The sequence below is a fragment of the Clostridium sp. BSD2780061688st1 H5 genome (assembly GCF_005845155.1).
GTDB lineage: Bacteria > Bacillota > Clostridia > Lachnospirales > Lachnospiraceae > Claveliimonas > Claveliimonas intestinigallinarum.
The window spans coordinates 1-57,671 of sequence record NZ_SPGT01000019.1 but is presented as its reverse complement, the minus strand read 5'-3'; the positions used below and the strand labels follow the sequence as shown (position 1 = coordinate 57,671).

General features: G+C 56.3%; 51 protein-coding genes and 2 riboswitches (1 of these 53 running past the window's edge). Of the genes, 43 read left to right on the top strand and 8 right to left on the bottom strand.

All coding sequences use genetic code 11. From position 1 onward, the window contains the following. Positions 1–340, top strand: the 3' portion of a protein-coding gene (locus FGQ86_RS12040; RefSeq protein WP_033127076.1) for a NifB/NifX family molybdenum-iron cluster-binding protein. Its footprint begins 461 nt before the window's first position; the window shows 340 of its 801 coding nt (coding positions 462–801); its start codon lies off the left edge, out of view; it ends in the stop codon at positions 338–340. Between the two features lie 61 nt (positions 341–401). Here FGQ86_RS12040 and pflA read toward each other — a convergent pair whose 3' ends face one another. The 3 genes from pflA to FGQ86_RS12025 form a co-directional block, all read right to left on the bottom strand. Next, positions 402–1,199 carry a pyruvate formate-lyase-activating protein gene (gene pflA, locus FGQ86_RS12035; protein WP_081958117.1) on the bottom strand — a complete coding sequence of 266 codons (798 nt, stop codon included), beginning with the start codon at positions 1,197–1,199 and terminating at the stop codon, positions 402–404. A 32-nt stretch (positions 1,200–1,231) separates the two neighbouring features. Continuing rightward, positions 1,232–3,484, bottom strand: a complete 2,253-nt coding sequence (gene pflB / locus FGQ86_RS12030) for a formate C-acetyltransferase (RefSeq protein ID WP_138304218.1) — start codon at positions 3,482–3,484, stop codon at positions 1,232–1,234. A 117-nt stretch (positions 3,485–3,601) separates the two neighbouring features. Beyond that, positions 3,602–3,683: riboswitch (ZMP/ZTP riboswitch) on the bottom strand. Between the two features lie 64 nt (positions 3,684–3,747). After that, positions 3,748–4,077 (bottom strand): hypothetical protein, encoded by a 330-nt coding sequence (locus FGQ86_RS12025; protein ID WP_033126708.1) that lies wholly within the window; start codon positions 4,075–4,077, stop codon positions 3,748–3,750. A gap of 201 nt (positions 4,078–4,278) precedes the next feature. Here FGQ86_RS12025 and moaC point away from each other — a divergent pair, with 201 nt between their 5' ends. Both moaC and FGQ86_RS12015 read left to right on the top strand, forming a co-directional pair. Then, a complete protein-coding gene (gene moaC / locus FGQ86_RS12020; RefSeq protein WP_081958094.1) occupies positions 4,279–4,827 on the top strand; it encodes a cyclic pyranopterin monophosphate synthase MoaC in 549 nt (182 codons plus the stop codon). An 8-nt stretch (positions 4,828–4,835) separates the two neighbouring features. Beyond that, a complete protein-coding gene (locus FGQ86_RS12015; protein WP_033126716.1) occupies positions 4,836–5,876 on the top strand; it encodes a molybdopterin-binding protein in 1,041 nt (346 codons plus the stop codon). Between the two features lie 686 nt (positions 5,877–6,562). On the opposite strand, the gene FGQ86_RS12010 is transcribed toward FGQ86_RS12015, so the two are convergent. Then, positions 6,563–7,861 (bottom strand): MATE family efflux transporter, encoded by a 1,299-nt coding sequence (locus FGQ86_RS12010; RefSeq protein WP_033126707.1) that lies wholly within the window; start codon positions 7,859–7,861, stop codon positions 6,563–6,565. Between the two features lie 78 nt (positions 7,862–7,939). Continuing rightward, positions 7,940–8,515 (bottom strand): TetR/AcrR family transcriptional regulator, encoded by a 576-nt coding sequence (locus FGQ86_RS12005; protein ID WP_033126715.1) that lies wholly within the window; start codon positions 8,513–8,515, stop codon positions 7,940–7,942. Between the two features lie 150 nt (positions 8,516–8,665). On the opposite strand from FGQ86_RS12005, the gene FGQ86_RS12000 reads away from it, so the two are divergent. The 7 genes from FGQ86_RS12000 to FGQ86_RS16495 all read left to right on the top strand — a co-directional run bounded on the left by FGQ86_RS12000 (position 8,666) and on the right by FGQ86_RS16495 (position 15,087). Then, positions 8,666–9,736, top strand: coding sequence for an XdhC/CoxI family protein (locus tag FGQ86_RS12000; protein ID WP_242842870.1), 1,071 nt, complete (start codon positions 8,666–8,668; stop codon positions 9,734–9,736). Then, entirely contained in the window at positions 9,733–10,485 is a 753-nt protein-coding gene (gene yqeC / locus FGQ86_RS11995; RefSeq protein ID WP_052084114.1) for a selenium cofactor biosynthesis protein YqeC, read from the top strand. The genes FGQ86_RS12000 and yqeC overlap by 4 nt, the downstream gene beginning before the upstream one ends. Next, positions 10,482–11,864 carry a selenium-dependent molybdenum cofactor biosynthesis protein YqeB gene (gene yqeB / locus FGQ86_RS11990; protein ID WP_033126706.1) on the top strand — a complete coding sequence of 461 codons (1,383 nt, stop codon included), beginning with the start codon at positions 10,482–10,484 and terminating at the stop codon, positions 11,862–11,864. The genes yqeC and yqeB overlap by 4 nt, the downstream gene beginning before the upstream one ends. Before the next feature lie 145 nt (positions 11,865–12,009). After that, positions 12,010–12,879 (top strand): molybdate ABC transporter substrate-binding protein, encoded by an 870-nt coding sequence (modA, locus tag FGQ86_RS11985; protein WP_347562513.1) that lies wholly within the window; start codon positions 12,010–12,012, stop codon positions 12,877–12,879. A gap of 21 nt (positions 12,880–12,900) precedes the next feature. Beyond that, positions 12,901–13,584: a molybdate ABC transporter permease subunit gene (gene modB / locus FGQ86_RS11980; RefSeq protein ID WP_138304213.1), complete on the top strand. Its 684-nt coding sequence runs from the start codon at positions 12,901–12,903 to the stop codon at positions 13,582–13,584. Positions 13,585–13,586: 2 nt separating this feature from the next. Then, positions 13,587–14,630, top strand: coding sequence for an ATP-binding cassette domain-containing protein (locus FGQ86_RS11975; protein ID WP_138304221.1), 1,044 nt, complete (start codon positions 13,587–13,589; stop codon positions 14,628–14,630). 46 nt (positions 14,631–14,676) lie between these two features. Beyond that, positions 14,677–15,087 carry a LysR family transcriptional regulator gene (locus tag FGQ86_RS16495; protein WP_242842869.1) on the top strand — a complete coding sequence of 137 codons (411 nt, stop codon included), beginning with the start codon at positions 14,677–14,679 and terminating at the stop codon, positions 15,085–15,087. Between the two features lie 89 nt (positions 15,088–15,176). Here FGQ86_RS16495 and FGQ86_RS11965 read toward each other — a convergent pair whose 3' ends face one another. After that, a complete protein-coding gene (locus tag FGQ86_RS11965; RefSeq protein ID WP_033126702.1) occupies positions 15,177–16,436 on the bottom strand; it encodes a putative ABC transporter permease in 1,260 nt (419 codons plus the stop codon). Between the two features lie 439 nt (positions 16,437–16,875). Here FGQ86_RS11965 and FGQ86_RS11960 point away from each other — a divergent pair, with 439 nt between their 5' ends. From FGQ86_RS11960 to FGQ86_RS11845, 25 genes are all read left to right on the top strand, one after another. Continuing rightward, a complete protein-coding gene (locus FGQ86_RS11960; protein ID WP_033126701.1) occupies positions 16,876–18,015 on the top strand; it encodes a PucR family transcriptional regulator ligand-binding domain-containing protein in 1,140 nt (379 codons plus the stop codon). A 40-nt stretch (positions 18,016–18,055) separates the two neighbouring features. Further along, positions 18,056–18,781: an L-2-amino-thiazoline-4-carboxylic acid hydrolase gene (locus tag FGQ86_RS11955; protein ID WP_033126711.1), complete on the top strand. Its 726-nt coding sequence runs from the start codon at positions 18,056–18,058 to the stop codon at positions 18,779–18,781. Further along, positions 18,778–20,046, top strand: coding sequence for an amidohydrolase (locus tag FGQ86_RS11950; RefSeq protein ID WP_138304210.1), 1,269 nt, complete (start codon positions 18,778–18,780; stop codon positions 20,044–20,046). Before FGQ86_RS11955 ends, FGQ86_RS11950 begins: the two co-directional genes overlap by 4 nt. 27 nt (positions 20,047–20,073) lie before the next feature. Continuing rightward, entirely contained in the window at positions 20,074–20,871 is a 798-nt protein-coding gene (gene proC, locus FGQ86_RS11945; RefSeq protein ID WP_033126700.1) for a pyrroline-5-carboxylate reductase, read from the top strand. A gap of 117 nt (positions 20,872–20,988) precedes the next feature. Beyond that, positions 20,989–21,660: a hypothetical protein gene (locus FGQ86_RS11940; RefSeq protein ID WP_347562512.1), complete on the top strand. Its 672-nt coding sequence runs from the start codon at positions 20,989–20,991 to the stop codon at positions 21,658–21,660. Further along, entirely contained in the window at positions 21,626–21,991 is a 366-nt protein-coding gene (locus FGQ86_RS16715) for a hypothetical protein (RefSeq protein ID WP_347562511.1), read from the top strand. The genes FGQ86_RS11940 and FGQ86_RS16715 overlap by 35 nt, the downstream gene beginning before the upstream one ends. After that, positions 21,978–23,168 (top strand): phosphopentomutase, encoded by a 1,191-nt coding sequence (locus FGQ86_RS11935; protein WP_138304208.1) that lies wholly within the window; start codon positions 21,978–21,980, stop codon positions 23,166–23,168. The genes FGQ86_RS16715 and FGQ86_RS11935 overlap by 14 nt, the downstream gene beginning before the upstream one ends. A gap of 58 nt (positions 23,169–23,226) precedes the next feature. Then, positions 23,227–24,042, top strand: coding sequence for a purine-nucleoside phosphorylase (locus FGQ86_RS11930; RefSeq protein ID WP_138304205.1), 816 nt, complete (start codon positions 23,227–23,229; stop codon positions 24,040–24,042). Between the two features lie 128 nt (positions 24,043–24,170). Next, entirely contained in the window at positions 24,171–24,596 is a 426-nt protein-coding gene (locus tag FGQ86_RS11925) for a MarR family transcriptional regulator (protein WP_033124392.1), read from the top strand. A 125-nt stretch (positions 24,597–24,721) separates the two neighbouring features. Continuing rightward, the gene (locus FGQ86_RS11920) at positions 24,722–26,185 is read left to right on the top strand and encodes a UDP-N-acetylmuramoyl-L-alanyl-D-glutamate--2,6-diaminopimelate ligase (RefSeq protein WP_138304202.1); all 1,464 of its coding nucleotides are present in this window, start codon (positions 24,722–24,724) and stop codon (positions 26,183–26,185) included. 2 nt (positions 26,186–26,187) lie between these two features. After that, on the top strand, positions 26,188–28,431 hold the full coding sequence (gene priA, locus FGQ86_RS11915) for a primosomal protein N' (RefSeq protein WP_207742300.1): 2,244 nt from the start codon (positions 26,188–26,190) through the stop codon (positions 28,429–28,431). Positions 28,432–28,521: 90 nt separating this feature from the next. Continuing rightward, positions 28,522–28,998 carry a peptide deformylase gene (def, locus tag FGQ86_RS11910; protein WP_138304199.1) on the top strand — a complete coding sequence of 159 codons (477 nt, stop codon included), beginning with the start codon at positions 28,522–28,524 and terminating at the stop codon, positions 28,996–28,998. Continuing rightward, positions 28,999–29,946: a methionyl-tRNA formyltransferase gene (gene fmt / locus FGQ86_RS11905; RefSeq protein ID WP_033124389.1), complete on the top strand. Its 948-nt coding sequence runs from the start codon at positions 28,999–29,001 to the stop codon at positions 29,944–29,946. 82 nt (positions 29,947–30,028) lie between these two features. Next, positions 30,029–30,736: a zinc metallopeptidase gene (locus FGQ86_RS11900; RefSeq protein WP_171031560.1), complete on the top strand. Its 708-nt coding sequence runs from the start codon at positions 30,029–30,031 to the stop codon at positions 30,734–30,736. 45 nt (positions 30,737–30,781) lie between these two features. Continuing rightward, complete coding sequence (gene rsmB / locus FGQ86_RS11895; protein WP_033124388.1) at positions 30,782–32,080, top strand: 16S rRNA (cytosine(967)-C(5))-methyltransferase RsmB; 1,299 nt, start codon at positions 30,782–30,784, stop codon at positions 32,078–32,080. A 6-nt stretch (positions 32,081–32,086) separates the two neighbouring features. Next, entirely contained in the window at positions 32,087–33,184 is a 1,098-nt protein-coding gene (rlmN, locus tag FGQ86_RS11890) for a 23S rRNA (adenine(2503)-C(2))-methyltransferase RlmN (RefSeq protein WP_052083749.1), read from the top strand. Then, complete coding sequence (locus FGQ86_RS11885; protein WP_033124387.1) at positions 33,162–33,905, top strand: Stp1/IreP family PP2C-type Ser/Thr phosphatase; 744 nt, start codon at positions 33,162–33,164, stop codon at positions 33,903–33,905. Before rlmN ends, FGQ86_RS11885 begins: the two co-directional genes overlap by 23 nt. Beyond that, positions 33,899–35,929 carry a Stk1 family PASTA domain-containing Ser/Thr kinase gene (pknB, locus tag FGQ86_RS11880; RefSeq protein WP_033124386.1) on the top strand — a complete coding sequence of 677 codons (2,031 nt, stop codon included), beginning with the start codon at positions 33,899–33,901 and terminating at the stop codon, positions 35,927–35,929. Before FGQ86_RS11885 ends, pknB begins: the two co-directional genes overlap by 7 nt. A gap of 3 nt (positions 35,930–35,932) precedes the next feature. Continuing rightward, complete coding sequence (gene rsgA, locus FGQ86_RS11875; protein WP_033124385.1) at positions 35,933–36,811, top strand: ribosome small subunit-dependent GTPase A; 879 nt, start codon at positions 35,933–35,935, stop codon at positions 36,809–36,811. Between the two features lie 4 nt (positions 36,812–36,815). Then, positions 36,816–37,478, top strand: coding sequence for a ribulose-phosphate 3-epimerase (rpe, locus tag FGQ86_RS11870; protein WP_033124384.1), 663 nt, complete (start codon positions 36,816–36,818; stop codon positions 37,476–37,478). Then, positions 37,471–38,142 (top strand): thiamine diphosphokinase, encoded by a 672-nt coding sequence (locus FGQ86_RS11865; protein WP_033124383.1) that lies wholly within the window; start codon positions 37,471–37,473, stop codon positions 38,140–38,142. Before rpe ends, FGQ86_RS11865 begins: the two co-directional genes overlap by 8 nt. A 75-nt stretch (positions 38,143–38,217) precedes the next feature. Further along, positions 38,218–39,318 carry a redox-regulated ATPase YchF gene (gene ychF / locus FGQ86_RS11860; protein WP_033124382.1) on the top strand — a complete coding sequence of 367 codons (1,101 nt, stop codon included), beginning with the start codon at positions 38,218–38,220 and terminating at the stop codon, positions 39,316–39,318. Positions 39,319–39,352: 34 nt separating this feature from the next. Next, positions 39,353–40,231: a prolipoprotein diacylglyceryl transferase gene (lgt, locus tag FGQ86_RS11855; RefSeq protein ID WP_033124381.1), complete on the top strand. Its 879-nt coding sequence runs from the start codon at positions 39,353–39,355 to the stop codon at positions 40,229–40,231. Positions 40,232–40,323: 92 nt separating this feature from the next. Further along, on the top strand, positions 40,324–43,863 hold the full coding sequence (nifJ, locus tag FGQ86_RS11850) for a pyruvate:ferredoxin (flavodoxin) oxidoreductase (protein ID WP_033124380.1): 3,540 nt from the start codon (positions 40,324–40,326) through the stop codon (positions 43,861–43,863). Positions 43,864–44,037: 174 nt separating this feature from the next. Then, a riboswitch (Lysine riboswitch) is annotated at positions 44,038–44,211 on the top strand. Positions 44,212–44,351: 140 nt separating this feature from the next. After that, positions 44,352–45,968 carry a Na+/H+ antiporter NhaC family protein gene (locus FGQ86_RS11845; protein WP_052083747.1) on the top strand — a complete coding sequence of 539 codons (1,617 nt, stop codon included), beginning with the start codon at positions 44,352–44,354 and terminating at the stop codon, positions 45,966–45,968. Positions 45,969–46,037: 69 nt separating this feature from the next. Here the strand turns inward: FGQ86_RS11845 and FGQ86_RS11840 are convergent, their stop codons facing one another. Further along, complete coding sequence (locus tag FGQ86_RS11840; RefSeq protein WP_138304197.1) at positions 46,038–46,925, bottom strand: LysR family transcriptional regulator; 888 nt, start codon at positions 46,923–46,925, stop codon at positions 46,038–46,040. A 157-nt stretch (positions 46,926–47,082) separates the two neighbouring features. Here FGQ86_RS11840 and FGQ86_RS11835 point away from each other — a divergent pair, with 157 nt between their 5' ends. Genes FGQ86_RS11835 through FGQ86_RS11825 form a run of 3 tightly spaced genes read left to right on the top strand, consistent with a single transcriptional unit; the run spans position 47,083 to position 50,473 of the window. Continuing rightward, positions 47,083–48,546, top strand: a complete 1,464-nt coding sequence (locus tag FGQ86_RS11835) for an SLC13 family permease (protein WP_033124378.1) — start codon at positions 47,083–47,085, stop codon at positions 48,544–48,546. Positions 48,547–48,594: 48 nt separating this feature from the next. Next, on the top strand, positions 48,595–49,857 hold the full coding sequence (locus FGQ86_RS11830) for an FAD-dependent oxidoreductase (RefSeq protein ID WP_033124377.1): 1,263 nt from the start codon (positions 48,595–48,597) through the stop codon (positions 49,855–49,857). Between the two features lie 55 nt (positions 49,858–49,912). Further along, entirely contained in the window at positions 49,913–50,473 is a 561-nt protein-coding gene (locus FGQ86_RS11825; protein ID WP_033124376.1) for a chorismate mutase, read from the top strand. Positions 50,474–50,581: 108 nt separating this feature from the next. On the opposite strand, the gene FGQ86_RS11820 is transcribed toward FGQ86_RS11825, so the two are convergent. Continuing rightward, on the bottom strand, positions 50,582–51,118 hold the full coding sequence (locus FGQ86_RS11820; RefSeq protein WP_033124375.1) for a GNAT family N-acetyltransferase: 537 nt from the start codon (positions 51,116–51,118) through the stop codon (positions 50,582–50,584). A 176-nt stretch (positions 51,119–51,294) separates the two neighbouring features. Here FGQ86_RS11820 and FGQ86_RS11815 point away from each other — a divergent pair, with 176 nt between their 5' ends. From FGQ86_RS11815 to FGQ86_RS11795, 5 genes are all read left to right on the top strand, one after another. Further along, entirely contained in the window at positions 51,295–54,216 is a 2,922-nt protein-coding gene (locus tag FGQ86_RS11815) for an insulinase family protein (protein WP_138304195.1), read from the top strand. Between the two features lie 13 nt (positions 54,217–54,229). Next, positions 54,230–55,126, top strand: a complete 897-nt coding sequence (gene era, locus FGQ86_RS11810; protein ID WP_138304193.1) for a GTPase Era — start codon at positions 54,230–54,232, stop codon at positions 55,124–55,126. Positions 55,127–55,181: 55 nt separating this feature from the next. Then, positions 55,182–55,367 (top strand): hypothetical protein, encoded by a 186-nt coding sequence (locus tag FGQ86_RS11805; protein WP_138304191.1) that lies wholly within the window; start codon positions 55,182–55,184, stop codon positions 55,365–55,367. Continuing rightward, complete coding sequence (gene recO, locus FGQ86_RS11800) at positions 55,315–56,061, top strand: DNA repair protein RecO (protein ID WP_138304189.1); 747 nt, start codon at positions 55,315–55,317, stop codon at positions 56,059–56,061. The genes FGQ86_RS11805 and recO overlap by 53 nt, the downstream gene beginning before the upstream one ends. Positions 56,062–56,126: 65 nt before the next feature. Next, a complete protein-coding gene (locus FGQ86_RS11795) occupies positions 56,127–57,518 on the top strand; it encodes a glycine--tRNA ligase (RefSeq protein WP_033124372.1) in 1,392 nt (463 codons plus the stop codon). Positions 57,519–57,671 lie beyond the last annotated feature (153 nt).

Here is a 57,671-nt window from a genome sequence, read left to right as displayed (position 1 = left end):
GAAAGTCATCGCCTCGGAGGTGGCGGACACGGATGGCCAGGGACACGGAGCCCTGGCGGGCGTGCTGTCTGCCCTGGGAGCGGAGGCGCTTATCTGCGGAGGCATCGGCGGAGGCGCCGTGCAGGCGCTGACCGCCGCAGGTATACAGCTTTACGCTGGAGTGTCAGGGGACGCGGACCAGGCGGTGGAGGAGCTGTTGGCAGGAAAGCTCTCGCCAAACGCAAAGGCCAACTGCGACCACCACGGCCACGGGGAAGGGCATCATGACTGCCAAGGACATGGCGAGGGACACCATGGGTGCGGAGGGCACGGAGAAGGTCATCACGGGTGCGGACATTAAGGAGTGTACGGGAAAAGTACGGACAAATGAAAAAGACATGAAATAGGCAGGGCGCCCTCTGCTAGCGGTCAGCATGCAGAAGGCGCCCTGCCTTTTCTATTTCCCCGGCGGAAGGGGGAAGGACATCCTCCAGAGAGTAGGGGATGCCCAGCTCCTTCCACTTGTAGACTCCCAGCGTGTGGTAGGGCAGCACCTCCACCCGCTCTACATTGGAGAGGGAGCGGATAAAGGCGTCCATCTCGCGCAGGTCCCTCTCCTCATCTGTGAGGCCGGGGACAAGGACGTGGCGGATCCAGACCGGCACGCTAAGCGTATCAAGGAGACCGGCCATGTCCAGGATGTTGTCATTTTCCCTGCCGGTCAGCTTCCGATGTCCTGCCGGGTCCATCAGTTTCAGGTCAAGGAGCACAAGGTCCACGTACTTCATCAGCTCCAGAAACCGGCTGTAAAATGGCTCTTCCCGGGCAAAGGGAGCGCCGGAGGTGTCCAGGGCAGTGTGGACTCCGGCCTCCTTTGCCCTCCTGAAAAACTCTATCAGGAAATCCAGCTGGAGCAGGGGCTCCCCGCCGCTGACTGTGATGCCGCCGCTTTTGCCCCAGTAGGGGCGGTAGCGGAGAGCCTGGGCGAGAAGCTCGTCAGCGCGTATCCTGAGTGCCTGGCCGGAGGTCAGCGCCCAGGTGTCCGGATTGTGACAGAAGCGGCACCGCAGGGGACAGCCCTGCAGAAAGACGAGGAACCGGATGCCCGGCCCGTCCACGGAGCCAAAGCTCTCTGTGGAGTGGACAAGGCCTGTGATATGGCCGCCGCTGATGTCCGGCTGTGAGTCTGGCTGTGAGGGGTATTCTGACAGGTGTTCCATCTTACAAGTTCCTCCTGTGTGCAATAGCTAGGTTACATGGTCTTGTGGCAGGTCCGGGCGATCACGTCCAGCTGCTGTTCTCTTGTCAGGCTGATGAATTTCACCGCGTAGCCGGATACCCGGATGGTGAAGTTGGCGTACTCCTCCTTCTCCGGATGCTCCATGGCGTCGATGAGCTTCTCCACGCCGAAGACGTTGACGTTGAGGTGATGGGCGCCCTGGTAGAAATAGCCGTCCAGGATGGAGGTGAGGTTGTCCACTCTCTCCTCTACGGAGTGGCCCAGCGCGTCCGGGTGGATGGTCTGGGTATTGGAGATGCCGTCCAGGGCCCACTCATAGGGCAGCTTAGCCAGGGAGTTGAGGGAGGCCAGTAGACCGCTCTTCTCCGCTCCATAGCTTGGGTTTGCGCCGGGGGAGAGGGGCTCTCCGGCCTTGCGCCCGTCAGGCAGGGAGCCGGTGGCTTTGCCGTACACCACGTTGGAGGTGATGGTGAGGATGGAGGTAGTGGGCTCGGAGTCCCGGTAGGTGTGGTGCTGGCGGATTTTCTGCATAAAGGTCTTTAAAAGCCAGACCGCGATGTCGTCCGCCCGGTCATCGTCATTTCCATACCTGGGGAAATCCCCAATGGTCTCGTAGTCCGTCACGATGCCGTCCTCGTCCCGGATAGTGCGTACTTTGGCGTACTTGATGGCGCTTAAGGAGTCCACCACGTGGGAGAAGCCGGCGATGCCTGTGGCAAAGGTGCGGCGCACATCTGTGTCGATGAGGGCCATGAGGGCGGACTCATAATAATATTTGTCGTGCATGTACTGGATCAGATTCAGGGCATTTACGTAGAGACCTGCCAGCCATCCCATCATGGAGTCAAAGCGGTGCATCACCTCGTCGTAGTCCAGATATTCGGATGTGATGGGCCTGCTTTCCGGCCCTACCTGCTCCTTGGTGCGCTCGTCCACACCGCCGTTGATGGCGTAGAGGAGACATTTTGCCAGGTTGGCCCTGGCGCCGAAGAACTGCATCTCCTTCCCGGTCTGGGTGGCGGACACGCAGCAGCAGATGGAGTAGTCGTCTCCCCAGATGGGCCGCATCACGTCGTCATTTTCATACTGGATGGAGCTGGTATCTATGGAAATGCGGGCAGCGTAGGCCTTAAAGGTCTCCGGCAGACGGGTGGAGTAGAGAACCGTCAGGTTGGGCTCCGGAGAGGGCCCCATATTTTCCAGGGTGTGGAGGAAGCGGTAGTCGGTCTTTGTCACCATGGAGCGCCCGTCCTGGCCCATGCCCGCTACTTCCAGGGTGGCCCACACCGGATCCCCGGAGAAGAGCTGGTTGTAGGAGGGAATGCGGGCGAATTTTACCATGCGCAGCTTCATGGCCAGGTGATCGATGAGCTCCTGGGCCTCCTTCTCTGTCAGTGTGCCGGCTGCCAGGTCCCTCTGGATGTAGATATCCAGGAAGGTGGAGATGCGCCCCACGCTCATGGCCGCCCCGTTTTGGGTCTTGATGGCTGCCAGATAACCGAAGTAGAGCCACTGCACTGCCTCACGGGCATTTGCGGCGGGCTGGGAAATGTCAAAGCCGTAGGAGGCTGCCAGCTCCTTCATCTGCCTCAGAGCCCGGATCTGCTTTGCCAGCTCCTCCCTCTGGCGGATGATGTCGTCCCGCATGGAGCCGTAGCCGCAGTGGTCGAAATCCTCTTTTTTGGACTGGATCAGAAGATCGATACCGTAGAGGGCCACCCGCCGGTAGTCTCCCACAATGCGGCCTCTGCCGTAGGTGTCCGGCAGGCCGGTGATGATCTTGCTGTGGCGGGCCTTCTTGATCTCCGGTGTGTAGGTGTCAAACACGCCTTGGTTGTGGGTGGTGTGGTACTCGCTGAAAAATTTGTGGAGCACAGGGTCCGGGGTATAGCCGTAGGTAGTACAGGCCTCCTCTGCCATGCGGATGCCGCCAAAGGGCATGAAAGCCCGCTTCAGGGGCTTGTCCGTCTGCAGACCCACTACCTTTTCCTGGTCCTTCAAGGTCTGGCTTATATAGCCCGGCCCGTGGGAGGTGATGGTGGAGACGATATCTGTGTCCATGTCCAGGACGCCACCCTTTGCCCGCTCCTCCTTCTGGAGCCTTTGCAGCTCATCCCAGAGAAGCCGGGTGGAGTCTGCCGGCCCCTCCAGGAAAGAGGCGTCCCCCTCGTAGGGCGTATAGTTGTGCTGGATGAAATCACGCACATTGATTTCTTCTCTCCAGAGCCTTCCCTCAAAGCCATTCCATTGTGTTTGCTGCATCATATGATTTTCCTCCTTCATACGCTGCCCGAAATCCGCTGCGTTGCCGGATGCCCGCTTGTGCAGGCACGGCGGGCCCCCTCCGGCGTATCGCACAAAAAAACGACCCTCCGGGCATATGTTTTATGCCCAGACGGTCGGCTCTTTTCATTCCCTATACTTCATGTGGTCCATTCCACTTCCGTCAGTCGTATAAGTACTTTCTAATATAGCATTTCCCAAAGAAATGTCAAGTAAAAAAAATCTGCCTGCTGTATACAGAACGTCTACTGCATGTCCTCCTGCACCTGGCAGATCTGCTTCTTAAGCCCCGCCGCGGCCTGGTCGGAGAGGCCGGCGAGAAGAGTCTGCATATTGGCGCGGATCTTCTCCGGGTCATAGGGGACCTCCAGGGCAAAATCACTGTAGGCGCGGATTTTCTGGAAGTAGAAGGATGTCTCCTTTTCCTCCTTTGCGTCCCGGGACATCTGGTACATGGTCACGCAGTCAGTGGCGTCCACATCGGTGCACTCGCTGCAGATCCATTTTCCAAGGAAATAGTATTTTCCGTCTGCCTGGTAGATAAATCCGGGCAGGGTAAGAAGTGTCTCAAGCATGGTTTTATTCCTCCTCTTTTTGAGAGTCCTGCGGCGCAGGACGGGCTGTATTTCTGTATTCAGTATAGCACAAAGAGGTAGGCACATACATGGAAACTTGTTATTTTTCTCCTCTGCCTATATAATGGGGATATCAAGGTTTCCAAAGCCTGCAGTATGCGGGCGGTTTGAGGGGCCTGTGACCAGGAAGGAGGACATGGGATGGAGCTAAGTCATTTCGAGGAGAGCGGACGGGCTGTCATGGTGGATGTGACAGAGAAGAAGGATACGGAAAGGGAGGCCGAGGCCACGGGGACGATCCTGGTGAACCGGCAGGTGTTTGACGCCATAAAGGCGGGCACGGTCGGCAAGGGGGACGTGCTGGCAGTGGCCCAGACAGCCGGGATCATGGGGGTCAAGCGGACCTTTGAGCTGATTCCCATGTGCCACATCCTTCCCATTACCGGGTGCCGCATTCGGTTTGACATGGACGAGGAGGCCTGTGCGGTCCACTGCACCTGCACGGTGAAGGTGACCGGGAAGACGGGGGTGGAGATGGAGGCCCTTACCGGCGTGACCACAGCCCTTCTCACCATCTATGACATGTGCAAGGCTCTGGATAAGAGTATGGAGATCACGGAGGTTTACCTGGTTCACAAGACAGGGGGCAAGAGCGGAGAGATACGCAACGAAAAGGCCAAAGCCCCGCAGCGTGCAGGGCAGACAGAATACAGAGAGCAGACAGGAAAGGGACTGAAGACATGGGATTAGAAAAGGGAATGAAGCTGATACGGACAGAGGACGCAGTGGGAACCGTGCTCTGCCACGATATCACACAGATCATACCGGGGCAGGTGAAAGGCCCGGTGTTCCGGAAAGGACATGTTGTCCGGGAGGAGGATATTCCGGTCCTTCTCTCTGTGGGCAAGGAGAACCTCTATGTGTGGGAGAAGCAGGAGGGGATGCTCCACGAAAATGAGGGGGCTGAAATCCTGCGCCAGGTCTGTCAGGGAGAGCATATGAGCCCCTCAGACGTGAAGGAGGGAAAGATTGAGCTGACAGCGGACACGGACGGGCTTTTGAAGGTAGACAGGGAAAAGCTTGACCAGGTCAACGGCCTGGGCCAGTTCGTCATCGCCTCCCGCCACGGAAATTTTCCGGTGAAAAAGGGGGACAAGATTGCCGGCATGCGGGTGGTGCCCCTTGTCATTGAGGAGGAGAAGATGGAGAGGGTAAAGGAAATCTGCGGCCAGGAGAGCATTTTTTCCCTCCTTCCCTTCCGAAAGATGAAGGCTGGCATTGTGACCACGGGAAGCGAGGTCTATCACGGCCGGATCAAGGACCAGTTCACTCCTGTGGTGAAGGAGAAGCTTCTGGAGTACGGCATGGAGGTGCCGGGAAATATCCTCTGCAGCGACGACGCCTCCATGGTGGAGGATGCCATCAGGGAGTGGATCGGAAAAGGCATGGACCTGGTGGTGTGCACAGGAGGCATGAGCGTGGACCCGGACGACAGGACACCCCTTGCCATACGAAATGCCTCAGATGAAGTCATCACCTACGGTGCGCCTGTCCTGCCCGGCGCCATGTTCATGCTTGGATATAAAAAGCGGGCGGAAGGCAAGGATATTCCGGACATTCCGGTGCTGGGACTGCCCGGCTGTGTCATGTACGCGAAGCGGACCATCTTTGACCTGGTGCTTCCAAGGATCGCGGCCGGAGAGCGGCTGAGCCTGGAGGATTTCACAGGGATGGGAGAGGGCGGACTGTGCCTGTCCTGCCCGGTGTGCACATTTCCGAACTGTGGGTTTGGGAAATAGAAATGGAAAAGAAACGGTTGCCTGGCTTACCCTCTGATCCAGTTGTTGATTTTCATTGTTGCTCTTGTTGGTCTCTGTTATGAGATTTTCAGGGGAAAGAAATAGCCGCCACTACTGCAATAGTGACGGCTTGCCGCTTTTAGCGGTATAGCTTCATTGTTGAGGGGAAGCCGCTTTCAATTTCTTTTTTATGTTTACAATATAGCATATCCGTACCGAATATTCAAGAAAAATAAGTAGTAGTTCCACAAACATAATTTTGGAAAGTATATTGATAAGAAGATAGAATTATGTTATCTTATAGAAGGAACAACTGTGTTACAGGGTGGCTGACCTCTATTCTACATAGAATGGGGGTGATGCTGATGGACAAAAAACCGTTTGACTTTAAAGATCTGATGGCTTTTGGAATGTTCATTCTGGCATTGCTGACATTCGTATTTATGTTTGTCAAGTAGTGTTTTAGCCAGTAGAAAACCACCCTTAAAACTTTGACCGGTTGCAGGGTGGTAATCTAAAGCTCTGTTATAAGGTCAACCACTTTGGCGGTTGTTCCTTTTTACATGTTTACTATAACATATCTGATAAAAATCTGCAATGACGCAAGAAGATTTCAACCGTTTTTAGCAGGGGGGCTACCAGTGCCTTTTCTCCACCTCCATGTGTACAGTTTTCTGGGCGTGAAGCTATCGCAGGGCTGCAAAGGCGGAGGCGGCTGCCGCAATCACGTGGCTCATAAGGACTGCGGTCCAGATGCCCTCAAGCCCAAAGCCCAGGTGTGAGAGGAGCCAGGCCAGCGGCATACGCACGACCAGATAGTAGAGGACCATACACAGCAGACTCTGGGAGGGCCTGCCCATGCCGTTCAGGCTTCCGAGGAAGCAGTTGGTGAGGGTGTTTAAGAGGTAGCCGGCCCCCACGATCCTGAAATACACGGCCACGATTTCTGCAGCCTGCAGGCTGTCCACAAAGAGCAGGGCAAGAGGCCTTGCAAATACAGTCACCAGGGCGGACAGCACCAGAAGGAGGGCTGTGCCGGAGAGAAGGGATGTCTTCATGTAGTCCCGTGCCCGGTCGTATCTTTTTGCCCCGGTGCATTGGCCGACGATGCTTGTGAGTGCCATGTTGAAGGCCATGGCCGGGTAGAACAGGATGGTCTCCAGCTTCCCTGTGATCCCGTAGGCGGCCAGGGCGGAAATGCCGTAGCCGGTGACAAGGGAAGTGAGAAAGCTGGTGCTGATGGCCGGAATGCTCTGCTGGAAGGCAGAGGGAACGCCCTTTGCGATAAAGGGCAAAAGCAGGCTTTTGTCAAACTGCCGCAGCCGGAGATGGAAGAATTTCTTCCTCGCAAGATAGGCAAGCATGAAGACAAGGCAGAGCGCCTGGGACAGGACCGTGGCCACGGCCGCTCCCCGGAAGCCCATCAGATGGATGAAGACAGGGTCCAGGACCGCGTTGAGGACTGTGCAGATCAGGATGGCAACGACCTGGAAGACACTGTTGCCAAAGCTGCGGAGCACGGCGGTGAAGTAGCAGTACAGGAAGACGGCCAGATAGCCGGACAGGTAGATGGCCAGATACTGCCAGGCCATGGGCATGAGCTCATCCGGTGTGCCAAGAAGGCCCAGGATGGGACGAAGGAGAAGCTCCAGCAGCAGGGTGAGGCCCAGGGAGAAGACGATGGCGGCGAGAAGAGAGGTGGTGATCATCTTTTCCGCCGTCTCTTTTTTTCCTGCCCCCACAGCCTGGGACAGAAGGATGGATACGCCGTTTGAGGCGCCCATGGCGATGGAGCTGAGGATCAGGATGACAGGGGTCGCGTTTGTCAGGGCGGCGTAGGCGCGTTCTCCCAGCAGGTTGCCGATCCAGAGGCTATCCACAAGGTTGTAGGCCATATTGAGAAACATGGCTGCCATGAGAGGCAGCGCCATGGCGGCCAGGCATTTTTTGGTGTCTCCGCTGATGAAGTCAAGTTTTAGGTTCATTGTTCATTCCTCCTTAATGAGTGAATATCATTCACTTGTGTTTTATAAAAAAACTGCCTGAGGCAGTTCTTTTTGTGTTTAAGCCTGAAAATGCCGGATCAGCTCCAAGAGGAAGCTGTGGATCCGCTCCGTCCGCTCACTGGCGGGGATGTTCTGGTCCAGCAGGATTCCCAGCTGACCGTACACGCAGAAGGAGGCGGCGGTGTCAGGATCTTTTATCTGGAGTTCTCCCCCCTCGCCGGCCCGGGCCAGGAGCCGGGCTACCACTGGCTGGAGCTTTGCGCAGATTTTCAGGGCGAGCTGGTTGTGAAATTTTGCATTGCCCTCCTGGTGGCAGAGCTTCTGGGCGTAGCTGTCGTCCAGCTCTACCTCCGGGAAGGAGGGCATGCTCTCGATGAGCTGCGCAAGGGGCAGGTTCAGGTTGGTGGCAGCCAGGAGCCGGTCCACCTGGCGCTGGGCGTACTGGTCAAGGGCCGTGTCGAAGAGCTCCTCCTTGGAGGAGAAATACCGGTAGCAGAGTCCCTGGGCCACGTGCATTTCCCGGGCGATGTCCGCGATGGTTGTCTTTTCGTACCCCTTCTCATAGAACACCTTCATGGAAGTGTCGATGATCTCCTGCCTGCGCTCCTTGGGGTCTTTCGTGATCCGCGTCATGGTCATCCCTTCTTTCCTTATCTGTGGATTACCATACCACAGGGAAACAGATTTGTCAATGAATATTGTTCATTCACAAAGAGAGAAGCATGAATGCAGGGAGGGCGCTTTGTGAGGTAAGCCTTGATTTTAGGCGGGAGACATACTAAGATGAAAAAGAATAAAAGGAAGGAGCGCAGGATGGGACAGGAAATGAAAGGAAGAGAGTTTTACCAGGCAATCAAAGAGAGGCGGGCAGCAGGGACGCCTGAGCTGACGGCAGCCACCATCCTGGACGGGCCCCGGGCCGGCGGAAAATTCCTCCTTAGGGGGGAAAAGGAAGCGTGGGCGTTCGGGGAGAGCTACGCAGGGACAGGCGTGTTCATGGAGCGGCTGGGGGGCAGCCCTGGGCTTTTCGTCTTCGGCGCGGGCCATGTATCCATGCCCATCATAAAAATCGGGAAAATGCTCCGTTTTTCTGTGACCGTGCTGGAGGATCGGCCCAAATTCGCGGACCAGGCCAGGCGGGCAGGGGCGGACCGGGTGATCTGCGAGCCCTTCTCCCAGGGACTTGCCCAGGCCGAGCTGGGGCCGGATACCTATGCAGTGATCGTGACGAGAGGACACCGGTACGATGAGGACTGCCTTTACGGCATCCTGTCCCGGGAGCGGGAGCTGGGGACGGCCTGCGCCTATGTGGGGATGATGGGCAGCAGGCGGAGGACCGCCATGGTACGGGAGCGGATGAGAGAGCTGGGGATTTCAGAGGAGGAGATCCGGCGCCTTCACGCCCCCATCGGGCTTGCCATAGGGGCGGAGACGCCGGAGGAGATTGCCGTCTCCATTTTTGCCCAGATCATCCAGATAAAAAATGAAAAAGAGCAAACAGAAGGGTATCCCGAAGAACTGCTGGAGGCTATCCAGGAGAGCTACGACAGCGGCCACGACAGGAACGGGAGCGGACGGAGGGCTGTCCTTGCCACCATCATATCCAGGCAGGGCTCTGCGCCCCGCGGCGTGGGAACCAAGATGCTCATACGGGAGGATGGGACTGCCCTTGGCACCATCGGCGGAGGCTGCGCGGAGAGCAGGGTCATGCAGAAGGCCCTCCAGATGCTGAGGCTCCCGGAAAGCCCCCGGTTCCTTGTCACCGGAGTGGACATGACGGCTCAGGAGGCGGAGGAAGAGGGGATGGTCTGCGGAGGCCGTATCCAGGTCATGCTGGAGGTGACAGGAGATTGATCTTAAAGAAAGAAGAGAGCTCTTACAGAGCATTTCCCTCTATTATAGAAGCACTGGGACTGGAGGATCGAAGGGATGTGCGGCTCTGCGCGGCGGGGGCCGGAGGGAAGACCACCCTGCTGAAGCGGCTTGCGGCGGAGTACAAAGAGCGGGGCATCCCGGTGGCGGTGACTACCACCACCCGCATGTACGCGGAGGAGGAGCCCCGGTTCCTGCTGGAGCCCTCCCCGGTGAAAATGGGGGAGATTCTGGAGCGGGAGGGTGTGGTCTTTCTGGGTAGAAAAGACAGGGACGGCAAGATGAAAGCCCCGGAGAAGGAGTGGATGAAGGACATCCTGGCTCTGCCCTTCCCGGTTCTTGTGGAGGCCGATGGCTCCCGGAGGCTGCCCTTGAAGGCGCCGGGGGAGAGGGAGCCTGTCTTCCCGGAGGAGACGACCCATGTGGTGTATGTATACGGCATGGGCGCCCTGGGGCGCAGCCTGGGGGAGGTCTGCTTCCGCCCTGAGAGGGCGGCGGCCATCCTGGGACGGTCTGTAGAGGGCTTGGTGAGAGAGGAGGACATCGCCCTCCTGGCCGGCCATCCCCTGGGGGGAAGAAAGGGCGTCCGGGAGGCATGGCATTTTACTGTGGCGCTTACCCAGGCGGACCTGCCGGGCGGGCTGGAGGCGGCCCGGCGGATCAGCCGGATGACAGAGACGGAAGTACTGATTTTAGGACAAATGAAGGAGAATGGAGACAGGAGAGCATGAAGATACTGATCAGGGGCGCGGGAGATCTGGCAACCGGCATTGCCGCCAGGCTGTACCGCTGCGGACATGAGATCCTTATGACAGAGACAGAAGAGCCGATGACCGTGAGGCGGACAGTGGCCTTTTCCAGAGCCGTCTATGAGGGGCGGGCACAGGTGGAGGACATAGAGGCGGTTCTTGCGGGCAATATGGCAGAGGCCAGGCAGATACTGAGCGAGGGAAATATCTCGGTGCTGGTGGATGCGAGGGCCGCCGTACGGGAGGCCTTCCGGCCGGATGTACTCATCGACGCTATCATCGCCAAGAAGAATCTGGGCACGGCAATCACCGACGCGCCTCTTGTCATCGGCACTGGCCCCGGATTTACAGCGGGAGTTGACTGCCACTGCGTCATCGAGACAAAGCGGGGCCACACTCTTGGCAGACTTATCTGGGAGGGGACAGCCATTCCCAACACAGGGGTGCCCGGCAACGTGGGAGGCTACACCATAGAGCGGCTTCTGCGGGCCGCCGGGGACGGGCGGATCCGGCCCACAGTGTCCATCGGCAGCAGGGTGGAGAAGGGGCAGATCACCGCCTACACAGGGGGCGTGCCGGTCTATGCGGCCATGTCCGGCATTGTGCGGGGCATGCTCCAGGAGGGGGCTATGGTGAAAAAGGGCATGAAGATCGGGGACATTGACGCCCGGTGTGAGCTCTCCCACTGCTACACCATCTCCGACAAGGCGCTGGCCGTGGGGGGAGCCGCCCTGGAGGCAGTGGAGCTGTACGGGAGGATGAAGGGAAAATACGGCCTTGTCATTCTGGCAGCAGGCCGGGGCCTTCGCTTTGGCGGGGACAAGCTGTCCTGCCTTGTCCATGACAAGCCGGTCTACCAGTACATGCTGGACAAGGCGGCTGCCTTTTCCGGGGTGGAGAAACTGATTGTCACCGGAAATGAGAGGATTATGGAGGCGGCCCGGCAGATGGGGGTGACGCCGGTGGAGAACCGGGAGCCGGAGCAGGGGATTTCCTGGTCCCTGAAGCTGGGGCTTCGGGCTATGCTGGAGAAAAGGCCAGGGGTGGAGGGCGTCCTGTTCTGCGTCTGCGACCAGCCCGGCCTCCAGGCGGCCACTATCCAGAAGATCTGGAACCGGGCGGCCGTCAGGAGAGGAAGGATCATCTGCGCCGGCCATGAGGGAAGGCCGGGCAATCCGGTGCTGTGGCCGAGAGCATTTTTCCCGGAGCTTATGGCCCTGGAGGGGGACGTGGGGGGCCGGGCCGTGATGGCCCGGCACCCGGACAGGATCGACATTGTGGAGTCCAGGGAGACAGAGCTGCGGGACATAGACCGGAAGGAAGACATGGAGGAAGTGTGGGAGAGAAGATGGGGGATCTGAGGAGATGCCAGGCGCTGCCCGGGGAAGTAGTTCTTTTTCCGGGCAGCTTTTTTGTCAAAGCGAGTTGTTTTTAAAAATAACTTGATGTATACTGGGAGTGCTTAAAATGAAAGTGACAGGATGAAACATAAAGACAGGAAGGAATATGAAAATGAAAAGAGACAAGATCAGCTGCCTGCTGGCAGTATCCATGAGCGTGTGCCTGCTGGCAGCGGGATTGGCAGGATGTTCTTCTTCCGGGGGAGACAGCGCAGACCGGACAGAGCAGGAGAACGCGGCAAAGGACGGCGCGTCACAGGAGAGCGGGGAAGAGACAGAAATCCTTGTGGCGGCGGCAGCCAGTCTGGAGTACGCCTGCGAGGAGGAGCTGATCCCCATGTTTGAGGAGCAAAATCCGGGTGTGACTGTGAAGGGAACCTATGACAGCTCAGGTAAGCTGCAGACGCAGATCGAGGAGGGGCTGGAGGCGGACGTGTTCATGTCAGCGGCCACCCAGCAGATGGACGCCCTCACAGAGGAAGGCTTCATTGACGGGGACAGCGTGAAGGATCTTCTGGAGAACCAGATTGTGCTCATCACATCTGCGGACAATGAGCTGGGCCTGGCGGAATTTACGGATATCACAAAGGCGGACACCATCGCCATCGGCGACCCGGCCAGCGTTCCCGCAGGACAGTATGCCCGGGAGGCCCTCACCAATCTGGGGATCTGGGACGAGGTGCTGGTAAAATCCAGCCTCGGGACAAATGTGACAGAGGTGCTGAACTGGGTGGCAGAGGGAAGCGCCCAGGCGGGCATCGTCTATGCCACGGACGCGGCCACCACAGACAAGGTAAGGGTGATCGCCCAGGCGCCTGCGGGAAGTCTGGCGGAGCCGGCTATCTATCCGGCGGGACTTGTGGCGTCATCCGCACATCAGGAGGAGGCCCGGGCATTTCTTGATTTCCTGCAGAGCGACGAGGCCATGGCTGTGTTTGCGGAGTATGGATTTACCAGCCATGAGGACGGCCAGTAGCAGTGAAAGGAGGAGGAGAAGGTGGATCTTTCGCCTATTCTGATATCGGCAAAGACAGCGGCAGTTTCTATTGTCTTTACATTTTTTCTTGGAACAGGGGCGGCATTTTTTGTCTATCGGATGCGCCATGAGCGATGGAAAATACTGTGGGACGGTCTTTTGACCCTCCCCCTGGTCCTGCCTCCCACGGTGGCGGGATTTTTCCTCCTCTACATCTTCGGAGTCAAGAGGCCGGTGGGCGCCTTTTTCCTGGAATATTTCGGGGTGAAGATCGCGTTTTCCTGGGGGGCTACGGTGCTGGCGGCAGTGGCCATTTCCTTCCCTCTCATGTACCGGTCGGCCAGAGGCGCGTTTGAGCAGGTGGACCGAAATCTCATGGACGCGGGGAGGACGCTTGGCATGTCGGAGTGGCAGATTTTCCACAGAGTCCTCATGCCAGGGGCTGTCCAGGGGCTTCTGTCCGGGGGGATTCTGGCGTTTGCCAGGGGATTGGGAGAGTTTGGCGCCACGGCCATGATCGCCGGGAATATTGAGGGGCGGACGAGAACTCTTCCCCTGGCCGTCTACTCCGATGTGGCGGCGGGAAACATGGAGTCAGCGGGCCGATATGTGCTGATTCTGGTGCTCATCTCCTTTATAGTGGTCACCGGCATGGGCTATGCGACGTATGTATTTCAGAGATTTACCCGGAGGGAGAGCCGTTGAAGATGCTGAGAACTGATATTTCAAAAAAGCTGAAAAATTTTGACCTGGATCTTCGCTTTGAGGCGGAGGGCGGATGCCTGGGCATACTGGGGCCCTCCGGCTGCGGGAAGAGCATGACCCTCAAGGCTGTGGCCGGGCTTGTGCGGCCGGACCGGGGGCAGATCCGAAGGGACGATAGAGTCCTCTTTGACAGCGGCAGAGGAATCGACCTGCCGCCACAGAAAAGAAAGGTCGGGTACCTGTTCCAACATTATGCCCTGTTTCCCAATATGACGGTGGCGCAGAATATTGAGGCCGGGCTGCTGAGGAGCCGGCAGGACAGAAGCGCCCGCAGGGAGCGGGTGGAGAAGCTGATCCGAAGGTTCCGCCTGGAGGGGCTGGAAAATCAGTATCCCGCGCACATCTCGGGCGGGCAGCAGCAGCGGACCGCCCTGGCCAGGATCTTCGCGTCGGACGCAAAATGCATTCTCCTGGATGAGCCGTTTTCCGCCATGGACAGCTACCTACGGGAGGAGATGCAGATGGAGCTTGCCCGGATGATTCGGGAGTTTGAAGGCTGCATGGTTCTTGTGAGCCACGACCGGGATGAGATTTACCGCCTGTGCGGCCGGACCATGATCATGGAAAAGGGGAGAGATGTGATCTGCGATCAGACGCAGGTGCTTTTTGACCAGCCTCGGAAGCTGGCCGCGGCCAGGCTGACCGGGTGCAAGAATATTTCCCGCGTACAGAAGGCTGGGGATTTTCAGGTCTACGCCGATGACTGGAATGTCATGCTGCGCACCGGGACAAAGGTGTCCGACACAGTTACCCATGTGGGGATCCGGGCCCACGACATCCTGCCTGCGGCTAGGGGAGAGGACGTCCCCAACCGAATCCGGGTGCTCTCGGCAGAGAAGGTGTCCTCGCCTTTTGAGTGGACGCTCATCTTTCAGAACCGGGATCACCCCGGGGCGGGCATCTGGATGAAGAGCGACCGGAGCCAGCATCAGATTCCCGATGAGGTGACCGTAGACCCATCGAAGATCCTGCTTCTGGAAGAATAGTGGAATGGTGAAAAAGTAGAAAATGTGCTGACAGGGGGGAATTCATTTGAACAGAAAAGAGGCAGAACAGACAGGATATACCCATTCCGATGGAGACAGAAAAGAACAGAAAGACTGGAAGGAATTCCGCCTGCGGGTAAAGCTCCAGATTGGCACAGACGAGCCGGTTCTTGGCCCCGGAGTGGCTGAGCTTTTGGAGCTTGTCGGGGAGACCGGATCCATGAAGGAGGCCTGCGGCCGGATGGGCATGTCCTACAGCAAGGGATGGAAGATCGTGAACCGGGCCGAGAACGAGCTGGGGTACGCCCTCATCCTCCGGCACCACGGCGGCAGGAGCGGCGGCAGCTGCTCCCTCACCCCGGAGAGCATTTCCCTGGTGAGGCGCTACCGGGCTCTGGAGGAGAGAGTGAAGAAATACGCGGATACAGCGTTCCAGGAAATGTTCACTGAGCTGTGAAAAAATTAACAGGAGACGTAACACTTTTAAAAAGTATTACGTCTGAACTTACACTAGCTGGTGCGCTATTGTGTATGCTGTGTGACACATTATCTCATCTCGGAGTTGGGATAGAGCTGTCTCATTGTTGCGTCGTCAAAGTGGGTGTCGATGATATGCTCCCAGCCGGAGGGGGCGGCAGGCCCGCCGTCCCGGGCGCTGTAGCGCATGAGCGCCGCGGCGGAGACCAGGATGTTGGCGGCCATAAAGACCACCAGGATCCAGGTGGCGATGTAGCCGGCTACCTTCGGGATTTTCTCGATCCACCCTGCAAAGTGGGGGTACAGCCCCTTGATCCATACAACAGCAGCAATGCCCCAGAAGAAGCAGTACAGAAGATTGATGCGGCCTCCCAGGTTGAAGGGGATATTGCTGTAGTCCCAGAAAACCTGGCCGAACACCAGCTCTGACAGGACGCTGCATATGTACTCGTAGGCTCCGCCCAGGAAGGTGCCGACGAGGAAAATATGGCGGTCCGGCTTGTCCCGGTCCTTGTACAGAAGGGCAGTGGCAAGCACGATGGCAAAGCCCCAGACCACGCTGAAGGGACCCCACACAAGGCTGCTGCGGTATATCCATGTTCCGCCTACCAGGCGGCAGTAGAGCGTCTCCGTGATGTCTCCAAGAAGAGAGCCGATGAGAAAGAGCCAGAACAGCTTGTAAAATCCGCAGCCCTCGGCAAATTTTCCCTCCCGAAGTATATCCTCCGTCTTCTCCTGGATGACCGGGTAGGCCCTGGACATCCGGCGCTCCACAAAGCGCATGAGGGGAATACGCGACTGGCTGGCCTCAAAGGTTCGCAGGCGCAGGGCCGCGGCCATGGACACCACTGTGTCCAGAAGTACATATCCCATCAGGACCCACACAATGATGGAGGTGATGGGCCCCGGTATCCGGCTGTACAGGGAGAAGAGGAGGGGATTGCCGTATTTCAGACAGATGACGCCCAGCACGCCCCACAGAACCGTGTACTGGAAACAGATATAGCCGTCAAAATTCCATTTTTTATCCGAGTAGTCCCACCATTTATGCCGGTTCAGCCGTTCCAGCGTCTTGCCTGTGATCCACTCAACAGCGGTGGCCTGTATGGCGCAGCCGACGAAGAGCAGAACAAGATTGTCTATCAGCTCCGGCAGGGTGACGGACATGAGGACGGCGCCGGCCCCGTATACGAGACAGAAGGGGCCTGTCGAAAATCCCCGGTTCATGAATTTCCTGTTTTTGATTGTTCCCACGACTGTCTCTATAATCCATCCGATAAAGGAATAGATGAGGAACAGCCAGAAGATTTCTGTAAATGTGTACTCCATAATGCTTATCCTTTGCTCTTTGCCCGGTAGAATAATCAGGGCATCTATAAAGGAGAAGATGTCCCGATACTTTCACCATCATAATATGGGGCGGAACACAGGTCAAGCGAAGTGCGAAAACTTAAGAATTTCTTTACACAAATCCCGATCCTGCCTGGTGATCCTTGTCATGACGGCAGCAGTCATAGCTGCCGGACTGCTGGTATAAAGTCTATATGGAACGAAAAAGCAGCGTGCGGTCAGCACGCTGCTTCTTTCTATAATCCAGAGATTGTGATGGAAATACAAATTCGGGGGTTTTAAATATGTTTTGTATTTCGAATACAATATATCACAGGGAAAACCCTTTGAAAATATTTTTTCAAACCATATATTCGGAAAATAATTGTGATCTGAGCACAAAAATGGTATTCTTTACTGTATAAAGGAGATTTTTTCTATGGCAGTTGAATTACAGTATTTGTACAGGGAGATCCGGCCGGAATATGAAGTGAAGCTCCACACAGACTCCTGCTATGACAGAAAGATCAGCTGGATCCACATGGTGGAGGGAAGCGAGTTTGCCCAGTTTCTTTACGGGGACGAGCTGGTCTTCAACTCCGGCCTGAATTACAGGTCAGAGGAATGGCTGAAGGAATTTCTGGCAGCCATGGACCGGGCCGGGGCCGGCGGGGTGATCATCGCGCTGGGGGAGGGAAAGCAGTTTTCCCGGGAGGCTGTCGACTGGTGCAATAAAAGAAGGCTTCCCCTCTTTTCCGCATCCTGGAAGACGCCCTACATTGACATTATGCGGAAGTTCTCGGAGATCCTGCTGAAGAATGAGCAGAGGGAGACCAACCTGGTCACGGCCATGAAAAATGCTATTTTCTATCCGGACAACGAGGAGCTCTACATGAACCATATGGAGAGAAACGGCTTTCCAAGAGACCTCTCCTACACGGTCATCATTATGAGCTGTCACGCCTACGACACAGAGAGGGGCAACCGGCTTCTGGAGGATATCCAGAGAAAGCTCCACTTTTCCATGGAGAAGACCATCTTTTACGAGGAGGAGGGGCGTCTGATCATACTGGCAGCAGGCTACCGGGGAGACTGGTTGCGGGATCAGTTCCGCAGGCTGTCCGGGGAGGATCCAAACCTCTATATCGGAGCGGGCACCACGGTAGAACGGATACAGGATATTCACCGGTCCTATGAAAATGCCTACACGGCCTACCAGCTGACGAAGACTACCATCCCGAAAAATTTTCTGGCCTACGACGAGCTGGGGATCTACAAGATCCTCACCGACGTGAAGGAGACGGCCATTTACCCGGACTTTGTCCGGGAGGTGCTGGGAAGGCTGATGGAGTATGACAGGGCGCACGGGACGGAGTATATGAGGATCCTGAAGGCCTATTTTGAAAATGACTGCAGCACAGTGCGCGCGGCAGAGGCACTGTACTGCCACAAAAATACGCTGACCTACAAGCTGAATAAGATCAAAGATGTGCTTGGATATGATATACTGAGTAATGAGAACCGGGTGAGGATCATGGTGTCTTTCTATATCCTTCAGCTGGGGACCGCAAATTTTTAGCAGATCGACTGACATGGATGAGCAGAAAGGAGACAGAGTGATGACAAAGGAAACAGTATGCTTACGGATCGAGCACCACGCGGTGCTGTTTGCGCTTCTGGCAAGACAGGCGGTGGAGCTGTGCGGGGAAAAGGGAAAGGAGTCCATCCTGCGGGGCATGACCGTGTACGGAAAGGAGAGGGGCCGGCGGATGGCCTGCAATGCCCGCAAAAGAGGGGATGAGATCAACACGATGACCAATCAGGCCTACGGCGAGTGGAAGCCGGACTTTGACGGGCAGATGGAGTTCGGGCAGATCCACACCCAGCCCACCCTGCAGACCTATATTGCAAAATGCGCCTGGTGTGATGCCTGGGAAAAGCACGGCCTCACTGAGTACGGAAGGCTCTACTGTGTCAATGTGGACAACGCGGTGTACCAGGGCTATCAGGACAAATATGTCTGTACCCAGGTGACGGAGCCCATGAGCTGGGGCGGCCCGCGCTGTGAGTTCGACTGGGGATGCCCTCTGACGCCTGAGGAGAACGAGGCCCTGGCTGCGAAGAAAAAGGAGCTGGGAGCCTCCTGTATGAAGGATTTTACCTTCCACACGGCTCATCTCAGAGCCACCATCAGCCGAATCCTCATCGAGGATCTGGGAGATGACGGGCAGAGAGCTGTGGACAGGGCGCTGGCGGAATTTGCGGAGCTGTTCGGGCAGGAGTGTCTGGATGTGCTGGACACAGTTCCAGAGGAGGAGATTTACCCGAAGGAGGCATTTGTATGAGCAGCAGGGAGAAGGAAAATCTGATCGCAGACTGGCTGGAGGAACACAAGGAGGAGGTAGTCCGGACAGCGGACTACATTTTCCGGCATCCGGAGACAGCTTACAAAGAGGAGCTCTCCAGCGCATATCTGGCTTCCTTTCTGGAGGAAAATGGCTTCCGGGTGGAGAAGAAGACTGCCGGGATCGACACGGCATTTACCGCCGTGTGGGGAGAGGGGCGGCCTGTCATCGGCTTTCTGGCCGAGTACGACGCACTGCCGGAGCTGGGGCACGCCTGCGGCCACAATCTGCTGGGTACAGGAGCGGCGGCAGCGGCCTGCGCCCTGAAGGCGTACATGAAGAAGGTGGGGGTGGCCGGGACCTTGCGGGTCTACGGCTGTCCCGCGGAGGAGATTATGTCCGGAAAGATCGTCATGAATAAGGCGGGAGTCTTTGATGACCTGGACATTGCGGTGACCTGGCATCCCTTTGACAGAAACCGGGTCAGCAACGACATATGGCAGGCGCAGGATATAAAAAATTATACCTTCCACGGAGTCAGCGCCCACGCCTCCCGTTCCCCGGAGGAGGGGCGGAGCGCCCTGGACGCGGCGGAGCTTATGAATGTGGGCGTCAACTATCTGCGGGAGCATGTGCCCACGGACGTGCGCATGCATTACGCCTACAAAGACAACGGACAGCCCGCCAACGTGGTGCCGGATCTGGCGAAGACCAACTATTTTATCCGCTCCAGCCTGCGGGCGAGAACGGAGGACGCTTCCAGGAGAGTGGACGACTGCGCCAGGGGAGCAGCCCTCATGACGGGCACCACGGTGGAGATCGAGCTGGTGGCAAGCTGCCGGGAGATGAAGATCGACCGTGAGCTGACAGAGCTCTACTACGAGGCCATGACAAAGATCCCCACCCCGCAGTATACGGAGGAGGAGCTGGACTTTGCCGCCAGGATCACAGAGGAGGCGGGTCTGGACAATGGGGGCGAGTATTTCCGGGGACTGGAGCCTCTGGAGGATGAGCCGGTGCCCATCTCCATCGGGACGGACGCGGCGGAGGTGAGCCACACGGTGCCCCTCATTACCCTCAGCGCGGCCACCATGTGCAGGGGGACGCCCCTCCATCACTGGGCGGCGGCCCGACAGGCGGGCATGAGCATTGGCCAGAAGGGCATGCTGTACGCGGCCCGCTGCATGGCGGAGGGGACGAAGCTGTGGATGGAGCGCCACAGACCTGACCCGGCGGACAAAGGGATTGACAAAAAAGCAGATTGAGAAACAAGGGAAAAAGGAGGAAGAAAAATGATCACAAAGAAGATTGGCTGGATCGGATGCGGTAATATGGGAGGAGCCATCCTCCACGGAGCGCTGGAGAGCGGCGTTATCTCAAAGGACGATGCCATTGTCTACGACATCAAAGAGGAGATGATGGATAAGGCGAAGGGCTGGGGAGCGGCTCTTGGAGAGAGCGATGCGGATGTGTGCGGAAAATGCGACATTGTGCTGCTGGCCGTGAAGCCTCAGCAGGCGAAGGAGGCGCTGGCTCAGTGCGGGGAGGCCCTGGACGGGAAAGCTCTTATCTCCATCGTGGCAGGCGTCACAGTGGAGAGGCTTCGGGGAATGATCAGTGGAAACGCCCGGATCCTGCGCGTCATGCCAAACACGCCGGCCATGGTATTTGAGGGGGCCTTTGCCCTCTGCGCGGACAATGACCTTGCCAGCGAAGAGATGGCTGCGGCGGAGGAGCTCTTCCGGTCCATCGGCGTGGTGGAGAAGGTGCCGGAAACTCTCATCGACGCGGTCTGCGGCCTGAGCGGCGGCGGCCCGGCCTATGTGGCCATGTTCATCGAGGCCATGGCGGACGGCGGCGTGAAGCAGGGACTGCCCCGCGCCACAGCCTACCGGCTGGCGGCCCAGACCTGCCTTGGAACGGCAAAGATGATTCTGGACATGGACATCCATCCGGGCCAGCTCAAGGATATGGTCACCTCCCCGGGAGGCACCACCATCGAGGGCTGCGAGGCGCTGGAAAAGGGCGGCATGAGAGGTACGGTCATAGAGTGCATCAACGTGGCCACGGAGAAGTCCAAACAGCTGTAGAGGGCAGAGCGGCACAGGACCGGCGACGCGTCCAGAGTGTCCACCATTACAAACGCGGTGTACTGGGGATATCACGCAGCGCTGGATATCTAAAATAAAAAGAAAGGAGGCGGACCTATGGGGAAAAATAAGTGGACCAGGTTTCCCAAGGTGGAGCTCCACTGTCACCTGGATGGCTCTCTGAGCCGGGAGTTCGTGGAAGAGAGGCTGGGAAGGCAGGTGTCTCTCCGGGAGCTGCAGGTGGACAGGGACTGCCGAAGCCTGGCGCAGTACCTGGAAAAATTCGACCTGCCGCTTGCCTGCCTTCAGGATGAGGAGGGACTGCGGGGAGCAGGGTATGATTTTATAAAAACCGTGTCAGAGGAGAATGTCAGATACGCGGAGGTGCGGTTTGCCCCCTCCCTCTCGGCCCACGGCTCTTTCACCTGCCGGGAGGTGATCCGGTCTCTTCTGGAGGGGCTGGAGAGCGGCAGGAAGGACTTTGGGACAGAGTACAACGTCATCGTGTGCGCCATGCGGGGACACACCTTTGAGCAAAATCTGTCCATGATGCGGGCGGCCCGGGAATTTCTGGGACAGGGCGTGTGCGCGGCGGACTTAGCCGGCAATGAGGCGGCCTACCCCATGGCGGATTTCCTGGAGCTTTTTGCCCGGGCAAGAGAGCTGGGCCTGCCCTTTACCATCCATGCGGGGGAGTGCGGCAGCGCCGCCAATATACGGGATGCCCTGGAAGCCGGGGCCCTGCGGATCGGCCATGGAATTGCCATGGGGGGGACAGACGGAGCTTGAGAGACTTTGCAGGCAGAAGAACATAGGCATTGAGATGTGTCCTGTCAGCAACCTGCAGACAAAGGCAGTGGAGAGCCCCGGCGAGTATCCTCTGCGGGAATTTCTGGATCAGAGGCTGAAGGTCACCATTAACACGGACAACCGCACGGTCAGCGGCAGCACCCTGTCCGGGGAGCTGGAGTTTGTCCAGGAGTCCTGGGGGATCCGGGATCAGGAAATCTGGCAGCTGATGGAGAACGCCGCTGAAGTATCCTTTGCGCCGGACCGTGTAAAGGAGAAGCTGATCCGGCAGATACGCGCCGCGAAAGGAGGAGACTATGAAACGCTATAAGAGAATTTTTGTCATTGTCCTGGACTCTCTGGGAATAGGAGCTATGCCGGACTCGCCGGAGTACGGGGACGTGGGCGTGGACACCTTCGGGCATATCCTTCAGTCTGCGGGTCCCCTTTCCATTCCCCATCTGCGAAGGCTTGGCATGCTGAACCTGCACCCCTGCCCGCAGATGGACTCTGACCCGGCTCCCGCGGGGCGTTTCATGCGGATGGCGGAGGCCAGCAGGAGCAAGGACACCATGACCGGCCACTGGGAGATGATGGGGCTGAGAGTGGAGAAGCCCTTTAAAACCTTTACGGAGCACGGCTTTCCACCGGAGCTGATCGGGGAGCTGGAAAGGCGCTGCGGCAAAAAGGTGATCGGAAACAGGAGCGAGAGCGGGACGAAGATCCTGGACGAGCTGGGGGAGGAGGAGATCCGGGACGGATCCATGATCGTCTACACCTCCGCTGACTCGGTGCTTCAGATCGCCGGCAATGAGGAGACCTTTGACCTGGCCAATCTGTACCGCTGCTGTGAGATCGCCAGAGAGCTCACCATGCGGGATGAGTGGAAGGTGGGGCGGGTCATCGCCAGGCCCTACGTGGGGGAGAAGAGAGGGCAGTTTGTCCGCACCAGCAACCGCCGGGACTATGCCTTAAAGCCCTTTGGCAGGACCGCCATGAACGTGCTTAAAGACGCGGGTCTGGATGTGATCGCCGTGGGAAAGATCCACGACATCTTCTCCGGCGAGGGTATCACCCGCTCCCTCCACTCGGACAGCTCCGTCCACGGCATGGAGCAGACCTGTGACATATGCCGGGAGGATTTCACAGGGCTGTGCTTTACCAATCTGGTGGATTTTGACGCCCTGTGGGGACACAGGAGAGACCCTGGCGGGTATGCCCGGGAGATCGAGAAATTTGATGTGGGGCTGGGACGGCTGATGGAGCTTATGAGGGAGGAGGATCTGGTGATCTTGACGGCGGACCACGGCAATGATCCCACCTACACGGGGACAGACCACACCCGGGAGTATGTGCCCTTTATCGCCTGGTCCCCCTCCCTGGAGAAGGGAGGGCCGCTGCCTGAGGCGGATACCTTTGCCGTTATAGGAGCCACTGTGGCGGACAATTTCGGCCTGGAGATGCCGGAGGGGACCATCGGAACCTCCCGCCTGGCAGAGCTGCTTTAGAGATAGAGGATGACCGGGGAAGAAGAGCTGGAAAAAATGACAGAGAAAGGGGAAGACTATGTACAGACGACTGAAACGCTATGTGGATACTATCAGGGAGACAACGGATTTTGTGCCCAGGGCGGCCATTGTGCTTGGATCCGGCCTTGGAGGATACGGGGAGAGAATTCAGGTGGAGGAGGAGATCCCCTACAGCCGGCTGGAGGGCTTTCCCGTCTCCACTGTGGCAGGACACCAGGGACGTTTCCTCTTTGGAAGAGTGAAGGGCGTGCCTGTCGTGCTGATGCAGGGAAGAGTCCACTACTATGAGGGATACGACATGCAGGAGGTGGTCCTGCCCATCCGGCTTATGGGTATGCTGGGGGCCCGCACCCTCCTTCTTACCAACGCGGCGGGCGGGATCAATCTGGACTTTGAGCCGGGGGATCTGATGATGATTACAGACCAGATCTCCTCCTTTGTTCCTAGCCCCCTAAGAGGGACGAACATAGAAGAGCTGGGAACACGCTTCCCGGATATGAGCCAGGTCTATGACCGGGGGCTGATGGAGAAGCTGCGGGAGGCTGCCCGGCGGGAGAGGGTCTCTTTGCGGGAGGGAGTCTACGCCCAGCTGTCCGGGCCAAACTATGAGACGCCGGCAGAGATCCGGATGCTGCGCGCTCTGGGGGCGGACGCCGTAGGCATGAGCACGGCCTGCGAGGCCACCGCAGCCCGCCACATGGGCATGGAGATCTGCGGCGTATCCTGCATCACCAACATGGCAGCAGGCATACTGGACAGGCCCCTGGACCACCAGGAGGTGCAGGAGACGGCGGACAGGGTGAAGGATCAGTTTGAGCGGCTGGTGACATCGTTTATCGGCAGTCTGGCCTGAAAGGATCTCCATTGAGACGGCTTCTTTGAGCCATGTGGAAGTAAGCTCTTTGGAACAAGGATTGACAAACTCTGCTCTGAGGCATATGATTTACTAATACTAATAGCATTTGCGGATGGGGAGGAATCATGAATTACAAAGAGATAGCAGAGGAGCTCCTGAAAATGCGCTCTGAATGGCCTCATGTGGCGGTCAATGAGGAGCTGGCCAGACTGACAAAGGGAGAGTTCTTTGTGCTGAATTATCTGGAAAAACACGGAGGGACAGCTTTCCCGAAGGATCTCAGCAGAAAGATGCAGGTCAGCACAGCCCGCATTGCCGCGCTTTTGAAGCATATGGAGATGAAGGGCTGGGTGACCCGGACTGCGGACTGCCAGGACAACAGGCAGGTCATCGTGTCCATCACTCTGGCAGGCAGAGATGAAATAGAAGACAAGAGAGAAAAAACGCTGGAGGATGTGATCCGGCTGCTGGAATTTCTGGGCCCTCAGGATGCGGAGGCGCTGCTGCGTATCCAGGAAAAGGTTGTGAAAGGATTTTCGGAGCGGGAGTAGAAGGATGCTTTAAAAAGAGCATCCTTTTTGTCACCCTCCCGGGAAATTTGGCACACGGAAACAGTTGACTGAACTTCCCGGCTGTGTGACAATTATAAATAAGGCCTATATCACGGGAGGCAGATATGGAACTGATCCGGCTGCTCTCACAGGTGAGATACGAGGTGATACAAGGTACGGTCCACACCCGGGTTGAGGGTGTGACGAACGACACGAGAGATTTAAGACGAGGAGACGCCTACGTCTGCATTGAGGGGTACGGAACGGACGGACACAGGTTTGTCCCGGAGGCGGTGGAAAAGGGAGCGGCGGCCATTGTGGCGTCAAAGGAGATCGCCTGCCCGCCTGGCGTGACGGTAATCCGGGTGGCGGATACCCGGTGGGCTCTGGCTGCCATGTCCGCGGCTGCCTGTGGGTATCCGGCGGAGCACCTGCGGGTCATCGGTATAACCGGGACAAAGGGGAAGACAACCACCGCTTGGATGCTGCGGGATATCCTGGCGCGGGAGGAGGGGGCATGCGGACTGATCGGAACCATCGAGACGGACACAGGACTGCGCCGCTTCCCCAGCACGCATACAACCCCTGAGTCCTGTCAGCTTATGGCGTATTTTCAGGAGATGAGGGGGACGGGGCTTACAAGCGCAGTGATGGAGGTGTCCTCCCAGGCGCTGAAGCTGGAGCGGACTGCCTGCGTTCCCTTCTGCATGGGGATCTTCACCAACCTGGGGGAGGACCACATCGGCCCCGGGGAGCATGCCAGCCCGGAGGAGTACCGGTGGTGCAAGCATCTTTTGTTTCTCCAGTGCGAGACCGGGCTTGGGAATGTAGACGATCCCTGCTATGGGGAAATCTTTGACCGGACCGGGTGCAGGAAAGTTACCTTCGGTACGGAGGAGGGAGCGGACTGGCGGGCTGTGAGGATTAAGGAAGAGACAAGGGACGGGCGCTCCGGCATGAGCTTTGGGATAGAGGGCAGAGAGGGAGGATTTTTTATCCCGCTTCCGGGGAGATACAATGTGTACAATGCCCTTGCGGCGGCCGCCGCGGCCTTTGAGCTGGGGATTCGGGAGGAGACGGTGCGAAAAGCTCTGAGCCGGGTCAGGGTCCCGGGCCGGATGGAGCAGATCTCTTGCGCAGGCGGGCGGACTATCTTCCTGGACTACGCCCACAATGCCATGAGCCTTTCCTGCGCCCTGGATACTCTGAGGGGCTTTGTGAAGAGCCGGCTCATCGTCCTCTTCGGATGCGGGGGAAACAGGTCCAGGCAGAGAAGGTATGAGATGGGAGAGACGGCAGGGCGGATGGCGGACGAGACGGTCATCACCAGCGACAATCCCAGGGAGGAAAGGCCGGAGGACATCATCGCGGACATTGTGGAGGGCATGAGGCGGACAGAAGGGTTTTACACAGTCATACCGGACCGCAGGGAGGCCATCCGCTATGCGGTGGACCGAAGCGGCAGAGGGGACGTGGTCCTGATCGCGGGAAAGGGACACGAGACATACCAGGAAATACAGGGAGTGCGCTATCCCATGGACGACAGGGAGATCATACTGGAGGCACTCCGGGGAGAAAAGGACAGGTAAGGATGCCGGAAAAAAAGATTTACGCAGATATTATCATTGACATTACAAACGAAAAGCTGGACAAAATATTTCAGTACACGGTTCCGAAAGAGCTGGAAGGGAAGCTGGCTGTGGGGACGGAGGTGCTTGTCCCCTTTGGAAAGGGAAATAAGGAGACCAGGGGATATATTGTGGGATTTTCCGAGACCCCCGGCTACGACCCGGCAAAGATCAAGGAGATCCTGGCAGTGCCGGGGGAGAGCGTGGGCATCGAGACCCGGCTGGTGGCCCTGGCCGCCTGGATGAAGGAGTCCTACGGGGGCACCATGATCCAGGCCCTGAAGACCGTCCTCCCCATCAAGAGAAAGGAGCGGGAGAGGGAGAAGAAGACGCTGGTCCTTCTCGTCTCCCCGGAAGAGGGGGAGAAGAGATTAAGGTGGTATCAGAAGAAGAATCAGAAGGCCCGGGCCCGTCTCCTTGAGGCCCTCCTCTCAAGCCCCAGGCTGGACTACGACCTGGCCCGGGAGAAACTGAATATCACTCCTCCGGTGGTGCGGGCTCTGGAGGAGGATGGACTTCTCCTCACAGAGTCCTCCCGGGTGTACCGGAATCCGGTGCAGGCCGGGAGGAAAGCGGGAAGACAGATCGCGTACACGACAGAGCAGGCGGAGGCCATCCGGAGATTTTCAGAGGATTATGACAGGGGACTGCGGCGCACCTACCTGGTCTACGGCGTTACCGGCAGCGGCAAGACGGAGGTCTACATGGCCATGATTCGAAAGGTGGTGGAGGCGGGCAGGCAGGCCATTGTGCTCATCCCTGAGATCGCCCTTACCTGGCAGACTGTGCTCCGCTTCCAGAGAATGTTTGGGGACCGGGTGTCCATCCTCAACTCCCGGATGTCGGCGGGGGAGAGGTATGACCAGATGCAGCGGGCAAAAAAAGGGGAGATTGACGTCATGATCGGCCCCAGGTCCGCCCTTTTTACCCCCTTTCCCAGGCTGGGGCTCATTGTCATAGACGAGGAGCACGAGGGCAGCTACAAGAGCGAGCAGGTGCCCCGGTATCACGCCCGGGAGACAGCTGTGGAGAGGGCGCGCCTGGAGGGGGCCGGTGTGGTGCTGGGATCGGCCACTCCCTCCCTGGAGGCCTTCTACCGCTGCGAGAGGGGAGAGTATGTGCTGCTGCGACTGCCCTCCAGAGCCGGAAGCGGGACTCTGCCCCGGGTCCGGGTGGCGGATATGCGGGAGGAGCTGAAGAAGGGGAACCGTTCTATCTTCAGTGACAGCCTGAGAGAGCTCATGGCGGACCGGCTGCAGAAGGGGCAGCAGACCATGCTCTTTATCAACCGGCGAGGCTACGCGGGCTTTGTGTCCTGCCGGTCCTGCGGCCACGTGATCAAGTGCCCCCACTGCGACGTGTCCCTGTCCGCCCACAGGGGAGGGAGGCTGGTCTGCCACTACTGCGGCTATGAGAGGCCCATGGTGCGAACCTGCCCGGAATGTGGCTCCCCCCACATCGGGGGCTTTAAGGCGGGCACCCAGCAGATCGAGGAGATGGTAAAGCGGGAGTTCCCGGGGGCCAGAGTGCTCCGGATGGACGCGGACACCACCCGGAGAAAGGACGGCCACGAGAAGATCCTCTCCGCCTTCGGAGACGGGGAGGCAGATATCCTTGTGGGCACCCAGATGATCGTCAAGGGCCACGATTTCCCCAATGTGACCCTGGTGGGGGTACTGGCCGCGGACATGTCCCTCTACACTGATGATTACCGCTCTGCGGAGCGCACTTTTCAGCTTCTGACACAGGCCGCCGGCAGGGCGGGAAGAGGAGAGGGAGGAGGCGAGGTGGTGATCCAGACCTACAGCCCGGAGCACTACAGCATCGAGACAGCCGCCAGGCAGGATTACGAGGCCTTCTATGAGGAGGAGATCCGGTACCGGGAGATAATGGGGTATCCGCCGGCGGCCCATCTCCTTGCCGTCCTCCTGGCGGCGCAGGACGAGGAGAAGCTGACCACCGCCTCCGCATATCTGAAGGAATTTGCGGCCAGACTGGGCTCCTCGGGGCAGCTTGCGGTGATCGGCCCGGCCAGCCCCCATGTGGGAAAGGTGAGCGACGTTTACCGAAAGATCCTCTATCTAAAATCCGAAAAATATGGTATGCTTGTTAAGGCGAAGGACCGAATGGAGCAGTATATTGAGTTGAACCGGGGGTTCCGGGATATCCGGATCCAGTTCGACTTTGACCCTGTACATTCCTTCTGACGGGAGGAGGCCTTTTGGCAGGGACTACTCCTGACAGGACGCCGTTTTTGACAGATAGAGAATATTTTTTATAGAAGGAGCTAAAGACATATGGCAACCAGAAAGATAAGAGAGCTTGGAGATGAAGTGCTGACAAAGCAGTGCAAAGAAGTGACAAAGATGACCCTGCGGACAAAGATCCTGATCCAGGATATGCTGGATACGATGTACGAGGCCCTGGGCGTGGGGCTTGCGGCCCCCCAGGTGGGTGTGCTCAAGAGGATCATCGTCATCGATGTGGGGGAGGGCCCCATCGTCCTCATCAACCCGGAGATCCTGGAGACCTCCGGCGAGCAGACCGGCGAGGAGGGGTGCCTGAGCGTGCCCGGCAAATCCGGCCAGGTGACAAGGCCTGACTATGTGAAGGTGAGGGCTCTGAACGAGGATATGGAAGAGATCGAGCTGGAGGGCACCGGACTTCTGGCAAGGGCCTTCTGCCACGAGATCGACCATCTGGATGGAAAGATGTACGTGGATCTTGTGGAGGGAGAGCTCCACGATGTGACCTACGACGAGGAGGATGAGTAGATGAGAGTGATCTTTATGGGAACCCCGGATTTTTCGGTGGGGACCCTGGAGGCCCTGATCCAGGCGGGGCACGAGGTGGTGCTGGCCGTGACCCAGCCCGACAAGCCAAAGGGAAGAGGCGGGAAGGTGCAGTATACACCGGTAAAGGAGAAGGCTCTGGAACACGGCATCCCGGTCTTTCAGCCCGTGAAGGTGAGGGAGAAGAGCTGTGTGGAGGAGCTGGCCCGCTATGGGGCGGACGTGATGGTGGTGATTGCTTTCGGACAGATCCTCCCCAAAGAGATCCTGGAGCTCACCCCCTGCGGGTGCATCAACGTCCACGCCTCCCTTCTGCCGAAGTACAGGGGAGCCGCGCCCATCCAGTGGTCCATCATTGACGGGGAGACAGTCACCGGCGTGACCACCATGCAGATGGACGAGGGGCTGGACACAGGAGATATGCTCCTGCGGACAGAGGTGCCTATCGAGGCGGATGAGACCGGCGGCAGCCTCCATGACAAGCTGGCGAAGGCCGGGGCAGAGCTCTGTGTGGAGACCCTGAAGGCCCTGGAGGCCGGCACCCTGCACCCCGAAAAGCAGGGGGAGACGCCCACCCGGTATGCGCGGCAGCTGTCCAAGGAGCTGGGAAGGATCGACTGGACAGAGGACGCGGTTTCCATAGAGCGGCTTGTGAGGGGCTTAAATCCCTGGCCCAGCGCCTGGACTGTCTGGGAAGGAAAGACCATGAAGATCTGGGGGGCAGACGTGTTGGAAAAGGAGAGCGGACAGCCCTGCGGCACCGTGGCGGAGGTGACAAAGGAGAGCTTTCTCGTCCAGACAGGGAAAGGACTTCTGGCGGTCAGGCAGCTGCAGATCCCGGGAAAGAAGCGTATGGACGCGGACGCCTTCCTGAGAGGCTACCGGGTGGAGCCGGGGACAAGGCTTGGCGAAGAAGAAATGGAAGAATAAATAAAAAAGTGTTAAATTTATATGAAAAACAGGTTGGCAGCCTGTTTTTCGTATATAATACTCCTCTAGGAGGTTGATTACTATGATGTATCCAATGTATTACTGGTTTGATCCTACGTATATACTTGTCATTGCGGGTGTGATCATCTGTCTGGCGGCTTCCGCCAAAATGCGGTCCACCTTTAATAGATATTCCAGAGTCCGCAGCCACAGCGGCCTTACCGGCCATGAGGCGGCATACGAGGTGCTGCGCCGGGCGGGCATCTACGATGTCCGGATCGAGAGGGTGGCGGGCAATCTGACCGACCACTATGATCCCAGGACCAAGGTGCTGCGGCTCTCTGACGCCACCTACAACTCCACGTCCCTGGCGGCGGTGGGGGTGGCGGCCCATGAGTGCGGACACGCCATGCAGCACGCCCAGGGGTATATGCCCCTGAGAATCAGAGGATCCCTGGTGCCCCTGGCTAACCTGGGGAGCACCCTTGCCTGGCCCCTGATCCTCATCGGACTTCTCTTTACAGGCCGGTCCTCGGAGATGTTCCTGAACCTGGGTATCCTTGCCTTCTCCCTGGCGGTCCTGTTTCAGCTTGTGACCCTGCCGGTGGAGTTCAATGCTTCGGGCAGGGCGGTGCGCATCCTGGGCAGCTCCGGCATCATGTACCCGGATGAGATCCAGGGCACGAAGAAGGTGCTGGGGGCGGCGGCCCTCACCTATGTGGCAGGGGCGGCGTCCTCTATCCTGCAGCTTCTGCGTATCATCCTGCTGACAGGCAACAGGCGCAGATAGAAGGCCGGAGGACGGAGAAAGAAAAGAGAGAAAGAGGAGGGACCGATGACAAAAATAAACACAAGGGACCTGGTGGTGGAGATCCTTCTCCTTGTCACAAGGGACGGGCAGTACAGCCATATTGCGCTGAACCAGGTGCTGGGGAAATACCAGTACCTGGATAAAAGCGACAGGGCCTTTATCACGAGAGTGGTGGAGGGAACCCTGGAGCGGATGATCGAGCTGGACTACATCACGGACCAGTTTTCCAAGGTAAAAGTAAAGAAGATGAAGCCTGTCATACGGGCCATTATCAGGAGCGCGGTCTATCAGCTGAAGTACATGGACAGCGTTCCTGATCGTGCTGTCTGCAGCGAGGCGGTGAAGCTGGCGGCCTCAAGAGGCTTCGGCGGGCTGAGGGGCTTTGTCAACGGGGTGCTCCGCTCCATCGCGAGAAACCTGGATACAGTGCCCTATCCGGAGGAGGGAACCCTGGAGTATCTCAGCGTGGTCTACTCCATGCCCCGGTGGATACTGGAGCAGTGGCTCGGCTGCTATAGCCGGGAGCAGGTGGAAAGGATGCTGCGGAATTTTCTTCAGGAGAAGCCCACCTCCATCCGATGCAATCTACACCAGATCTCCAAGGAGGAGCTCAAAGAAAAGCTAATCCGTGAGGGAGTGAAGGTGGAGGATGTGCCGGAGCTATCCTGCGCCCTGCTGATCTCCGGCTACGATTATCTGGCAGCCCTCCCCAGCTTTCAGGAGGGGGATTTCCAGGTGCAGGACATCAGCTCCATGCTGGTGGCACAGCGGGCGGACCCGAAGGAGGGGGACTACGTCATAGACGTCTGCGCCGCCCCCGGCGGGAAGGCGCTCCACCTGGCGGATATGCTGGCGGGCACAGGCATGGTGGAGGCCAGGGATATCAGCGATTATAAGGTGGAGCTCATATGGGACAACATCCGCCGGTCCGGCATGGAAAATATCCGGGCCGTCCGCTGGGATGCCACGGTTCCTGACGAGGAGTCTGTGGAGAAGGCGGACATTGTGATCGCGGATCTTCCCTGCTCCGGGCTGGGAGTCCTGGGGAGAAAGAGCGACCTGAAATACCGGATGACCCGGGAGGACGAGAGGGAGCTGGCGGCTCTCCAGAGAAGGATCCTCTCCCAGGTGTGGAGGTACGTAAAGCCCGGCGGCAGGCTGGTCTATAGCACCTGCACCATCAACCGGGAGGAGAACGAGGAGAACGCGGCCTGGTTCCAGGCGGAGCATCCGGATTTCCGGCTGGTGAGCCAGGAGCAGATCCTCCCCGGGCAGCAGGCGGGAGACGGATTTTACATTGCCCTTTTTGACAGAAAGGACTGAGAGAATATGGGGGAAATTATGGAGAAGGCTGTGAGGAAAAAGAAGGATATCTGTTCCTATACATATGAAGAGCTGGCGGAGGAGATGCAGGCGGCCGGGGAGAAGACCTTCCGGGCAAAGCAGATCTACCAGTGGCTTCACGTAAAGCTGGCGGACAGCTTTGAGGAGATGACCAACCTGTCCAAGTCCCTGCGGGAGAAGCTGGACGAGGAGTACCAGATCGCCCCGGTGGAGCTGGTGGAGAGGCAGATCTCAAAGGCGGATCCCACGGAGAAATTCCTTTTTGAGCTGGAGGACGGCAACATGGTGGAGAGCGTCCTGATGAAATACGACTACGGAAATTCTGTCTGTATTTCCTCCCAGGCCGGGTGCCGGATGGGATGCCGGTTCTGCGCTTCCACCATCGGCGGGCTCATAAGGAACCTGAAGACCTCGGAGATGCTCCGACAGATCTACAGGATCCAGAAGATAACCGGGGAGAGGGTGTCCAACATTGTGGTCATGGGTACCGGGGAGCCCCTGGACAACTATGACAATTTTGTCCGCTTTATCCGCATGGTCAGCGCCCCTGAGGGGCTGAACATCAGCCAGAGGAATATCACCGCCTCCACTTGCGGTATCGTGCCCGGGATTCTCAGGCTGGCGGAGGAGGGCTTTCAGATCACCCTGGCCCTGTCCCTCCACGCGGGCACGCAGGAAAAGAGGAAGAGTCTCATGCCGGTGGCAAACAAATACGAGCTCTCGGAGGTGCTGGCGGCCTGCGATACATATTTCGAGAAGACGGGCAGAAGGATCACCTTTGAGTACAGCCTGGTGAAGGATGTCAACGACACGGACGAGGACGCGGCGGATCTGATCCGCATCGCAGGGCACAGAAACTGCCATATCAACCTCATTCCGGTGAACCCGGTGAGGGAGAGGAGCTATGTGCGTCCCAGCCGTCAAAATGCCCTCAAATTCCAAAATAAACTTGAAAAAAACGGAATAAATGTTACTATAAGAAGGGAAAGAGGTTCCGATATTGACGGGGCCTGTGGACAATTACGGAGACGCTATGCGGCTGCGGGAAAGGAAAAGGCAGATGAAATTTTACGCGCTGACTGATGTGGGGAGAAGACGGGAGGTAAATCAGGACTATGTGTTCGCGACAGACAGTCCCATCGGACCGTTCCCCAATCTTCTGGTAGTTGCGGACGGAATGGGCGGCCACAAGGCCGGTGATTTCGCATCCAAATTTACCGTTGAGACGCTGAAAAAAGAACTGGAAAAAAGCGCGCCCGGCAGACCGGATGAGATTTTCAAGGCTGCCATTGACACCGCCAACCGCAGACTGATCGAGGAGGCCCAAAGAGATATAAAGCTTGAGGGCATGGGCACCACCCTGGTGGCGGCCACGGTCATTGACAATACACTGCATTTTGCGAATATCGGAGACAGCCGGCTCTATCTGATCAGCGACAATATCCGGCAGCTGTCCAAGGATCACTCCCTGGTGGAGGAGATGGTGCGCCTGGGCGGGATCAAGGCCGAGGAGGCCAGGAACCACCCGGACAAGAACATTATCACCAGGGCTATGGGAGTAAAGGATGAGGCAGAGGCAGATTTCTATGAATTCCGCATCAGAAGGGGAGACAAGATACTGATGTGCACGGACGGCCTGAGCAACATGGTGGAGGATGAAGTCATGTTCGGCATCGTGAAGGGCTCCAGAGATATCATAGAGGCTGTGCATATGCTGATCGACAAGGCAAATGCAAACGGAGGCAGAGATAATATAGGGGTAGTGATGGCGGAGCCCATCGCTGATGAGGTAGGCAAATGGTAAAAGATGGTATTTTTTTAGGCAACAGATATGAGGTAATTGAGAAGATTGGTTCAGGCGGCATGGCGGATGTCTACAAGGGCAGAGATACAATGCTGAACCGCTACGTCGCGATCAAGGTTTTGAAAAAAGAGTTCCGGGAGGACGAGACCTTTGTGAAAAAGTTCCGCTCCGAGGCCCAGGCCGCAGCCGGCCTTTTGAACCCCAATATTGTCAATGTCTACGACGTGGGGGAGGACAGGGGACTCTACTATATGGTCATGGAGCTTGTGGAGGGCATCACTCTGAAGGAGTATATAGACCGGAAGAAACGCCTCTCCGCCAGAGAAGTGATCAGTATTGCGATCCAGATGTGCTCGGGCATTGAGGAAGCCCACAAGCACCATATCATACACAGGGACATCAAGCCCCAGAATATCATTATATCCAACGATGGAAAAGTGAAGGTGACGGATTTTGGCATCGCCAGGATGGTGACCTCCAAGACCACCACCACGGTGGCCATGGGGTCGGTTCACTATACCTCTCCCGAGCAGGCGAGGGGCGGCTACAGCGATGAGAAGAGCGACATCTATTCCATCGGTATCACCCTGTACGAGATGGTCACAGGCCAGGTTCCCTTCAACGGGGACACTACGGTGGAGGTGGCTATGAAGCATCTGCAGGAGGAGATCACGCCTCCCTCCGAGCTGGTGCCGGACATCCCCTACAGTCTCGAGCAGATCATTTTGAAATGTACCCAGAAAAACGCGGAGAGAAGATACAGCGATGTGGACGAGCTGATCCAGGATCTGAAGCACTCCCTTGTGGATCCGGACGGAGATTTCGTCCAGATCGTCCCTGTAGGAAATGCGGACACAGTGATCATCACGGAGGATGATCTGGACGATATCCGCAGTTCCTATGGAGATGATGACGAGGACGATGAGTACGGCGAGGATGACGACTACGGCGAAGACGATGAGGATTACGAAGATGACGAGGACGGGGAGGATCACGACAGTGATGAAGTCAATCCTCGCATGAACAAGGTCATCAAGATCATGACCATCGTCGTGGCGGTCATCATCATTTTGGTGCTTGCCCTTGTGATCGGCCGGGCGGCCGGACTGTTCCGGTTTGGCGGCACGGGAACGACACAAGAGGAGGACAGCGGCCAGGTGAAGGTGCCCAACGTGGTGGGCATGTCCCTAGACGATGCCAAGGCAGAGCTGAACAACGCGGGACTTGGCTGGAAAATTGGAAAGCAGGAGGAATCCGCCAAGTACGAGAAGGGCTATGTCATGGCACAGGACCCGAAGAACGGGGAAAAGGTAAAGAAAAATACGCAGATCACTCTGGATGTGAGCACCGGCAAGACGGATGAGCAGGTGGAGGTGCCCAACGTAGTAGGCCAGGACGAGGCGGACGCCCAGAAGACTCTGGAGGACGCCGGCTTTAAGGTAGAGTCTGCCGCTGTCTACAGCAGCCAGCCCCAGGGCGAGGTGGTGTCCACCGACCCGGAGGCAGGCACCCAGGCCGCAAAGGGCTCTACTGTGACCATACAGGTCAGCAAGGGAGAGCAGAAGATCAGCGTCCCGGATGTGCGGGGCACGGATGAGAATACAGCCAAGAGCACCCTCTCAGGGGCCGGGCTGAATGTGACAGTCACCACGGACTACAGCGACAGCGTGGCCCAGGGCAATGTCATCTCCCAGGATCCCTCGGGCGGCACAAAGGTGGACGCGGGCGCTAACGTCAATATCGTGGTGAGCCTTGGATCAAGGCCTGTAAGCGTGCCTTCTGTCGTGGGCGTATCGGAGAGCAACGCCCGCCAGCTGATTGCCAGCGCCGGGCTCAGCGTGGGAAGCGTGACCTACAGGGAGGACTCCGCGCCGGCAGGACAGGTGATCTCCTGCGACCCGGGCGTGGGGGCCAGCGTGTCCAGGGGGGCTTCGGTCAATCTCGTGGTAAGCCAGGGCCAGTCGTCTTCTCCAGGCGACAGCACTGAGACGCCGGAGGAGCCGGACACAGAAGAAGGACAGTAATACATGCAGGGAAAAATCATAAAAGGTATTGCCGGGTTCTACTACGTCCATGTAGCGGAATCCGGTATTTACGAATGTAAGGCAAAAGGAATTTTCAGGAAAGAGAACAAAAAGCCCCTTGTGGGGGATAACGTGGAGATCGATGTGCTGGACGAGAAGGATATGGAGGGCAATCTGGTCCGCATCCTTCCGAGGAAGAACGAGCTGATCCGCCCGGCGGTAGCCAATGTGGACCAGGCTCTTGTGGTGTTCGCGGCGGCAAAGCCGGATCCCCACCTGAATCTGCTGGACCGCTTTCTCGTCATGATGGAGAGAAAGGACATTCCGGCGGTGCTCTGCTTTAACAAAAAGGACATCGCTGATGACCCGCGCCTTGCGGACCTGAAGGATATTTACCGGAACTGCGGGTGCCGGATCCTCTTTACAAGCGCGGAGAAAAAAGAAAATATCCGGCAGCTGAGAGAGATTTTGGAGGGGAAGACGACCACTGTGGCCGGTCCCTCCGGAGTGGGGAAATCCTCCCTTATCAATCTTCTCCAGAGCGAGATTAAGATGGAGACCGGCTCCATCAGCGAGAAGATCGAGAGGGGGCGGCACACCACCCGCCACAGCGAGCTCATCGCCATAGATGAGAACTCCTATATTATGGATACGCCGGGATTCAGCTCCCTCTACACCAATGATTTTGAGAAGGAAGAGCTGAAGCACTGCTTCCCGGAATTCTTTCCCTATGAGGGGCAGTGCAGATACAATGGATGCGACCACGTACATGAGCCGGACTGCGCCGTGAAGGCGGCGGTGGAGTCAGGGGAGATCCACAGGGCCAGGTATGACAGCTATCTGGAAATGTATGAGGAGCTGAAGGCAAAGAGGAGGTATTGAGTATATGGATTACATTTTGGCGCCGTCTATTCTGGCGGCAGATTTCACAGAGCTGGGAGAGGAGATCAGGAGGACGGAGGAAAATGGCGCCGCCTGGCTCCATTTTGACGTCATGGACGGCATGTTTGTCCCCAGTATCTCTTTTGGCATGCCTGTGCTGAAATCCATCCGCCACGCCACAGGGCAGTTCATGGACGCCCACCTCATGGTGCAGGATCCGATCCGCTATGTGGAGGCCTTTCAGGAGGCGGGGGCGGACGGCGTGACCGTTCACCTGGAAGCCTGCCCGGACGTGAAGGCAGCCCTGGATAAGATCCATGCGTGCGGCATGAAGGCGGGGCTCTCCATCTGCCCGGAGACGCCGGCGGAAGAGGTGGACAGATACCTGGACGATGTGGAGATGATCCTCATCATGTGTGTGCATCCCGGGTTCGGCGGACAGAAGTTCATCCCTGAGTCTCTGGACAAGATCCGGACTGTGCGGGCGATGGCCCGGGAAAGAGGGATGGATCTGAATATCCAGGTGGACGGCGGCGTGTATCTGACCAACGTCCGTGAGGTGCTGGATGCAGGGGCGAATGTGATCGTCGCCGGCTCTGCTGTCTTTAACGGCAGTGCGGCAGAAAATACAAAGAATTTCATGGAGATACTTAAGAGCTATGAGTAAGAGAGCAGTGATCATCAGCGGGGGAACTCTGTATGAGGAGCTGATAGAAAAGACCATCAGGGAGTGCGAAGATCCATGCATTATCGGCGTGGACAAAGGGGTGGAATTTCTGTATCATCACAAAATCCGGCCCAGCTATATCGTGGGCGACTTTGACAGCCTGTCCCACGAGATCGTAGACTACTATAAGAATGAGACTCATGTCTCCGTGCGGGAGTTCAATCCGGTAAAGGATGCCTCGGACACAGAGATCGCGGTTCGGCTTGCCATCACCCTGGGGTGCCACGAGATGGTGATCCTGGGCGCTACCGGGAGCAGGGTGGATCACCTGTGGGCGAACATACAGACACTGACTATCCCCTTCAAGGCGGGGGTGGACGCGGTGATCCTGGATCCGCAGAACCGTATCCGCCTCATCGGAGGGGAGACCCATCTGAAAAAAGAGGAGGCCTTCGGGGACTATTTTTCTGTGTTCCCTCTGGGCGAGGTGGTTTATGGCTTTAACATCCGGGGAGCGAAATATCCCCTCACAGAGCATACTCTGACCCCCTACGACAGCCTGTGCGTCAGCAATCAGATCGAGGAGGACGAGGTGGTCATTGATTTCGTCAGCGGGATCGTCATCCTGATGGAGACCCGGGACAGAGAGGAAAAACAGAAGTAAAGAAAGCGCACAGTAAATATAACGAAAGGCAGAAGCCCTCAGAGAGAAGGGGCTTTTGAACAGGTAGAGGATAAAATGAAATTAGGAATCGTAGGCCTGCCCAACGTGGGCAAGAGCACACTTTTTAATTCACTGACAAAGGCAGGGGCGGAGTCGGCAAACTACCCCTTCTGCACCATCGACCCCAACGTGGGCGTGGTGACCGTGCCGGACGAGCGCCTGAACGTGCTGGGAGAGATGTACCACACAAAGAAGATCATCCCGGCAGCCATTGAATTTGTAGATATCGCGGGGCTTGTCAAAGGAGCCTCAAAGGGAGAGGGCCTCGGAAACCAGTTCCTGGCCAACATCCGGGAGGTGGACGCCATCGTTCATGTGGTGCGGTGCTTTGAGGACAGCAACATTGTCCACGTGGACGGCAGCATCAACCCCATGCGGGATATCGAGACCATCAACCTGGAGCTCATCTTCTCGGATCTGGAGATCCTGGAGCGGCGCATCGCCAAGACCACAAAGGTGGCCAGAAATGACAAGACAGCGGCCAAGGAGCTGAAGCTTCTGGAGAAGATCAAGGCCCATCTGGAGGAGGGCAGGCTGGCCAAGAGCTTTGACGGGGCCGAGGACGAGGAGGAGCAGGCGTGGCTGGAGAGCTACAATCTTCTCACCGGGAAGCCGGTGATTTTTGCCGCCAACGTGGCGGAGGACGACCTGGCCGATGACGGCGCTTCCAACCCCGGTGTGCAGGCGGTCCGGGAGTACGCGGCGAAGGAGGGCTTTGAGGTGTTTGTCGTATGCGCTCAGATCGAGCAGGAGATCGCGGAGCTGGACGATGATGAGAAGAAGATGTTCCTGGAGGATCTGGGGCTTTCCGAGTCCGGTCTTGAGAAGCTCATCAAGGCCAGCTACCGTCTCCTGGGACTGATCAGCTACCTGACGGCAGGCGAGCCGGAGGTGCGGGCATGGACGATCAAAAAGGGAACAAAGGCGCCCCAGGCGGCGGGAAAGATCCACTCAGACTTTGAAAGAGGATTTATCCGGGCCGAGGTGGTGTCCTACGACGACCTGATCGCCTGCGGCTCCCACAATGCGGCGAAAGAGAAAGGGCTGATCCGCCTGGAGGGAAAGGACTACGTGGTGCAGGACGGAGACATCATGCTGTTCCGCTTCAACGTATAGACAGAAAAAGAGACGGGAAAGGACAGGACAAGTCATGCATACTTCAATTGAATTCCCAAATATCGGCATCCATCTGGAAAATGTGGGCAAGACCCTGACTGTGTTTGGGTTTGACATCGCCTACTACGGCATTGTCATCGGCATCGGCATGCTGGCGGGCATTGGCATGGCCATGATGGAGGCGAAAAGAACAGGCCAGAACCAGGAGGACTACCTGGACCTGGCCATCTTTGCCATCATATTCGGTATTATCGGGGCCAGGATCTACTACGTTGTCTTTGCCTGGGATATGTACAAGGACAACCTGCTGGAGATCTTCAACACCCGCCACGGGGGACTGGCCATCTACGGCGGCGTCATAGCGGCGGTGATCACTGTGTTTGTGGTGGCGAGGGTGAAAAAGCTGCCTGTGACCCGACTGCTGGATACGGCGGTGCTGGGACTTGTGACAGGGCAGATGATCGGCAGATGGGGCAACTTCTTTAACCGGGAGGCCTTCGGGGACTACACCAATGGGCTTCTGGCCATGCGGCTGCCTCTGGACGCGGTGCGCAGCTCGGACGTGACGGAGAAGATCCGGGAGCACATCGACGTGGTGGACGGGGTGTCTTACATCCAGGTCCATCCCACCTTTCTCTACGAGTCCCTCTGGTGCCTCATGGTGCTGGTGCTCCTGCTCCTCTACAGAACCCACAAGAAGTTCGAGGGGGAGGTTTTCCTTCTGTACCTGGCGGGCTACGGCGCGGGCCGGTTCTGGATTGAGGGCCTGCGGACGGACCAGCTGTGGATCCCGGGCACGGAAATCCCGGTGTCCCAGGTGCTGGCAGGCGTGCTGGTGGTGGTGTCCGTGATCTGGATCGTGTGCGGGAGAAAGGGGCTTGTACCGAAAAAGAAACAAAAGAAAACAGAGTAAAATCTGGACTTTTAAAATGGCACGGGCTATAATATTAATATATGTGAAAAATTAAATTATTATTTTTCAAAAATCTAAGGAGGAACAAGAAAATGGCAAGAAAAATGAAGACCATGGATGGTAATCATGCAGCAGCTCACGCGTCATATGCGTATACAGATGTTGCGGCTATTTACCCGATCACGCCTTCATCCGTTATGGCAGAAGCCACAGACGAGTGGGCAACACAGGGAAGAAAGAACATCTTTGGACAGGAAGTACAGGTGACAGAGATGCAGTCAGAGGCCGGCGCAGCAGGTGCCGTTCACGGATCTCTGGCAGCAGGTGCCCTGACTACAACATACACAGCTTCCCAGGGTCTGCTTCTTATGATCCCCAACCTTTACAAAATTGCCGGTGAGCAGCTCCCGGGCGTGTTCAACGTATCCGCGCGTGCAGTTGCAAGCCATGCGCTTTCTATCTTCGGTGATCATTCAGACGTTTATGCCTGTCGTCAGACCGGATGCGCAATGCTCTGCGAGTCCAGCGTGCAGGAGGTTATGGACCTGACACCGGTTGCACATTGTGCAGCGATCAAGGGACGTATTCCTTTCATCAACTTCTTTGATGGTTTCCGTACATCTCACGAGATCCAGAAGATCGAGACATGGGATTACGAGGATCTGAAGGACCTGGTAGACATGGATGCCATCGACGCGTTCAGAAAGCATGCCCTGAACCCGAACCATCCGTGCCAGAGAGGTTCCGCTCAGAACCCGGATATCTTCTTCCAGGCAAGAGAGGCAAGCAACCCCTACTACACAGCTATGCCGGCTATCGTTCAGGAGTACATGGACAAGGTTAACGCCAAGATCGGTACAGACTACAAGCTGTTCAACTACTACGGAGCAGAGGACGCAGAGAAGGTTATCATCGCTATGGGATCCGTATGTGATACCATCGAGGAGACTGTTGACTACCTCCTTGCAGCAGGACAGAAGGTCGGACTTGTAAAGGTTCGTCTGTACAGACCGTTCAGCGCACAGGCACTGATCGACGCAATTCCTGACACAGTTAAGACAATTTCCGTATTAGACAGGACAAAAGAGCCTGGAGCTCTCGGTGAGCCTCTGTGGCTGGATGTTGTAGCTGCCTTAAAGGGAACAAAATTCGACGCTGTTCCGATCCTTTCCGGACGCTACGGATTAGGCTCCAAGGACACAACACCTGCTCAGATCGTTGCTGTATACAATAACACAGAGAAAGAGAAATTCACCATCGGTATCGTAGATGACGTGACAGGACTTTCCCTCGAGGAGGGCGAGCAGCTTGTTACAACTCCGGAAGGAACCATCAACTGTAAATTCTGGGGACTTGGAGCTGACGGTACTGTAGGAGCAAACAAGAACTCCATCAAGATCATCGGCGACAACACAGATATGTACGCACAGGCTTACTTTGACTATGACTCCAAGAAGTCCGGCGGTGTGACAATGTCCCACCTTCGCTTTGGTAAGAAGCCGATCAAATCCACATATCTGATCAAGAAGGCTAACTTTGTTGCCTGCCACAACCCGTCCTACATCAACAAGTACAACATGGTACAGGAGCTGGTAGACGGAGGAACATTCCTTCTGAACTGCCCGTGGGATATGGAAGGACTGGAGAAACACCTTCCGGGACAGGTAAAGGCATTTATCGCAAACCACAATATCAAATTCTATACAATCGACGGTATCAAGATCGGTAAGGAGATCGGACTTGGCGGACGTATCAACACAGTGCTTCAGTCTGCATTCTTCAAGCTGGCAGCTATCATTCCGGAGGAGGAAGCCATCGACCTGATGAAGGCCGCTGCAAAGGCTACCTACGGAAGAAAAGGTGACAAGATCGTACAGATGAACTACGACGCCATCGATGCAGGAGCAAAACAGGTTCATGAAGTGACAGTTCCCGAGAGCTGGAAAGACTGCCAGGATGAGGGATTATTCTCACCTGAGGTCAAAGGCGGAAGAGAGGATGTTGTTGACTTCGTTAAGAATATCCAGTCCAAGGTAAACGCTCAGGAAGGAAACACTCTGCCTGTATCCGCTTTCAAGGATTACGTAGACGGCTCCACTCCGTCCGGTACATCCGCATACGAGAAGCGCGGTATCGCGGTAGATATCCCGATCTGGAATCCGGACAACTGTATCCAGTGTAACCGCTGTGCCTATGTATGTCCGCACGCAGTTATCCGTCCTGTAGCCCTGACAGAGGAAGAGGCTGCAAAGGCTCCGGAGGGACTGAAGACTCTGGATATGATCGGTATGCCTGGCATGAAGTTCACAATGACAGTTTCCGCATATGACTGTACAGGATGCGGTTCCTGTGCGAATGTATGCCCGGGCAAGAAGGGCGAGAAGGCTCTCGTTATGGGCAATATGGAGGAGAACGCAGGCGAGCAGGTATACTTCGACTTCGGAAGAGAGATTCCTGTAAAACCGGAAGTAGTTGCAAAATTCAAAGAAAATACAGTGAAAGGTTCTCAGTTCAAACAGCCGCTGCTTGAGTTCTCAGGCGCATGTGCAGGATGTGGCGAGACACCTTACGCAAAACTGATCACACAGCTGTTTGGCGACAGAATGTACATTGCCAACGCTACAGGATGCTCCTCTATCTGGGGTAACTCCTCACCGTCCACACCTTACACGGTAACACCGGAGGGCAAGGGACCGGCATGGGACAACTCTCTGTTTGAGGACAACGCAGAGTTCGGCTATGGTATGCTGCTGGCTCAGAACACCATCAGAGCAGGCCTGAAGACAAAGGTTGAGTCTGTGATGGAGTCTGACAAGGCTTCTGAGGAAGTGAAGGCTGCTTGCAAAGAGTGGCTTGACACATACAGCTGCGGCGCTACAAACGGAACGGCTACGGACAACCTTGTAAAAGCTCTGGAAGGATGCGACTGCGAGGTTTGCAAGGACATCGTAAACAACAAGGACTTCCTGGCCAAGAAATCCCAGTGGGTATTTGGTGGTGACGGATGGGCTTACGATATCGGATTTGGCGGCGTTGACCACGTGCTTGCAAGCGGCAAGGACATCAACGTAATGGTATTCGATACTGAGGTTTACTCCAACACAGGCGGACAGTCCTCCAAGGCTACAAAGACCGGTGCGGTTGCTCAGTTCGCTGCAGGCGGAAAAGAGACAAAGAAGAAAGACCTGGCCGGCATCGCAATGAGCTACGGCTACGTATATGTCGCTCAGATCGCTATGGGTGCTGATTACAACCAGACTGTAAAGGCAATCTCCGAGGCTGAGGCATATCCGGGACCGTCACTCATCATCGCATACGCTCCGTGTATCAACCACGGTATCAAGAAGGGTATGAGCAAGGCTCAGACGGAAGAAGCGCTGGCTGTAGAGTGCGGATACTGGAACAACTTCCGGTTCAACCCGGCAGCAGAGGGCGCGAAGTTTACTCTGGACAGCAAAGAGCCTAAGATGGATGGCTATCAGGAGTTCCTGAACGGCGAGGTTCGTTACAATTCACTTGTAAGATCCAACCCGGAGAAGGCAAAGGTTCTGTTCGCAAAGAACGAGCAGGAGGCAAAAGACAGATACAACTATCTGAAGAAGCTCGTAACTCTCTACGGAACAGAGGAATAAAAGATTTTCAGGACAGAGGAAGTCCGGAAGATATAAGAGAGATCCCGCAGGTGCATATGTGCCTGCGGGATCTCCTGTTATTATGAGAGGTACCGTCGGACAGAGGATATTGATATATAAATAACGGTTGACTTTCGTACCCAAAGATGATAGAAATGTATATATGAATAAGTAAGACTGGATAGAGGCGCGGTGTTCATCAGTACCGCGCGGCCACAGTCCCCGGGAGGACTGCCGCGCAGAGGAAAGGGAAGACCGCCGAAGGGAACAGACGAACCCGGAGCTGTACCCTGGGACACAGTGAGAATATCCTGTGGACTGTCACAACTGTGGAGCGCTATCATAGTGTTGAATGAGGAGGGGATGACACTGCCGGCCGGAGGGAGAGGCAGTGTATACCGTTTGAGAATGACATGCCATGAATGAGTGCGCCCGGCGCTTGTTCATGGCTTTTACTATTTATCTTTGTATAAGAGAGGAAGGTACTTATGAGGAATGTAAAGAGAAAAGTTTTGTGGACGCTCTCTGCTGTCATGCTCTTTGTGGCCTGCAGTCCGCTCCTGTGCTTTGCGGCTGGGGAGGAGACAGAGTACGTCCCCCGGATGTTTGCCACACCCTGGTCGCTCCTGCCGCCCCTTGTGGCCATCGTGCTGGCCCTGATCACCAAGGAGGTGTACAGCTCCCTGTTTATCGGAATTCTGATCGGCGGCATTTTTTACTCGGGATTTACCTTTGAGGGAACCATCACTCACGTTTTCCAGGGAGGCATCATCTCTGTGCTCTCCGACAGCTACAATGTGGGGATTATCGTGTTCCTTGTCATCCTTGGCATCATGGTCTGCATGATGAACAAGGTGGGAGGCTCTGCCGCCTTCGGCGAGTGGGCGAAGGAACACATCAAGACGAGGACAGGGGCCCAGCTTGCCACCATCCTTCTGGGCGTGCTGATCTTTATCGACGACTATTTTAACTGCCTGACAGTGGGGAGCGTTATGCGTCCTGTGACAGACAAGCACAACATCTCCAGGGCCAAGCTGTCCTACCTGATCGACGCCACGGCAGCCCCCGTGTGCATCATCGCCCCCATCTCCTCCTGGGCCGCGGCTGTGACCGGTTTTGTTCCCGGAGAGGACGGGTTCTCCGTTTTTATCCGGGCCATCCCCTACAATTTCTACGCCCTGCTGACCATCGTCATGATGATTGGCATCGCGGTGCTGAAGGTGGATTACGGCCCCATGCGCACCCATGAGCTGAACGCTATCAAGGGCGATATCTACACGACGCCGGACCGCCCCTACGCGGATGCGGAAAAAGAGGTTGTGACAGGAAAAGGGAAGGTGATTGACCTTGTGTTTCCCATTATTGTGCTGATCATCTGCTGTATCATCGGCATGATCTACACGGGAGGATTTTTCTCGGGGACAGATTTTGTCACCTCCTTCTCCCAGAGCGATGCCTCTGTGGGACTGGTGCTGGGCAGCTTCTGCGCCTACGTGATCACCATTGTTTTCTATCTTATCCGCCGTGTCACCAAATTCAGTGAGTGCATGAGCTGTATTCCGGACGGCTTTAAGGCCATGGTGCCGGCTATCCTGATCCTCACCTTTGCCTGGACACTGAAGGCCATGACGGACAGCCTGGGGGCGGATGTGTTTGTGGCTGATCTGGTACAGTCCAGCGCCAGCAGCCTGATGAACTTCCTGCCTGCCATTGTCTTCCTGGTGGGATGCTGTCTGGCCTTTGCCACAGGGACCTCCTGGGGAACCTTCGGTATCCTGATCCCCATTGTGGTGGCGGTATTCCAGGGACAGAATGAGACGATGATGATCATCTCCATCTCCGCCTGCATGGCAGGGGCTGTGTGCGGCGACCACTGCTCGCCCATCTCGGACACAACCATCATGTCCTCGGCGGGAGCTCAGTGCAACCACGTGAACCACGTGACGACTCAGCTTCCCTACGCCATCACTGTGGCGGCCATATCCTTTGTGGTATATATTGTGGCGGGATTTGTCCAGACGGCGTGGATCGCGCTGCCTGTGGGTATTGTGATCACCCTTGGGGTGCTGCTGGTGCTCAGGAACATATATGGAAAAGAAGAGTAGAGAAAAATAGAAAGAGACAGGCGTGTCCGTGCCGGACACGCCTGTCTCTTTTTGCGAGGCTCTGCCGCTTTAAAAATGGTATGTGCGGACAAATTCCGTGAAGGACCTGACGGCGGGAACGTCCATCAGCTCCCGCAGGGTCACATAGTAGATCGGGCGGGACAGCCTTACCTCCAGCGGCACGATACAGCACTCCGGCATCAGCAACTTCTCCGCGATGGAGCGGGAGGAAAAGCCCACTGCCAGGTTCTGGGAGGCCAGCTGCATGACAATATCGGACTGGCTTGTCTCGCAGATGACGTTAGGTGCGATGTGGTGGTCGGAAAACACCTGCTCAATGTCCCTGCGGAAGGAGGACTCCTTTGCCGGCATCAGGATGTCTTTGCCGTCCAGATCGCTGATGGACAGCAGCGGTCTTCCGGCAAGAGGATGCTCTCTGGACATGACGGCCACGTAATAGTCGTCCATGAGCTTGTGGCAGTCGTACTCCTCCCGGGCGGAGAGGGTGTCTGATCCGATGACAAAGGCGGCGTTGATCTGCCGGGAGTCCAGCATGGCAAGCAGGGTGTTGCTTCCCTCCACGTGGAGCTGGTACCGGATCCCCGGGAAGAGGCGGTGATAGTCCGTGATGACCCTTGGCAGCCGCAGATACCCTGCGATCCAGAGCATACCTACGCGGAGCGTTCCCGCCTCCAGAACGCTGTACTTTTTCATGTTTTCCGAGAGCTGGTCCACTTCATTGAGAATTCTGCGGGCTGAGGAGACGAACTGCTCACCGGCCTCGGTCAGGGTGACGGACTTGGAGTGGCGTACAAAGAGGGGAACGCCAAGCTCCTTTTCCAGGTGGAGGATCTGCTGGGAAAGAGAGGGCTGGGAAAGGAAAAGGGCCTTGGCTGCGGCTGAGAAACTCTTTTTCTCCGCTGCGGCCAGAACGTAGCGCATCTGTTGGATCTGCATATGGATGACCTCCTGCTATAAATGATAGATGATATAAGAAAAACCTATAGACATTATAACATATTATTTCTTTACAAATAGCATTAAATTGTATATAATGATAGAGCGATTTAACACATCAAAGTAATAAAGCAAAAGGAATGAGAGGAGAAAGAAAATGCAAAACAAGAAAAGTGTAAAAGACACAGCATTTCTGGTACTTGCCCTCGTAGTTATCATCGGCTCCCGGTTCATGCCGGCGATGGGCGGACTTTCCAAGGACGCGTGGGCTGTGCTGGGCGTATTCTTCGGTTCACTGATCATGTGGATCACGATTTCCATTGACTGGCCGAGTATGATCACTCTGCTGGCCCTTGGTCTACTTCCGTTATTCGGATTTTCAAGCACCTTTGCGGGAGCCTTCGGAAATACCACCGTGGCCTTCCTGCTGTTTACCTTCATGCTGGTATACCCGCTGTCAAAGACAAACTTTGTGCGGCGCTGTACCATCTATTTTATCACAAACAGGATCGCAAGGAAAGGCCCCTGGTATTTTGTGTGCTTCCTGCTTGCGGCCGTGACATTCATGGGACTTTTCATTTCCCCGTCCGTACTGTTCGTGGCCTTCATGCCCTTCCTGGAGGATATCTACCAGGTTCTCGGCCTGAAGAAGGGCGGCAAGGCAGGAAATATGATCATGATGGGTTCCGCCTTCTGTATCAGCCTTTCCTCCGGTATGACAGCCATCGGACATGTGTGGCCCACAATGGCTATCGGATACTACACAGCAGCTACAGGAAATGACGTAAACCAGTTCCAGTACATGGCTATGGGTATCCCCACGGGTATCATCCTGATCGTGATCCTGATCCTGATCTTCAAATTTATCTACCGTCCGGACGATATAAAGGACATCCAGCCTGAGAGGGCCATGAGCCTTCGCGGCACAGTTCCGGCAGCGGACTTCAAGGAGAAGGTGATCCTGGGCGTTATGGCCCTCACTGTATTCCTCTGGGTAGCTCCCAGCCTTGTGCAGAACGTGCTGCCTGACTTCTATGCCACAGTCAACAGCTGGTCCACAGCTATGCCTCCGCTTCTCGGATGTATCATCCTGTTCGTTGTACGGGCAGATGGCGAGAGCATCATGAACTTCAAGGAGACAGTCAGCAAGGGCGTGCTCTGGGGCAGCGTGCTGATGACAGCCGCGGCCACACAGCTTGGCACCTGCCTGACAAACGAGGATGTGGGCATCAGCGCCTGGCTGACAGGCGCGCTGGAGCCGCTGACAGCCAATCTCCCGGTGATCGGCCTGATCCTGTTCTTCATGACATGGGCTGTTATTGAGACAAACTTCTCATCCAACATTGTTACCACGACAGTAGTAAGTGCGGTTGCCCTGTCCGTTCTGACAGCTCTGCCAGCAGGGTCTGTCAATGTGGGAGCTGTAGTCTGCATGGTTGGATTTGCGGCTGCTATCTGCAACATGACACCGGCAGGACAGAGTACGGTCAACACGGTTGCCATTGGTTCCGGATGGACGGATACCAAGTCCATGTTTGTATGGGGTGCGCTGTTTGCTATCGCGGGTATCTTGGTGCTCAGCTTTATCGCTTACCCGCTTGGATCTCTGTTCATCTCATAGATACGGATGACAGTTTATTGGTCTATTGTGTGAGAGGAGAAATTACACGTGGAAAGAAAATATCAGTATGATGTTGTTGTGGTAGGCGGGGGCACGGCCGGTGTGGCCGCTGCCGCCGGTGCGGCCATGACAGGGGCGAAGACACTGCTCATCGAGAGAAATCCTTACCTGGGAGGGGAGGCCACCCACTCCGGCGTGGCCGCCTTCTGCGGATTTTTCACCTGCGGGGGAAACCCTGTGCGGGTCGTGGAGGGGGCGGGGGAGCTGATCCTGAAGGAGATGAAGGCCCTCAGCGAGTCCTCCTGGAATTACGTGGTGTCTGCCACTGGGAATAAAAATATTAACTTTCATCCCGAGTATCTGAAATGCGCCATGGACAATGTATTGGAGAAGGCAGGTGTCACCTGTTTTTTCCACACGAGGATTACTGGCGTCCGCACAGAGGGGCGGGCAGTGACAGCCCTTGAGTGCGTGGACGATGAGGGCTGCTTTCTGGTGGAGGCAAAGGCCTTTGTGGACACGACCGGAGATGCCAATGTAGTTCATCTGGCGGGCGCGCCTACTCTCTGGGGAGATGAGAACGGAAACGTGCAGGCGGCCACTCTTCCCTTCCGGCTGAGCGGCGTGGACACTTCCTGTGACCTGACGCCCCAGGCTGTTGAGAAGGCGGTCATTCGGGCAAAGGAGGAGGGAATTCCCCACCTGACAAAGGAGAAGGGCTTTATCCTGAAAAGAGAGGGCTCGGATCAGGTGGCAGTCCTTCTTCCCAGCACCATCCCCGCGGGCCTGGACTGCCAGGAGCTGACCAGAATGGAGCTGGATACGAGGAGACAGGTGCTCTACTATGTGGAGGCTTTTAAGAAATATCTCCACGGCATGGAGAACTGTGAGCTGACAGTCATCGGCCCGGCCATCGGCTTCCGTGAGACGAGGCGGATGAAGGGCAAAGAGATCATCACCGCACAGGATGTGCTGGGAAGGAGAAAACGGCCCGACGGTGTGGCGAGAGCCGGATGGAAGCCGGAGATCCACATGGACGCCAACAAGATGGGAACCTACATCGAGGTGTCCGAGGGCAGCTGGTTTGACGTGCCCTTGGGGGCGCTCCAGTGCGAGAGCATGGACAATCTCTACGGCGCCGGCAGGATGGTGTCCTCTGAGCAGACGGCCCACGCGGCGGTCCGGGTTATGGGAACCTGCTTTGCCACAGGACATGCGGCAGGCGTCGCGGCGGCTTGCCAGGCGCTCCGGGGACAGGCGGAAGCAGACACTGTCCGGGAGGAGCTCAGGAAGCAGGGAGCGCTGCTGTAGCACGGCTGTAAGGCATTAGGAAATTTTGTAAAAGAGACAGGGAAGGAGACGGATTATGACACTTGAGGAAGCACGCGCGGATATTGACGCTGTGGACACACAGATGAAACCTTTATTTTTAAAGAGAATGGAATGTGCCAAAAAGGTGGCCGAGGTGAAGGCCGAGACAGGGGGCGATGTGTTCGTCCTGGAGAGAGAGCGTTCCATTATCGAGAAGAGAGCCGGAGACGTGGACCAGGAGGTCTATGATGAGTATGTCACATTTCTGCGCCATCTCATGAGCGTCAGCAGAAGGTATCAGTACGGCAAGCTGACAGCCATGCAGGACACGGTAGTGGACGGCGCGGCGCAGGCGGCAGGCGTGGACGAGAATGCGGACCACACACAGGTAGAGATCTCCTTTACCTGTCCCTCTGCCACAAGCGATCTCAATCTCTTTGTCAATATGACAAAGCTGAACAAGATCACCATAGACAGCATGAATCTGGCGACAGAGGATGGCGTCCAGAAGATCACCATGACGCTGGACGGCAATCTGAAGGAGAGCAATATGCGCCGTCTGCTCTGCCAGATCGGCAAAGAGGCAGACGACTTTAAAATCCTGGCAGTAAAATAGCGACTGGCAGTGTGAAAGGAAAAGGGAACCCGGCGGGGCTGCGAGCAGCTCTTCCGGGTTCCCTTTGCGGTTCCGGGGATATGTTTCCGGGGCTATGGGTAAAGGATTTTACAGGATTTTTTCAAAGGCGATCCTCGCATCCCCGTCCTCGGCCCCGCCTTTCAGATAGATGGTACCGCAGCGGGAGAAGCCGGATTTCTCCAGGGCCCGCTGCATGGGCAGGTTGCCTGCGTGTGTGTCGATGCGGATGCTCTCCATACCCCTCTCCCGGGCCAGGGCGGCGGCCTCTTCAAAGAGCCTGCCCGCGTACCCTTCTCCCCGCAGGGCGGCGTTTACAGCCATGCGGTGGATGGCGGCGTAGGCGGGGACTGCGCCGCCTTCATTTTCGGTCAGCCACTGCCCGCCGTAAATATTTCCGTAGGATGGATCTTCCGTGAAGGTGAGGGCGCACACAGCCGCGATACGCCCTTCCTCCTCCAGCACATAGCCAAGGCTTGTGGCTGTGTCGGAGAGGAAGATCTGCTGGTCCGGGTAGCCCTTCTGCCACTGGTCCAGCCCCTGAGACCTGAGAAAGGCACGGGCCCGCTCGATGATCTCCATGATTTCTTCTATATCCTCCGGGGTGGAATGTCTGAATGTGGTCATTTTTTGTATCCTCCGATCATTTTTTTGGCAGTATGTATTGACTATAACACATACCAGGATTTTTTTCATCCTGTCAGACTGGTAAAAAGAGATGATTAGCTTTCTTATTTGCGGGAAAACTGCTATAATATATGTTCAGATAAAAAGAGATTAAGAAAGAAACGGGGATAGATAGTATGGAGATAAACAACTGCAAAGCCTATGAGCTGATCCGCCGGGAGGAGCTGGACGGGATCAAATCCACAGGTTACCTTTTGAGACACAAAAAGAGCGGCGCCAGAGTGGTCCTCATTGAAAATGACGACGACAACAAGGTGTTCAGCATCGCCTTTAGAACGCCCCCCTCAGACAGCACCGGAGTGCCTCATATTATGGAGCACTCGGTTCTTTGCGGGTCAAAGCATTTCCCGGCCAAGGATCCCTTTGTGGAACTGGTGAAGGGCTCCCTGAATACCTTTTTAAATGCCATGACCTACCCGGACAAGACGGTCTATCCGGTGGCCAGCTGCAATGACAGGGATTTCCAGAACCTAATGCATGTGTACATGGATGCCGTGCTGTACCCCAACATTTACGAGCACGATGAGATCTTCCGCCAGGAGGGCTGGAGCTACCACCTGGAGGAGAAGGACGGAAAGCTGACCTACAACGGGGTCGTGTACAATGAGATGAAGGGGGCCTTTTCCTCCCCCGAGGGCGTGCTGGACAGAGTGGTGCTGAACACTCTGTTCCCGGACACCTCCTACGCAAATGAGTCCGGCGGGGACCCGGACGTGATCCCGGAGCTGACCTATGAGCAGTTTCTTGATTTTCACCGGAGATACTACCATCCGTCCAACAGCTACATTTACCTCTACGGGGATATGGACATGGAGGAGAAGCTGAACTGGCTGGATGAGGAGTACCTGTGCCGGTATGAAAATGAGCCGGTGGACTCTGCCATCCGTCTGCAGAAGCCCTTTACAAGTATGGCTGAAAAGGAGATTCCCTACTCCATAGCAAGCGATGAGCCGGAGGAGGACAACACTTATCTCTCCTACAATAAAGTTATTGGCACCAGCCTGGACCGGGAGCTGTATCTGGCCTTCCAGATCCTGGACTACGCCCTTTTGTCCGCGCCGGGAGCGCCCCTTAAGAAGGCGCTGACAGATGCCGGGATAGGAAAGGACATTATGGGCTCCTACGACAACGGTATTTACCAGCCTATCTTCTCTGTGATCGCCAAAAATGCCAACGTGGAGCAGAAGGAAGAATTTGTCCGCATTATCGAGGACGTGCTGACCGGCATAGCGGACAGGGGACTGGACAGGAAGGCCCTGGAGGCGGGCATCAACTACCATGAATTCCGCTACAGGGAGGCGGATTTTGGCAGCTATCCAAAGGGACTTATGTACGGGCTGCAGATGATGGACAGCTGGCTCTACGATGAGAATGAGCCCTTTATGCACATTGACGCCCTTGCTACCTTTGAGTTCCTGAAAAAGCAGGTGGGGACAGGCTACTATGAAGAGCTGATCCGGAAATACCTGCTGGACAACACCCACGGAGCCATCGTTGTGGTGAAGCCGGAGCGGGGCCGCACCGCCAGGATGGACCGTGAGCTGGAGGAGAAGCTTGAAGCCTACAAGGAGAGCTTAAGCGACGCCGAGAAGGAGCGCATGGTGGAGCGGACAAAGGAACTGGAGGATTACCAGTCCCAGCCTGACAGGCAGTCGGACATTGCGAAGATCCCGGTGCTGAAGCGGACAGATATTTCCCGGGATATTGCGCCCATCATCAATGAGGAGATGACGCTGGCGGATGTGCCAGCTGTGTTCCACGAGACATGGACCAACGGCATTGGCTACGTGGACCTGATGTTTGACCTGTCGGACGTGCCGGAGGAGATGCTGGGCTATGTGGGCATCCTTCAGTCCGTGCTGGGCATTATCGACACAGAGAACTATGAGTACGGGGAGCTGTTCAATGAGATCAACAGTCACACCGGCGGTATCGGCACCTCACTGGAGCTCTACAACGACGTGACGAGGGTGGAGGAGAAGGCCTTCCGTGCTACCTTTGAGATCAAGGCCAGAGCCATGTACGGCCAGCTTCCCTTTGCCTTCCGGATGATGAAGGAGATCCTCACCAGGTCAAAGCTGGGAGATACAAAGCGGATCAGGGAGATCCTTGATATGCTGAAATCCCGCCTGCTCATGCGTTTCCAGTCATCAGGTCACACAACGGCTGCCCTGCGGGCTCTGTCCTACGCTTCGCTTTCGGCGAAATTCAAGGACATGACAGGTGGCATTGAGTTCTATCAGTTCGTGGCAGACCTGACAGACCACTTTGAGGAGAGAAAGGAGGACCTGACCCGGGCCCTTGAGGCGCTCGGCCGGCAGATCTTCCGGGGAGACAATATGATGGTCAGCTACACAGCCTCCCGGGAGGGGCTGGACGGCCTGGAGGAGTTGGTAAAGGAGATGAAGGAGGGCCTCTTTGCAGGCGAGGCGCCGGAGACGCCCTGTGTGATCCACTGCCAGAAGAAGAACGAGGGCTTCAAGACAGCCTCCAAGGTCCAGTATGTGGCCCGCACAGGCAACTTCATTGACCACGGCGCGTCCTACACAGGAGCCCTGCAGATCCTGAAGGTGATCTTAAGCTATGACTATCTGTGGCAGAATATCCGCGTCAAGGGCGGCGCTTACGGCTGCATGAGCAACTTCAACCGGATCGGGGAGGGGTATCTCGTCTCCTATCGGGATCCCCACCTGAAGCGAACCATGGACGTGTACGAGGGCGTTGTGGACTATCTGAAGAGCTTTACGGTTAGCGACCGGGATATGAACAAGTACATTATCGGAACCATCAGTAACCTGGATCAGCCCATGACCCCGGCTTCCAGAGGCGACCGGTCCATGAACCTCTACATGAACCATGTCAGCGCGGACATGATCCGCCAGGAGCGGGCTCAGGTGCTGGACGCCACCCAGGAGGATATCCGTGCCCTGGCCGGTGTGGTGGAAGCCATGCTGGCGGCAGACCAGATCTGCGTCATCGGAAGCGAGGAGAAGATCGAGGAGAACAGGGATATGTTCGACAGCGTGACAAGCTTTTAATAAAGGAGTTAATATGACAGACAATTTTAAATCAGGATTTGCGACTCTCATAGGCCGGCCAAACGTTGGAAAGTCAACGCTTATGAACTATTTGATCGGCCAGAAGATCGCCATAACATCCAACAAGCCCCAGACCACAAGGAACAGGATACAGACCGTGCTGACCACGGAGGAGGGACAGATCGTCTTCGTGGACACGCCGGGCATCCATAAGGCCAAGAATAAGCTGGGTGAGTATATGGTCAATATTGCCGAGCGGACTCTCAACGAGGTGGACGTGGTGCTCTGGCTGGTGGAGCCCACCACATTTATCGGGGCAGGTGAGAAGCACATCGCTGACCAGCTCCAAAAGGTACATACGCCGGTGATCCTTGTGATCAACAAGGTGGACATGGTGAAACGGGAGGAAGTGCTTCCGGCCATCGCCGCCTACAAGGATCTCTACGAATTCGCCGAGATCGTGCCCGTGTCGGCCAGGAGCGGAGAGAACACAGACGAGCTTCTGAGGGTGATCATGAAATACCTTCCCTATGGCCCTCAGTTTTACGATGAGGACACCATCACGGACCAGCCGGAACGCCAGATTGTGGCAGAGCTGATCCGGGAGAAGGCCCTGCACTGCCTCAATGAGGAAATCCCCCACGGCATTGCCGTGACCATTGAGAGCATGAAGAAAAACAGGAAGGTCATGCACATTGACGCCACCATTATCTGTGAGCGGGACAGCCACAAGGGGATAATCATTGGAAAACAAGGAAATATGTTGAAAAAGATCGGCAGCACGGCCCGGTATGAAATCGAAAAAATGCTGGGATGCCAGGTAAATCTGAAGCTCTGGGTGAAGGTGAAGAAGGACTGGAGAGACAGCGAATACCTGATGAAAAATTTTGGATACCGGGAGGATGAATAAAAGGAACCGTTCACAGGAGATGCTAAACTCATCAGCAGGAAGATGAGGTGACGCAATGGAAGAATACTGGGACAGGTTTATGCGCTCGGGAGCTGTCAGGGACTATCTCGAGTACAAAGGGATGGAGATGTGCATGGAGATCATGCAGAAATATGACGACCCGGCAGCCGGGATGGGAGAGAAAAAGATTGGAACAGATTACGTTGACGGGAATGGTCCTTTTGACCACTCCTATCGGTGAATATGACAAGAGAGTGGTGCTGCTGACAAAGGAGCGGGGGAAGATCGCCGCGTTTGCCAGGGGGGCGCGCAGACCCAACAATCCCCTGTCAGGCGCGACAGAACCCTTCTCCTTTGGAAGCTTCTCCCTGTATGAGGGGCGGACCTCCTACACCATGGTGTCCGCCTCTATTTCCAACTATTTCGTCGAGCTGCGGATGGATGTGGAGGGCGCCTGCTACGGGTTCTATTTCATGGATATAGCCAACTACTATGCCCGGGAGGCAAATGATGAGACGGAGCTTTTAAAGCTTCTCTATCAGACTCTGCGGGCTCTGGCAAAAAAGTCCATTCCGGACAGGCTGATCCGGTACATATATGAGCTGAAGGCCATTACCATAAACGGCGAGGGGCCGGACGTATTTCACTGCGTGATCTGCCGGAAAAGTACGGAGGGGAGCTTTTTCAGTCCTCTTAAGGGGGGACTTGTCTGTGACGGGTGCCGGCCCCACAGTGTGGACTGCCTGCCCATGGATCCCTCCACCCTCTACGCCATGCAGTATATCGAGACATCCAGCATTGAGAAGCTGTATACCTTTGCGGTGTCGGAGAAGGTGCTGGGGGAGCTGGGGGCGATCATGAAAAGATATATGGAAATCTATGTGGATCGGCATTTTAAATCACTGGATATACTGGAGCAGATGATCGGGGCTTGAAAACTGCGGTACTTAACGTTATAATATTGACATTATCCAGAACTATATGAAGGAGAGAAAGAAAAATGGTTGAGAAGACAATGGACAAAATCGTAGGCCTTGCAAAATCTAGAGGTTTTGTCTATCCGGGGTCTGAGATTTACGGTGGTCTTGCAAATACATGGGACTATGGAAATCTTGGTGTGGAGCTGAAAAACAATGTAAAGAAGGCCTGGTGGCAGAAATTTGTCCAGGAAAATCCCTACAATGTAGGCGTGGACTGCGCGATCCTGATGAATCCCCAGACATGGGTGGCGTCCGGACATCTGGGCGGCTTCAGCGATCCTCTGATGGACTGTAAGGAGTGCCACGAGAGATTTCGCGCGGACAAGATGATCGAGGACTACGCTCAGGAGAACGGTATTGATATTGGCCCCTCCATTGATGGCTGGAGCCATGAGCAGATGGAGGCCTTTATCGAGGAACATAACATTCCCTGCCCATCCTGCGGCAAACATAATTTCACGGAGATCCGGGAGTTCAATCTCATGTTCAAGACCTTCCAGGGGGTGACAGAGGACGCAAAGAATACCGTGTACCTGCGGCCGGAGACAGCTCAGGGCATTTTTGTGAACTTTAAAAATGTGCAGCGCACATCCAGAAAGAAGATCCCCTTTGGTATCTGCCAGATTGGAAAGTCTTTCAGGAACGAGATCACACCTGGAAACTTTATTTTCCGAACAAGAGAATTTGAGCAGATGGAGCTGGAGTTCTTCTGTGAGCCGGGAACAGACCTTGAGTGGCATGCGTACTGGAAGAAGTACTGCCTTGACTGGCTGAAGACCCTGGGAATTAAGGAAGAAGAGATGCGGGCGAGAGACCACTCTCCCGAGGAGCTGTGCTTCTACAGCCGGGCTACCACAGACGTGGAATTCCTCTTCCCCTTCGGTTGGGGCGAGCTCTGGGGCATCGCGGACAGAACAGACTACGATCTGAGCCAGCACCAGGAGGTGTCCAAGCAGGATCTGACCTACTTCGACGATGAGAAGAAGGAAAAATACATCCCCTACGTCATTGAGCCCTCACTGGGAGCGGACCGCATGGTTCTGGCCTTCCTGTGCAGCGCCTATGACGAGGAGGAGCTGGAGGGCGGCGATATGCGTACAGTCCTTCATTTCCATCCGGCCATCGCGCCTGTGAAGATCGGCGTTCTGCCTCTCTCCAAGAAGCTGAGTGAGGGCGCTGCCAAGGTCTACACACAGCTCTGCAAAAAATACAACTGTGAGTTCGACGAGAGAGGAAATATCGGAAAGCGCTACCGCCGTCAGGATGAGATCGGAACTCCCTACTGCGTGACCTATGACTTTGAGTCCGAGGAGGACGGGGCAGTGACTGTCCGCGACAGAGATACCATGGAGCAGGAGAGGATCAAGATCGAGGATCTGGACAAATATTTCGAGAAGAAGTTTGAGTGGTAAAATCGTAAGCGGTAAAAATGCAGTAAAAAAGATCGGTTCAATTTTGAACCGATCTTTTCAGACTGTAGACAAAGGTGAGGGTGTCCCAAAACTATGAATTTTTAAATTTATAGGAAAGGGGCACCCTTTCTTTTATCAAAAGGCTCTTTCATA

Bases quoted from the DNA above. Each gene is read 5' to 3' on its own strand.
- FGQ86_RS11900 (WP_171031560.1), top strand. From the start codon at position 30,029: ATGATGTATCCAATGTATTACTGGTTTGATCCTACGTATATACTTGTC.
- FGQ86_RS12010 (WP_033126707.1), bottom strand. From the start codon at position 7,861: ATGAACCTAAAACTTGACTTCATCAGCGGAGACACCAAAAAATGCCTG.
- FGQ86_RS11955 (WP_033126711.1), top strand. From the start codon at position 18,056: ATGACAAAGGAAACAGTATGCTTACGGATCGAGCACCACGCGGTGCTG.
- def (WP_138304199.1), top strand. From the start codon at position 28,522: ATGGCAACCAGAAAGATAAGAGAGCTTGGAGATGAAGTGCTGACAAAG.
- lgt (WP_033124381.1), top strand. From the start codon at position 39,353: ATGCATACTTCAATTGAATTCCCAAATATCGGCATCCATCTGGAAAAT.
- FGQ86_RS12025 (WP_033126708.1), bottom strand. From the start codon at position 4,077: ATGCTTGAGACACTTCTTACCCTGCCCGGATTTATCTACCAGGCAGAC.
- moaC (WP_081958094.1), top strand. From the start codon at position 4,279: ATGGAGCTAAGTCATTTCGAGGAGAGCGGACGGGCTGTCATGGTGGAT.
- FGQ86_RS11965 (WP_033126702.1), bottom strand. From the start codon at position 16,436: ATGGAGTACACATTTACAGAAATCTTCTGGCTGTTCCTCATCTATTCC.
- FGQ86_RS11935 (WP_138304208.1), top strand. From the start codon at position 21,978: ATGAAACGCTATAAGAGAATTTTTGTCATTGTCCTGGACTCTCTGGGA.
- proC (WP_033126700.1), top strand. From the start codon at position 20,074: ATGATCACAAAGAAGATTGGCTGGATCGGATGCGGTAATATGGGAGGA.
- modA (WP_347562513.1), top strand. From the start codon at position 12,010: ATGAAAATGAAAAGAGACAAGATCAGCTGCCTGCTGGCAGTATCCATG.
- pflB (WP_138304218.1), bottom strand. From the start codon at position 3,484: ATGATGCAGCAAACACAATGGAATGGCTTTGAGGGAAGGCTCTGGAGA.
- nifJ (WP_033124380.1), top strand. From the start codon at position 40,324: ATGGCAAGAAAAATGAAGACCATGGATGGTAATCATGCAGCAGCTCAC.
- priA (WP_207742300.1), top strand. From the start codon at position 26,188: ATGCCGGAAAAAAAGATTTACGCAGATATTATCATTGACATTACAAAC.
- FGQ86_RS12000 (WP_242842870.1), top strand. From the start codon at position 8,666: ATGAAAAAGAATAAAAGGAAGGAGCGCAGGATGGGACAGGAAATGAAA.
- FGQ86_RS11820 (WP_033124375.1), bottom strand. From the start codon at position 51,118: ATGACCACATTCAGACATTCCACCCCGGAGGATATAGAAGAAATCATG.
- yqeB (WP_033126706.1), top strand. From the start codon at position 10,482: ATGAAGATACTGATCAGGGGCGCGGGAGATCTGGCAACCGGCATTGCC.
- rpe (WP_033124384.1), top strand. From the start codon at position 36,816: ATGGATTACATTTTGGCGCCGTCTATTCTGGCGGCAGATTTCACAGAG.
- FGQ86_RS11920 (WP_138304202.1), top strand. From the start codon at position 24,722: ATGGAACTGATCCGGCTGCTCTCACAGGTGAGATACGAGGTGATACAA.
- FGQ86_RS12015 (WP_033126716.1), top strand. From the start codon at position 4,836: ATGAAGCTGATACGGACAGAGGACGCAGTGGGAACCGTGCTCTGCCAC.
- pknB (WP_033124386.1), top strand. From the start codon at position 33,899: ATGGTAAAAGATGGTATTTTTTTAGGCAACAGATATGAGGTAATTGAG.
- FGQ86_RS11795 (WP_033124372.1), top strand. From the start codon at position 56,127: ATGGTTGAGAAGACAATGGACAAAATCGTAGGCCTTGCAAAATCTAGA.
- era (WP_138304193.1), top strand. From the start codon at position 54,230: ATGACAGACAATTTTAAATCAGGATTTGCGACTCTCATAGGCCGGCCA.
- FGQ86_RS16715 (WP_347562511.1), top strand. From the start codon at position 21,626: ATGGAATTGCCATGGGGGGGACAGACGGAGCTTGAGAGACTTTGCAGG.
- rsgA (WP_033124385.1), top strand. From the start codon at position 35,933: ATGCAGGGAAAAATCATAAAAGGTATTGCCGGGTTCTACTACGTCCAT.
- FGQ86_RS11825 (WP_033124376.1), top strand. From the start codon at position 49,913: ATGACACTTGAGGAAGCACGCGCGGATATTGACGCTGTGGACACACAG.
- FGQ86_RS11885 (WP_033124387.1), top strand. From the start codon at position 33,162: ATGAAATTTTACGCGCTGACTGATGTGGGGAGAAGACGGGAGGTAAAT.
- FGQ86_RS11865 (WP_033124383.1), top strand. From the start codon at position 37,471: ATGAGTAAGAGAGCAGTGATCATCAGCGGGGGAACTCTGTATGAGGAG.
- FGQ86_RS11815 (WP_138304195.1), top strand. From the start codon at position 51,295: ATGGAGATAAACAACTGCAAAGCCTATGAGCTGATCCGCCGGGAGGAG.
- FGQ86_RS11925 (WP_033124392.1), top strand. From the start codon at position 24,171: ATGAATTACAAAGAGATAGCAGAGGAGCTCCTGAAAATGCGCTCTGAA.
- FGQ86_RS11960 (WP_033126701.1), top strand. From the start codon at position 16,876: ATGGCAGTTGAATTACAGTATTTGTACAGGGAGATCCGGCCGGAATAT.
- fmt (WP_033124389.1), top strand. From the start codon at position 28,999: ATGAGAGTGATCTTTATGGGAACCCCGGATTTTTCGGTGGGGACCCTG.
- FGQ86_RS12005 (WP_033126715.1), bottom strand. From the start codon at position 8,515: ATGACGCGGATCACGAAAGACCCCAAGGAGCGCAGGCAGGAGATCATC.
- FGQ86_RS11930 (WP_138304205.1), top strand. From the start codon at position 23,227: ATGTACAGACGACTGAAACGCTATGTGGATACTATCAGGGAGACAACG.
- FGQ86_RS11840 (WP_138304197.1), bottom strand. From the start codon at position 46,925: ATGCAGATCCAACAGATGCGCTACGTTCTGGCCGCAGCGGAGAAAAAG.
- ychF (WP_033124382.1), top strand. From the start codon at position 38,218: ATGAAATTAGGAATCGTAGGCCTGCCCAACGTGGGCAAGAGCACACTT.
- FGQ86_RS11950 (WP_138304210.1), top strand. From the start codon at position 18,778: ATGAGCAGCAGGGAGAAGGAAAATCTGATCGCAGACTGGCTGGAGGAA.
- FGQ86_RS11940 (WP_347562512.1), top strand. From the start codon at position 20,989: ATGGGGAAAAATAAGTGGACCAGGTTTCCCAAGGTGGAGCTCCACTGT.
- FGQ86_RS11975 (WP_138304221.1), top strand. From the start codon at position 13,587: ATGCTGAGAACTGATATTTCAAAAAAGCTGAAAAATTTTGACCTGGAT.
- FGQ86_RS11805 (WP_138304191.1), top strand. From the start codon at position 55,182: ATGGAAGAATACTGGGACAGGTTTATGCGCTCGGGAGCTGTCAGGGAC.
- rsmB (WP_033124388.1), top strand. From the start codon at position 30,782: ATGACAAAAATAAACACAAGGGACCTGGTGGTGGAGATCCTTCTCCTT.
- FGQ86_RS11835 (WP_033124378.1), top strand. From the start codon at position 47,083: ATGCAAAACAAGAAAAGTGTAAAAGACACAGCATTTCTGGTACTTGCC.
- rlmN (WP_052083749.1), top strand. From the start codon at position 32,087: ATGGGGGAAATTATGGAGAAGGCTGTGAGGAAAAAGAAGGATATCTGT.
- pflA (WP_081958117.1), bottom strand. From the start codon at position 1,199: ATGGAACACCTGTCAGAATACCCCTCACAGCCAGACTCACAGCCGGAC.
- FGQ86_RS11845 (WP_052083747.1), top strand. From the start codon at position 44,352: ATGAGGAATGTAAAGAGAAAAGTTTTGTGGACGCTCTCTGCTGTCATG.